This window comes from Erwinia sp. (genome assembly GCF_049696395.1).
Taxonomy (GTDB): domain Bacteria; phylum Pseudomonadota; class Gammaproteobacteria; order Enterobacterales; family Enterobacteriaceae; genus Erwinia.
This window is the reverse complement of record NZ_JBAVTT010000120.1, coordinates 1-40,693: the sequence shown is the minus strand read 5'-3', so window position 1 is coordinate 40,693 and position 40,693 is coordinate 1. Positions and strand designations below refer to the sequence as shown.

At 54.3% G+C, this 40,693-nt stretch carries 30 protein-coding genes and 1 pseudogene; 19 read left to right on the top strand and 12 right to left on the bottom strand.

Going from position 1 to position 40,693, the window contains the following annotated elements:
• The 6 genes and pseudogenes from WCC56_RS15515 to WCC56_RS15490 form a co-directional block, all read left to right on the top strand.
• A pseudogene (locus tag WCC56_RS15515) lies at nucleotides 1-188 on the top strand (NADH-quinone oxidoreductase subunit J); the annotation flags it as partial.
• Nucleotides 185-487, top strand: coding sequence for an NADH-quinone oxidoreductase subunit NuoK (gene nuoK / locus WCC56_RS15510; protein WP_034894855.1), 303 nt, complete (start codon nucleotides 185-187; stop codon nucleotides 485-487). The pseudogene WCC56_RS15515 and the gene nuoK, both read left to right, overlap by 4 nt.
• The gene (gene nuoL / locus WCC56_RS15505; protein WP_424693240.1) at nucleotides 484-2,322 is read left to right on the top strand and encodes an NADH-quinone oxidoreductase subunit L; all 1,839 of its coding nucleotides are present in this window, start codon (nucleotides 484-486) and stop codon (nucleotides 2,320-2,322) included. Before nuoK ends, nuoL begins: the two co-directional genes overlap by 4 nt.
• A gap of 97 nt (nucleotides 2,323-2,419) precedes the next feature.
• Nucleotides 2,420-3,940 (top strand): NADH-quinone oxidoreductase subunit M, encoded by a 1,521-nt coding sequence (nuoM, locus tag WCC56_RS15500; RefSeq protein ID WP_424693239.1) that lies wholly within the window; start codon nucleotides 2,420-2,422, stop codon nucleotides 3,938-3,940.
• A gap of 6 nt (nucleotides 3,941-3,946) precedes the next feature.
• Nucleotides 3,947-5,404, top strand: a complete 1,458-nt coding sequence (nuoN, locus tag WCC56_RS15495; protein ID WP_424693238.1) for an NADH-quinone oxidoreductase subunit NuoN — start codon at nucleotides 3,947-3,949, stop codon at nucleotides 5,402-5,404.
• A gap of 205 nt (nucleotides 5,405-5,609) precedes the next feature.
• Complete coding sequence (locus WCC56_RS15490) at nucleotides 5,610-6,059, top strand: GNAT family N-acetyltransferase (protein ID WP_424693237.1); 450 nt, start codon at nucleotides 5,610-5,612, stop codon at nucleotides 6,057-6,059.
• A 147-nt stretch (nucleotides 6,060-6,206) separates the two neighbouring features.
• On the opposite strand, the gene yahO is transcribed toward WCC56_RS15490, so the two are convergent.
• The 3 genes from yahO to WCC56_RS15475 form a co-directional block, all read right to left on the bottom strand.
• Entirely contained in the window at nucleotides 6,207-6,476 is a 270-nt protein-coding gene (yahO, locus tag WCC56_RS15485; RefSeq protein ID WP_424693236.1) for a DUF1471 family periplasmic protein YahO, read from the bottom strand.
• Nucleotides 6,477-6,787: 311 nt separating this feature from the next.
• Nucleotides 6,788-7,924 (bottom strand): HlyD family secretion protein, encoded by a 1,137-nt coding sequence (locus WCC56_RS15480; RefSeq protein WP_424693235.1) that lies wholly within the window; start codon nucleotides 7,922-7,924, stop codon nucleotides 6,788-6,790.
• A 4-nt stretch (nucleotides 7,925-7,928) separates the two neighbouring features.
• On the bottom strand, nucleotides 7,929-8,252 hold the full coding sequence (locus WCC56_RS15475; RefSeq protein WP_424693234.1) for a DUF3302 domain-containing protein: 324 nt from the start codon (nucleotides 8,250-8,252) through the stop codon (nucleotides 7,929-7,931).
• 326 nt (nucleotides 8,253-8,578) lie between these two features.
• Here WCC56_RS15475 and WCC56_RS15470 point away from each other — a divergent pair, with 326 nt between their 5' ends.
• Entirely contained in the window at nucleotides 8,579-9,250 is a 672-nt protein-coding gene (locus WCC56_RS15470; RefSeq protein WP_424693233.1) for a MarC family NAAT transporter, read from the top strand.
• 38 nt (nucleotides 9,251-9,288) lie between these two features.
• Here the strand turns inward: WCC56_RS15470 and WCC56_RS15465 are convergent, their stop codons facing one another.
• A complete protein-coding gene (locus tag WCC56_RS15465; RefSeq protein ID WP_424693232.1) occupies nucleotides 9,289-10,944 on the bottom strand; it encodes a glucan biosynthesis protein D in 1,656 nt (551 codons plus the stop codon).
• A 205-nt stretch (nucleotides 10,945-11,149) separates the two neighbouring features.
• Nucleotides 11,150-12,043: a LysR family transcriptional regulator gene (locus WCC56_RS15460; RefSeq protein ID WP_424693231.1), complete on the bottom strand. Its 894-nt coding sequence runs from the start codon at nucleotides 12,041-12,043 to the stop codon at nucleotides 11,150-11,152.
• Between the two features lie 117 nt (nucleotides 12,044-12,160).
• Between WCC56_RS15460 and WCC56_RS15455 the strand changes: the two genes are divergently transcribed.
• From WCC56_RS15455 to WCC56_RS15415, 9 genes are all read left to right on the top strand, one after another.
• Nucleotides 12,161-12,586 (top strand): VOC family protein, encoded by a 426-nt coding sequence (locus tag WCC56_RS15455; protein WP_424693230.1) that lies wholly within the window; start codon nucleotides 12,161-12,163, stop codon nucleotides 12,584-12,586.
• 110 nt (nucleotides 12,587-12,696) lie between these two features.
• Entirely contained in the window at nucleotides 12,697-13,008 is a 312-nt protein-coding gene (gene elaB, locus WCC56_RS15450; RefSeq protein ID WP_424693229.1) for a stress response protein ElaB, read from the top strand.
• A 185-nt stretch (nucleotides 13,009-13,193) separates the two neighbouring features.
• Entirely contained in the window at nucleotides 13,194-14,486 is a 1,293-nt protein-coding gene (locus tag WCC56_RS15445; protein WP_424693228.1) for an isochorismate synthase, read from the top strand.
• A 51-nt stretch (nucleotides 14,487-14,537) separates the two neighbouring features.
• A complete protein-coding gene (gene menD / locus WCC56_RS15440) occupies nucleotides 14,538-16,193 on the top strand; it encodes a 2-succinyl-5-enolpyruvyl-6-hydroxy-3-cyclohexene-1-carboxylic-acid synthase (protein WP_424693227.1) in 1,656 nt (551 codons plus the stop codon).
• The gene (gene menH, locus WCC56_RS15435; protein WP_424693226.1) at nucleotides 16,190-16,963 is read left to right on the top strand and encodes a 2-succinyl-6-hydroxy-2,4-cyclohexadiene-1-carboxylate synthase; all 774 of its coding nucleotides are present in this window, start codon (nucleotides 16,190-16,192) and stop codon (nucleotides 16,961-16,963) included. The genes menD and menH overlap by 4 nt, the downstream gene beginning before the upstream one ends.
• Nucleotides 16,963-17,820, top strand: a complete 858-nt coding sequence (gene menB / locus WCC56_RS15430; protein WP_424693225.1) for a 1,4-dihydroxy-2-naphthoyl-CoA synthase — start codon at nucleotides 16,963-16,965, stop codon at nucleotides 17,818-17,820. Before menH ends, menB begins: the two co-directional genes overlap by 1 nt.
• Nucleotides 17,820-18,788, top strand: a complete 969-nt coding sequence (gene menC, locus WCC56_RS15425) for an o-succinylbenzoate synthase (protein WP_424693224.1) — start codon at nucleotides 17,820-17,822, stop codon at nucleotides 18,786-18,788. Before menB ends, menC begins: the two co-directional genes overlap by 1 nt.
• Nucleotides 18,776-20,143 carry an o-succinylbenzoate--CoA ligase gene (gene menE / locus WCC56_RS15420; RefSeq protein WP_424693223.1) on the top strand — a complete coding sequence of 456 codons (1,368 nt, stop codon included), beginning with the start codon at nucleotides 18,776-18,778 and terminating at the stop codon, nucleotides 20,141-20,143. Before menC ends, menE begins: the two co-directional genes overlap by 13 nt.
• Before the next feature lie 206 nt (nucleotides 20,144-20,349).
• The gene (locus WCC56_RS15415; protein ID WP_424693222.1) at nucleotides 20,350-21,546 is read left to right on the top strand and encodes a nicotinamide mononucleotide deamidase-related protein YfaY; all 1,197 of its coding nucleotides are present in this window, start codon (nucleotides 20,350-20,352) and stop codon (nucleotides 21,544-21,546) included.
• Here the strand turns inward: WCC56_RS15415 and yfaE are convergent, their stop codons facing one another.
• From yfaE to ubiG, 4 genes are all read right to left on the bottom strand, one after another.
• Nucleotides 21,547-21,807 (bottom strand): class I ribonucleotide reductase maintenance protein YfaE, encoded by a 261-nt coding sequence (yfaE, locus tag WCC56_RS15410; protein ID WP_424693221.1) that lies wholly within the window; start codon nucleotides 21,805-21,807, stop codon nucleotides 21,547-21,549.
• Between the two features lies 1 nt (nucleotide 21,808).
• Entirely contained in the window at nucleotides 21,809-22,939 is a 1,131-nt protein-coding gene (nrdB, locus tag WCC56_RS15405; RefSeq protein ID WP_424693220.1) for a class Ia ribonucleoside-diphosphate reductase subunit beta, read from the bottom strand.
• Between the two features lie 93 nt (nucleotides 22,940-23,032).
• Nucleotides 23,033-25,318, bottom strand: coding sequence for a class 1a ribonucleoside-diphosphate reductase subunit alpha (nrdA, locus tag WCC56_RS15400; RefSeq protein WP_424693219.1), 2,286 nt, complete (start codon nucleotides 25,316-25,318; stop codon nucleotides 23,033-23,035).
• 556 nt (nucleotides 25,319-25,874) lie between these two features.
• Nucleotides 25,875-26,603, bottom strand: a complete 729-nt coding sequence (ubiG, locus tag WCC56_RS15395; RefSeq protein ID WP_424693218.1) for a bifunctional 2-polyprenyl-6-hydroxyphenol methylase/3-demethylubiquinol 3-O-methyltransferase UbiG — start codon at nucleotides 26,601-26,603, stop codon at nucleotides 25,875-25,877.
• Nucleotides 26,604-26,794: 191 nt separating this feature from the next.
• Here ubiG and gyrA point away from each other — a divergent pair, with 191 nt between their 5' ends.
• Nucleotides 26,795-29,461, top strand: a complete 2,667-nt coding sequence (gene gyrA / locus WCC56_RS15390; RefSeq protein ID WP_424693217.1) for a DNA topoisomerase (ATP-hydrolyzing) subunit A — start codon at nucleotides 26,795-26,797, stop codon at nucleotides 29,459-29,461.
• 153 nt (nucleotides 29,462-29,614) lie between these two features.
• The gene (gene rcsC, locus WCC56_RS15385; protein WP_424693216.1) at nucleotides 29,615-32,467 is read left to right on the top strand and encodes a two-component system sensor histidine kinase RcsC; all 2,853 of its coding nucleotides are present in this window, start codon (nucleotides 29,615-29,617) and stop codon (nucleotides 32,465-32,467) included.
• Between the two features lie 116 nt (nucleotides 32,468-32,583).
• Here rcsC and rcsB read toward each other — a convergent pair whose 3' ends face one another.
• From rcsB to WCC56_RS15370, 3 genes are read right to left on the bottom strand one after another with little or no spacing between them, the layout of a single operon-like run.
• Nucleotides 32,584-33,234, bottom strand: a complete 651-nt coding sequence (gene rcsB, locus WCC56_RS15380) for a response regulator transcription factor RcsB (protein ID WP_424693215.1) — start codon at nucleotides 33,232-33,234, stop codon at nucleotides 32,584-32,586.
• A 1-nt stretch (nucleotide 33,235) separates the two neighbouring features.
• The gene (rcsD, locus tag WCC56_RS15375) at nucleotides 33,236-35,896 is read right to left on the bottom strand and encodes a phosphotransferase RcsD (RefSeq protein ID WP_424693214.1); all 2,661 of its coding nucleotides are present in this window, start codon (nucleotides 35,894-35,896) and stop codon (nucleotides 33,236-33,238) included.
• 20 nt (nucleotides 35,897-35,916) lie between these two features.
• Nucleotides 35,917-37,071 carry an MFS transporter gene (locus tag WCC56_RS15370; RefSeq protein WP_424693213.1) on the bottom strand — a complete coding sequence of 385 codons (1,155 nt, stop codon included), beginning with the start codon at nucleotides 37,069-37,071 and terminating at the stop codon, nucleotides 35,917-35,919.
• A gap of 805 nt (nucleotides 37,072-37,876) precedes the next feature.
• On the opposite strand from WCC56_RS15370, the gene WCC56_RS15365 reads away from it, so the two are divergent.
• A partial coding sequence (locus tag WCC56_RS15365; protein WP_424693212.1) for an Ig-like domain-containing protein occupies nucleotides 37,877-40,693 on the top strand: 2,817 nt, incomplete at its 3' end.

The following is a 40,693-nucleotide window of genomic DNA, read 5'->3' as shown; positions in this document are numbered from 1 at the left end:
TGATTGACGCGAAAGCGGTCGGCATCAGCCTGTTTGGTCCTTATGTTCTGGCCGTTGAGCTGGCTTCGATGCTGCTGCTGGCTGGTCTGGTGGTGGCTTACCATATCGGACGTGAACAGCGTCAGGGCGAAGTCCTGAGCAACCGTCCTGGTGACGAACCGAAAAGCAACAAGGAGGAACGCGCATGATCCCTCTGCAACACGGCCTTATTTTGGCAGCCATTCTGTTTGTCCTGGGACTGACGGGCGTGGTTATCCGCCGCAACCTGCTGTTTATGTTGATTAGCCTCGAAATCATGATTAACGCCGCCGCACTGGCGTTCGTGGTCGCGGGCAGCTACTGGGGACAGGCGGACGGACAGGTGATGTATATCCTGGCGATCAGCCTTGCCGCTGCTGAGGCCAGTATTGGTCTGGCGCTGCTGCTTCAGCTTCATCGTCGCAGTCAGAACCTCAACATTGATAAAGTGAGCGAGATGCGCGGATGAATCTTCTCTATTTAACCGTACTTTTTCCGCTGATTGGCTTTCTGCTGCTGGCCTTTTCACGCGGTCGCTGGTCAGAAAATCTTTCTGCCACTGTAGGAATGGGGTCCGTCGGTCTGGCGGCACTGACCACTGTCTTCGTGGGAATGGATTTCTTCAGTCAGGGTCAGGCTCCTTATACTCAGGCGCTGTGGACCTGGATGCAGGTTGGCAACTTTAAGATCGACGTCAACTTCACGCTGGACGGCCTGTCACTGACTATGCTGTCCGTGGTGACCGGCGTTGGCTTCTTCATCCACATGTTTGCCTCATGGTACATGCGTGGGGAAGAGGGCTACTCCCGCTTTTTCGCCTACACCAACCTGTTCATTGCGAGCATGGTCGTTCTGGTGCTGGCCGACAACCTGATGCTGATGTATCTGGGTTGGGAAGGTGTGGGCCTCTGTTCTTACCTGCTGATTGGTTTCTACTACAACAACCCGAACAACGGCGCGGCGGCGATGAAAGCCTTCATCATTACCCGTGTTGGTGACGTGTTCCTGGCCTTTGCGTTGTTCATTCTTTACAACGAGCTGGGGACGCTGAACTTCCGTGAAATGGTTGAGCTGGCGCCGGCGCACTTCGCTGCAGACAATCATATGCTGCAGTGGGCAACGTTGATGCTGCTGGGTGGTGCTGTAGGTAAATCAGCACAGCTGCCGCTGCAAACGTGGCTGGCAGATGCGATGGCCGGTCCAACGCCTGTTTCAGCGCTGATCCACGCGGCAACCATGGTAACCGCTGGTGTGTACTTGATTGCACGCAGCCACGGCCTGTTCCTGCTGACGCCTGAAGTGCTGCACTTAGTGGGCATTATCGGTGCTGTAACGCTGGTGCTGGCGGGCTTCGCTGCGCTGGTGCAGACCGATATCAAACGTGTTCTCGCTTACTCAACCATGAGTCAGATTGGTTACATGTTCCTCGCGCTGGGCGTTCAAGCCTGGGATGCGGCGATCTTCCACCTGATGACCCATGCGTTCTTTAAAGCGCTGCTGTTCCTCTCTTCCGGTTCGGTGATTCTGGCCTGCCACCACGAGCAAAACATTTTCAAGATGGGTGGCCTGCGTAAAAGCATTCCGCTGGTCTATGTCTGCTTCCTGGTGGGTGGCGCGGCGCTTTCAGCCCTGCCACTGATTACCGCTGGCTTCTTCAGTAAGGACGAAATCCTTGCTGGTGCGTTGGCGAACGGTCACCTCAATCTGATGGTGGCGGGTCTGGTGGGGGCATTTATGACCTCGCTGTACACCTTCCGCATGATCTTTATCACCTTCCATGGCGAAGAGAAAATCAAAGCGCACGCGGGCAAAGGGATTACTCATCACCTGCCGCTGATTGTGCTGCTTATCCTCTCAACCTTTATTGGCGCACTGATCGTGCCTCCGCTGAAAGGCGTTCTGCCGGATACCGCCGAACTGGCGCACGGCAGCGTTCTGACACTGGAGATCGCCTCTGGCGTGGTAGCGATTGTGGGTATCCTGCTGGCGGCAGCCCTGTGGCTGGGCAAACGCACGCTGGTGACCAGCATCGCCAAAAGCGCGCCGGGTCGTTTCTTCTCGACTTGGTGGTTCGCGGCCTGGGGCTTCGACTGGCTGTACGACAAAGTGTTCGTTAAGCCTTATCTGTTCGTCGCCTGGGTACTGAAACGCGATCCGCTTGATGGCCTGATGAGTCTGCCTGCTCTGTTCTCCCGCCTGGCGAACAAAGGGCTGGTGGTCAGCGAAAACGGCTATCTACGCTGGTATGTCGCTTCAATGAGCATCGGTGCTGTAGTAGTACTGGCGCTGCTGGTGGCGATCTAAAGGTTAGTGAGCGGGGTGAGGCGGGTTGCCTTACCCCAACAAAGAATTGTGAAAATATTTCCCCTGACCGGGGAACAAGAGAAGGGAAGAACCCGCCATGTTATTACCTTGGCTTATATTAATCCCGTTCATCGGTGGCCTGCTAAGCTGGCAGCTTGAGCGCTTCGGCGCTAAATTGCCGCGCTGGATAGCCCTGATCTCAATGGGATTGACGCTGGCGCTCTCGCTGCAACTCTGGTTGCAGGGAGGCTACTCACTGACTCAGGCCGCGGGCATTCCGCAGTGGCAGTCTGAATTCTTCGTCTCCTGGATCCCACGTTTTGGTATCAACGTGCATCTGGCACTGGACGGTCTTTCACTGCTGATGGTAGTGCTGACTGGTCTGCTGGGCGTGATGGCGATCCTCTGTTCGTGGAATGAAATTGAAAAATGGCAGGGCTTTTTCCACCTGAACTTGCTGTGGATCCTCGGCGGCGTGATCGGCGTGTTCCTTGCCATCGACATGTTCCTGTTCTTCTTCTTCTGGGAAATGATGCTGGTGCCGATGTACTTCCTGATCGCCTTGTGGGGTCACAAAGCATCGGACGGTAAAACGCGTATCAGCGCAGCCACCAAGTTCTTCATCTATACCCAGGCCAGCGGCCTGATTATGTTGATTGCGATTCTGGGCCTGGTGTTTGTGCACTACAATGCAACCGGCGTCTGGACCTTCAACTATGAAGAGCTGTTGAAAACGCCAATGTCGCAGCATGTTGAATATCTGCTGATGCTGGGCTTCTTTATCGCTTTCGCGGTGAAAATGCCGGTAGTTCCGCTGCACGGCTGGTTACCGGATGCGCACAGTCAGGCACCTACTGCAGGTTCTGTTGACCTGGCAGGGATCCTGTTGAAAACGGCGGCCTACGGTCTGCTGCGTTTCGCCTTGCCGCTGTTCCCTAATGCTTCGCACGACTTCGCACCGATTGCGATGGTGCTGGGCCTGATCGGGATCTTCTACGGCGCGTGGATGGCCTTCTCGCAGTACGACATCAAGCGTCTGATTGCTTACACCTCTATTTCGCATATGGGCTTCGTGCTGATTGCTATCTACACCGGCAGCCAGCTGGCGTTCCAGGGTGCGGTAGTGCAGATGATTGCTCACGGTCTGTCAGCCGCAGCACTCTTCATCCTATGTGGTCAGCTTTACGAGCGTCTGCATACCCGTGATATGCGTCAGATGGGTGGCCTGTGGTCACGCATTAAATGGTTGCCGGGTCTGTCATTGTTCTTCGCTGTTGCCAACCTGGGGATGCCAGGTACCGGTAACTTCGTCGGGGAATTTATGATCCTGACCGGAAGCTTCCAGACCGTGCCGGTGATTATCGTTATCGCCACCTTCGGACTGGTGTTCGCTTCCGTTTACTCGCTGGTCATGATGCAACGTGCTTATTACGGCGCACCAAAATCGGAAACGCCTCTGCGCGGCATGAATGCGCGTGAGTTCCTGATGATTATGGTGCTGGTGGTTCTGCTGGTGCTGCTGGGTGTCTATCCACAGCCGATTCTGGACACCTCACATGCTGCGATGAGTAACATTCAGCAGTGGTATACCGCTTCAATTACAACTACAAGGCCGTAATTCGCCATGACAATAACTCCTCAACAATTGATCGCGCTTCTGCCGCTGCTGATCGTCGGATTGACGGTGGTAGTTGTGATGCTGTCCATTGCGTGGCGACGCAACCACTTCGCCAATGCCACGCTGGCGGTGATTGGCCTGAACATTGCGCTGTTCTCGCTGTACTTTGTGGGCCAGGCTGGTCCGATGGATGTCACGCCGCTGCTGCGGGTGGATGGGTATTCGATGCTGTATACCGGGCTGGTTATTCTTGCCAGCCTGGCGACCTGCACCTTTGCTTATCCGTGGCTGGCGGGTTACCCGGATAACCGCGAAGAGTTCTATCTGCTGGTGCTGATTGCTGCGCTGGGCGGCATTGTGCTGGCTAGCGCCAACCACATGGCTTCGCTGTTCATTGGGATTGAACTGATTTCTCTGCCGCTGTTTGGTCTGGTTGGCTATGCTTTCCAGCAAAAACGCTCGCTGGAAGCCAGTATCAAATACACCATCATGTCTGCGGTGGCGTCGTCCTTCCTGCTGTTCGGTATGGCGTTGATTTATGCTGACTCCGGCAACCTGAGCTTTGTGGCGCTGGGCAAGAGCCTGAATGATGGCATTCTTCATCAGCCGCTGCTGATGGCCGGTCTGGGCATGATGATTGTCGGTCTGGGCTTCAAGCTTTCGCTGGTGCCTTTCCAGCTGTGGACGCCGGATGTGTATCAGGGCGCGCCTGCACCGGTCTCGACTTTCCTGGCCACCGCCAGCAAAATCGCCATCTTCGGTGTGGTTATGCGTCTGTTCCTCTATGCGCCAGTGGCGGATAGCGAAGCAGTGCGCACGGTGCTGGCCATTATCGCTGTGGCCTCGATTCTGTTCGGTAACCTGATGGCTATCTCGCAGAGCAACATCAAGCGTCTGTTGGGCTACTCGTCTATCGCGCACCTTGGGTATCTGCTGGTGGCGTTGATCGCTATCCAGACTCACCAGATGTCGCTGGAAGCGACCGGCGTTTACCTGACAGGTTATCTGTTCAGCAGCCTGGGCGCCTTCGGTGTGGTCAGCCTGATGTCCAGCCCTTACCGTGGCCCGGATGCAGACTCGCTCTACTCTTACCGTGGTCTGTTCTGGCACCGTCCGATTCTGTCAGCCGTGATGACAGTGATGATGCTGTCGCTGGCCGGTATTCCAATGACGCTGGGCTTTATTGGTAAGTTCTACATCATTGCGGTCGGTGTTGGCGCACATCTGTGGTGGCTGACTGCCGCTGTCGTGGTAGGCAGTGCGATTGGTCTTTACTACTACTTACGTGTGACTGTCAGCCTGTACCTGAATCCACCAGAACTGCTGCAGCGTGATACGCCTGCTAACTGGGCCTTCACGGCCGGCGGTGTGGTGGTGCTGATCTCCGCGATCATGGTGCTGCTGTTAGGTATTTACCCTCAGCCACTGATTTCGCTGGTGCAGATGGCTCAACCGTTGATGTAATCAACGCTGGTCACCAACAAACGGACTCGCAAGAGTCCGTTTTTTTTTTGCCTGCTGCCGGGGATGTGGAATGCCGCTTGATCGGACTTCCCTGACCACAAGTTCTGACTGTCGTGGCGTGCAAGAAATCTTGTTAAGTGGGCAGCAGTGTTCTGGCAAAGAAACCTGTACATTATTGAGATAACTGAATAATGGAGCAGAGAGAATGGAAGTGTACTGGCAGGATCTACATCACAGTGAGCTTAGTGCGGCTCAGCTCTATCAGCTGCTGGCGCTGAGAAATGCGGTGTTTGTGGTTGAGCAAAATTGCCCTTATCAGGATCTTGATGGTGCCGACTTACAGGGCGAAAACCGTCATCTGCTGGCAATATTCGATCAGCAGTTGTTGGCCTATGCCCGTATTCTCGCGCCGGAGTCGGCAGACAAGCCAGTGAAGATCGGCAGAGTGATTGTCTCCAGCGAGGCCAGAGGGCTGAGTCTGGGACACCGGTTGATGGAGCAGGCGATTGCCACTTGCGAACATTTCTGGCCGCAGCAAAAAATCTTCCTCTCGGCACAGGCTCATCTCCAGGATTTCTATGGCAGGTTTGGTTTTGAACCCGTCAGCGACGAGTATCTGGAAGACAATATTCCGCATATTGATATGGAAAAATAGGACTGGATCATCCACGGCAAGCGCAACGTTCTTTCAACAGATTAGGGAGGGCAGGTCAGGCACAAAGGAAGGGAGAAAGGTCGTTGAATCTGCCCACTCTGTCCTTCTCAACAGAGCGGGCAGGCTAGAACTCTCTTCAGGAAGAGGTTACTTTTTCTTATAGACGTCTGCAGTACCGTGGATTTTGTTATTGGTGTTACCGGAGGTCAGGACAAAAACATCGCCGCCTTTTTCATCTGCCATTTTTGACAGTTCGGCTTTTGCATCCGCTGTACTGGTCTCGCCAGCTGTTGTCACGTTTCCTACCTTCGTATACTGATCTTGGACTTTTTCGAACTCGGCCTTCGTCATCATCTCAGCCGCGAATGAACTGACGGAAAATGCACACAATGCCAGACCAAAAATGACTTTTTTCATTGGTATATCCTTTTTTAAGAAGAAAGGGGAAGGTGAAATTTTTAGGGTAATAAATTTATAGCTTGCCATTCTGTGCTTGTCTAATTTTAACAAGGGTATTTTTTGTTTTGTGATGAGAAGCGAATTTTCGTTTTTTTCAGGGCGGTTTTCTTTCTCAGGGATTATGGATTATTCCATTGTCTGAAATAAAACCTTTCCGCTCTTATTTGTACGAGGTAAATAAATTTGTATAGGTTTTTATGCATAATGAAGCGTTAAAAGTCAGGTGCGTTATGCAACGCCCTGACTTAAACAAAGAGCCTGCTTACTCATTAATGGTCAAGATAGAGGTAATGCATCCAGCTGGTCATCCGTAATAATACTTTCCGCATTATTGAGACATGCTCGAAGTGATCGGAATAGACCGCTACCTGAGCAAAAATGCCGTCAGGCAGGGAGTCGATCTGAGGATTGACATCCAGCTCTATCACTGCCTGCACACCATCGGAACCGGGAGTGACATTCAGCGATTGTAACGTTCCTTGTGCCTGGTAGCCGCCACCAGGCACCACTGGCAGGACCCTGATCAGTTTTCCTCTGAACACCTGGCCAGGTAACGCATTGAATACCGCTTCAGCTTCATCGCCTGGGGCAAGCCGAAGCAACGAGTTTTGCCTGAACTGGGCGATGATCTGTCGGGTTTGTTCGGGGACAAAAATCATCACCGGCCGCAACGGAAGCGCTGCGGCATAGGTTCCCGGGCGGATGAGGACCTGAGTGACATAGCCATTGCTGGGGGCGCGAACCACCGTTTGTTCAAGATTATACTTAGCCTCGGTCAGTTGAGCTCTGAGGCTGGCAATCTGCGACTGCTCGCCATTAACCTCGCTATCCAGCTGGCTTTTGATTTGCGCTTGCTCGGCCAGAGACCCCTTCACCAGCGCATCCTGTGCCAGAAAGTTTTGTCGGGCCGTATCAATGTCTCTTTCAGAGAACGGATTGACTTTAGCTTTGCTGCCCTTGAGATAACGTTGATAGTCTGAAAAAAGGCGGTCTCGATCGGCTGTGGCATTAGAGGTGATTGCAACCGCTTCATCCAGCTGTCCCTTCATCGCCTGGGTGTTGTGAATGGCAGTAACCAAATCAGCCTGCAGTCTGTCTACCCGCGCCTGAAAGCGGGATTTGTCTAATTCAAACAGCATTTCACCTTTTGCTATCCGGACATTTTGTTTGTCGGTGACTTTACTGACCACGCCGGTTACCTGAGGGGTGATCGGAATGGTTATTACCGCCTTCTGGGCTAACGAGGTATAAGGATGGTTGTAATTCATCAGCAGAATCAATCCGCTAACCAGAAACACCCCGCCTAATACCGCCGTCGGGACTGTCCATTTATTGACCGGAATTTTGAAGATTTTAAAGACAGACCAGGCGATAGCAACGTAGGTAAGAATAATGAGCAGATCCATAACATTACTCCTGAGGCGGCGTGTTGATGCCAGCTTGTTTCTGTTCCAATTCGGCGACGCGTTGCTGCAATTGCTGCAGAACAGCACTTTCGTTTTGCATTCCCCAGCCCCTTTCCGGGCGGTAGAGCGTGGCCCATATCCATAAGAATGGCCAGATGACATGTAAGGTAAACAGGCTGACCCAACCGGCCACATGAATAGCATCAGCATGAGGATGATTACGCGCCTTCGCAATCAGATAGGGAATATCATGCAGGATGATGATCCCGTAAAAAATAACGATAAAAACGAAGACCAGTACGCCCAGTGCAAAGTAGTTAAGAAACATGCCCGCCTCGAATAATGATATTGAAGTTCGATTAAATATAGTCTTAACCTTCAGCTCAATCCATCAGTCCTGCCAGGTTAATTCAATTCACAGAATTAAATTAGAAACCTCACTCTTTAAAAGGTGAAAAACCCGCAGCAGGGTATCCGCGACCAAAGTGGGAATTGTTTTAAAAACGAGGGCTTATGCAATTCTGTTTTAAGCGCTAAAGAAAGATGAACAGAGGAAACCGCTGGCGATTCATATTTTGTTGCGGTAACAGCCTCTATACTCAGAAAACCTGGCGGTGTTGCCGGGGTATTTTTCTCCATCTTGGGAGCAACACAATGTCGGATTTACTGAGGGCGATCGGCCTGGGATTAGTGGTTCTTCTGCCACTCGCTAACCCGTTGACCACCGTGGTTCTGTTTCTGGGGCTGGCAGGACAGATGAGCAGCGCCGAGCGCAACAAGGAAGCCATGATGGCTTCGATTTATGTCTTTATTATCCTGATGGTGGCCTGGTATGCTGGCCAGCTGGTGATGAACACCTTTGGTATCTCTATCCCTGGCCTGCGCGTGGCCGGAGGGTTAATCGTCGCCTATATCGGTTTCCGGATGCTGTTTCCACCGCCAAAGGGCGTTAATTTGCCTGAGATACAAAGCAAAACGGATGAGCAGGCGCGTGAACCCGAGGCCAGCATTGCCTTTGTGCCCTTAGCCATGCCAAGCACTGCCGGGCCAGGGACGATAGCGATGGTTATCAGTTCTGCGTCAACGATACGTCATGGCGTCGATTTTCCACATTGGGTGCTGGTGGTGGCACCGCCGCTGATCTTCCTGTCGATAGGCGTGCTGTTGTGGGGATGTTTGCGCAGTGCGGGCGGGGTGATGAGGGTGTTAGGGAAGGGCGGCATTGAAGCCATTTCGCGTCTGATGGGGTTCCTGCTGATCTGCATGGGTGTGCAGTTTATCATTAACGGCATACTGGAAATTATCTCGACTTATCCAGCCAGCTGAAGCCAAAAAGGGCCGCTAAGCGGCCCTTTTCCTGTCTGTTAACCTGCCGTCATCTGGCGGTCATCGACGTATTTACGTTTGTCTGGCGCTGGCGGGAAATACTGATACAACCAGGTTTCACTCAGCGTCTCGTCTTTGGTGCGCAGGAAAAGGCGTAAGTTCACTGGCTCGACCGAGTCGCTGTTTGGATACCAGTCGAACAGGATGCGGTACCCGTCAATTGGCTCAACGTAGAGGATCTCCACCTGCTTGATGGTGCCTGAGGTAGTGGTGATCACCGGCTCAATGCCTTTCGGCGCAGCAGCTTTCAAATCGCCACCGACAAAGTCCACCGCAAAGCGACGAGCCCAGACATCCGGATAGTGTTCGCCCGGTGCCCAGCCTTCAGGGAAGCCGCCCATGCCGGTGCGGGTTGCGTTCACGCGGGACAAGCCGCTGCGCACTGGTGGCAAGCCACTCCAGTAAAGTTTATAGCTGAAACTGTGCTCGCTGCCTGCCTTGATCGCTTCTTCAGGACGCCAGAAGCAAACAATGTTATCCAGCGTTTCACCCGTAGTCGGGATCTCCATCAGATTGATGGCACCTTTACCCCATTTCCCGACAGGCTCAACCCACAGGCTTGGCCGCTTGTTGTACCAGCCAATCACATCCTGATAATCCTGGAAGTCATGGTTAAGCTGCAACATACCAAAGCCGCGCGGATTCTCATCCTTATAAGCGTTGTACGTCAGACGCTGCGGGTTGTTCAGCGGACGGCAAATCCATTCCCCTCCACCCGTCCACATCGCCAGGCGATCGGAGTCATGAATTTGTGGGTGAATCGTGTCGCACATGCGGCGTTCGTTGTTGCCGCAGCTGAACATGGTGGTCATCGGCGCGATGCCCAGTTGCTCAATATCTTTACGCGCATACAGGTGGTTTTCCACTTCCATCACCACACGCTTATCTTCGCAGTGGATGATGAATTTGAAGGCGCCTGTGCAGCTTTCGCCATCCAGCAGGGTGTAGACGGTAAAGGTGGTGTCATCAGCCTTCGGCGTTTCAAACCAGAATGCGGTGAAGTCAGGGAACTCTTCATGGCTGCCGAAGGTGTTGATAGCCACACCACGGGCGGAAAGACCGTACTGATAGGTTTCATCCACGGCACGGAAGTAACTTGCTCCCAGGAAGGAAACAATGTCCTTGCTGGCCAGCTCAGGTTTTTTGAACGCCCTGAAACCGGCAAAGCCCAGATCGGTTTTCCCTTCCAGCTGTTTCATGTCCACTTTGGCGTTGTTGTAGTTAAACAACTCCGGACGGAAGTGGATCTCACGCGCTTCACGGCTTGAAGCATCAACAGAGAACATGCGCAGGCGGCGCTTAAAGCCCATGCCTACGTGGAAGAACTGAACGTCAAGCTCACGATTGGGAATGTCATTCCACAATGAGTGATTGGCGTCGTACTGAATTTCGTTATAAGCCTGCGGGGTCATCGTTGCCAGGGTTTCTGGCAACGGAGCTGGCGCGCCACCGTAAGGTTTTTTCGCAAGGCTGGCTGCCATTTGCTTAAGCACATCGAAATCAAATTTCTTAGCGGAACCATCGGCGATATCGGTATCAGCCCAGGCTGCTTGTGCAAATAAGGCCGATAAACCGGACATGCCGCTTACCGCACCGAGAGCCATCGAGGCTTTCATAAACTTTCTTCGATTCATGCCAGAAGTCATTCCCTTTGCTTAACGGAGTTTGGAGAGACTGTCGTGTAGCTGCACACTGTAGCTGACCTGCAGCCTTGCCTACTCATGTGTGAACTTCATCACAGCAAAGTAGGACAGTCCGTGAGTTCAAAGATTCAGTTAACGAAAAATTTATCAGATAAATCTAACAAAAGCAGTGTTTTCCTCTGAAAGCAGGCGCTTTTCAGCCGTTATCAGACGGTTCCTGTTTTGAAATGGCGTGTTTGATTAGCGTGCCAGTAAAGAATTTATGTAAGGGGGCCTGACGGTTAGCCTGTCTCATCACCACAATCAGCTCGCGATAGAAGGTTAGCTCACCAAGCGGCAGGATACGCACATTTGCCGGGCGATCTCGCCACAATCCCGCCAGAGGCACTAAGGCCACACCTAACTGCATCTCCACCATTTTTACGATGGCATCAATTTCATCGATTTCCAGCGCCAGCTGCGGATCCAGCCGCTGCTCGCGCAGGAACTGGCTGACCATTCTGCCGCCAAAAGAGGACCGGTCGTAGCGGATAAAAGGCTGCTGTTGAATGATCTCAACGACATCATCACCGGTTATACCTTGCGGGGTAATCAGGACATAAGGTTCTTTTTGCACTGTCTGCGCGTAGAGATCTTTGGTCAGGGCGAAGCTGGGTTTAATGATCACTGCCAGATCGATATTCCCGGCATCCACCTGCGTCAACAGGCTGGACGAGACGCCAGGGATCAGCTTGGTTTCAAGGGCAGGAGCCTGTTGATGCACGCTGACCAGTACGGCTGGCAGCAGCCCGGTCTGCACCGAAGAGATGGCACCAATTTTAATCACCCCGCGATAATCAGCCAGATTTTCCGGTTGAGCCATGCGGGCAAACAGCGCCAGGATCTCTTCTGCCATCGGCAGTACTCTTGTGCCGTCAGCATTTATCGCTATGGCGCGGCCAGAACGGTCAAACAAACGCATCCCCAGCGCTTGCTCCAGCGTCCGCATCTGGGCGCTGACCGCAGATTGCGTCAGACCAACTCGCTGGCCAGCAGCGGAAAAAGTGCCGAACTGGCTGACGGCAACAAAGGTTTTCAGTTCACGTAACATGGCATCCACTCAGCAAAATAAGTGTTGATTCGTTGCAAATATATTCGCTTTTCATCAAAAATATACTCGTTAAGAATGGGGGTTCACAATGACCTTTAGCGTTTTCCGGAGATAACCATGGCCCTCAGCCCCTTCCATCTGGCAATTCCTGTTCATGACCTTGCGGCTGCCCGCCACTTTTACGGCACCGTGTTCAATCTTGCTGAAGGGCGTTCCAGCGAGCAATGGGTTGATTTCGACTTTTATGGTCATCAGCTTGTTATCCATCAGGCCCCTAAAAATGCGGCACCAGCTGAAGTGCACACCAACCACGTAGACGGCCACGGCGTGCCGGTTCCGCATTTTGGCCTGGTGCTGAGCTGGGAAGAGTGGGAACAACTGGCTGCGCGCCTGAGAGACTTCCAGGTGAAGTTTGAGATTGAACCTTACGTCCGCTTTAAAGGGCAGGTGGGGGAACAGGCGACCATGTTCTTCTACGATCCCTGCGGTAACGCGCTGGAGTTCAAGGCGTTCAAAGAGATCAGCAGCATGTTCGCAAAATGACGGCAAGCGTTAAAGGCAACATTATCAGTCGATTCCTGGTCGTCTGCGCAGGCAGTCTGGCAAAAACTGTCTATAGTTAGTGGAGATTCTTATTCGCACAAGGAGATGTTATGGCTACAACGATTGCACCTGAAGACACCCGCCTGGACGACGACCTGGCGCTGCTGACTAAAACACTGGAAGAGGTTCTCAAATCTTCCGGAGATCCAGCGGATCAGAAATACATGGAGCTGAAGGCGAAAGCTGAGAACTCGCTGAACGAGGTTAAGTCACGCGTGAGCAACGCCACTGACACCTATTACGTTCGTGCGAAACAAGCTGCGTATCGTGCAGATGAATATGTGCATGAAAAGCCATGGCAGGGAATTGGCGTTGGCGCCACTCTGGGCCTGGTCGTAGGATTACTGCTGGCGCGCCGTTAAGGTCTGCGTCATCAGGCAAAAGCTGCGGGCGTCCTTCGGGACGCCCGTTTTGTTTCTGCCGACCTTTGCGCATCAGCCTCCGGCGCTTCTCAGCCGGTTTTGCCCGCTCAGACCTGGCTCAGATCAAAGGCTGCCGTTGCCCCGGCGGGTAGACTGGCCTGACTTGAGTTTGTCTGGATTGCACCATGTCATTTGCCTCCGCCTTACAACAACTGCAACAACAACTGCGCTCTGTCAGCCTGGCTCAGCAGGGTTTCCTGTGCCTTTCGGCAACGGTTTCTGGCAAACCTGATGCCTTAGGCTGGCTGGCCTCGCAGCCGGTGTGGCCGCAGTTTTACTGGCAACACCGCAGCGGCGGGCAAACGTTGATGGCGCTGGGCGAAGTCTGCCGCGCAGAGTCATTGCAACAAGCAGATCACCTCCTCCGTTCGCTACCTGACGAAGGTTGTCTGGTGGGGGCTAATGAATTTGCCCTTCAGCATTGTTGTCTGTTCCTGCCCAGAGTGCTGTTTCGCGAGGACACTCTAAGCGTTTTCCTGCAGGGTAATTTGCGGGAAGAGGCGCAAAACGCGCTGGAACTTATCGATCGGCTCCTGCCCGAAAAACCCCTTGGCAACCTTCCTCAACGGTTGACCGCGCGTCAACATTCTCCGGATTTTAGCGGCTGGCAGCAGCAGGTTGAGGCGGCGTTAGCGGCCATTCGTGAAGGCGACCTGGATAAAGTGGTGCTGGCGCGAGCCACGGATTTACACTTCTCACAGGAAATTTCTCCGGCTGCATTGCTGAATGCCAGCCGCAAGGTTAACCGCGAATGCTATCACTTTATGCTGGCGCTGACGCCGCAGCAGGCGTTTATTGGCTCCAGTCCTGAGCAGCTTTTTCATCGCAAGGGGCTGGCGTTAAGCAGCGAAGCGCTGGCCGGAACCTGTGCCAGCGACAGCGATCCGCATCTGGCGCAGCAACTGGCGGACGCGTTATTAAAGGATGAAAAGAACCGCCGGGAAAATGGCCTGGTGGTGGAGGATATTTGCCAGCGCCTGCAGCCGCTGATCGGCGGTCTGGATGTTTCCCCAGTCCGGATTGTGCGGTTGCGTAAGGTCCAGCACCTCAAGCGCGATATTCAGGGCCATCTTCACCAGCAGGATGATGTGAAGGTGCTGCAACGTCTGCAACCTACCGCTGCCGTCGCCGGATTACCCCGCCAGCCGGCTCAGCAGTTTATTCAGCAGCATGAATCCTTCGCACGGGGCTGGTATGCCGGTTCGGTTGGGTGGTTATCGGCAGATGAGAGTGAGTTTACCGTGGCGCTTCGCTCTGCGTTGGTCGAAGGGAATAGCGTGCGGTTGTATGCCGGGGCCGGGATTGTGGCTGGTTCAGAAGCCAGGCTCGAGTGGCAGGAGATCAATCAGAAGGCTTCCGGTCTGGCAAGCCTGCTGGCGGTCGAAATAGCGCAGGGATCCTGCCCCAAATCAAGATGAAGCGTTTTTGCCTCTTTTATACTGCCTGCCTGCTTTGATCGGGAGTGGGTTATGTCGCACAGTACTTTCAACCGCCGCTGGGCTGGTGTTGTCCTTGAGGCGTTAACACGCCATCACGTTACGCATGTCTGCATCGCGCCTGGCTCCCGCTCTGCGCCCCTGACGCTGGCCGCCGCCAGTCTGCGAAAACTGATTTGTCATACCCACTTCGATGAGCGCGGGCTTGGGCATCTGGCGCTTGGGTTGGCTAAATCGACGAGCCAGCCTGTCGCCATCATCGTCACTTCTGGCACCGCCGTTGCCAATCTCTATCCGGCCATTATTGAAGCCCGTCTGACCGGCGAGCGGCTGATTGTGCTCAGTGCCGATAGACCTGCCGAGTTGATCGATTGCGGCGCCAACCAGGCGATTGAGCAAACCGGGCTGTTTGCCAGCCACGCCGTCTCACTGAATCTTCCCCGACCCACCCCCGATATTCCCGCCAGCTGGCTGGTTTCGGCTATTGATTCGCTGCTTGGACAGCAGGAGTCCGGTGCCGTACAGATTAACTGTCCTTTTGCTGAGCCGCTGTATGGTGGCGATCCGCAGGCGTTTCAGTGCTGGCAGGATGAACTGGCTGACTGGTGGCAGGACGACGCCCCCTGGCTGAAGCAGGTGGCAGCCAAAGCCACGCCGGTGATGCCGGAATGGGGTCGCTGGCACAATGCCCCAGGCGTGGCGATCGCCGGGAAAATGTCTCCCGAAGAGGGAATTGCCGTAGCCCGTTGGGCCAGCGATCTGGGCTGGCCGCTGATAGCCGATGTGCAGTCGCAAAGCGGGCAGCCGTTGCCTTCAGCGGCAAGATGGTTGCAGCATCCGCAGGCCATTAACTGGCTTTCAGCCACGCAAATTGTGGTGCAGTTCGGCAGCCATCTGACCGGCAAAGAAGTCAGCAACTGGCTCGCCGCCTGTCGACCCGAGCAGTTTTGGCTGATTGAAGCCATGCCGCAGAGGCGCGATCCGGCCAGTCACCGTGGCAGCCGCATCGTGGCAGACATTCAATCCTGGCTGGCTGCGCACCCGGCGACACTTCAGCCTGCCTGGTGTCCTGAGCTCCCTGCGCTGGTAAAGAAACTGACCGCGACGATTAACCCTTCCCCTTTCAGTGAGGCGGGGCTGGCAGCAAACTTATGCTCTTTATTACCCGAGCACGGCGCGGTGTTTCTCGGTAACAGCCTGACTATCCGGCTGGTGGATGCCTTTGCCCAACTTCCTCCGGGCTATCCGGTCTTTGCCAACCGTGGGGCCAGCGGTATTGAAGGTCTGATTGCCACGGCGGCAGGGGTTCAGCGTGGCAGCGAAAAGCCGCTGCTGGCAATAGTTGGCGACATTTCCGCGCTCTACGATGTGAACAGCCTCGCGCTGCTCCAGCAGGCCACCGCGCCGATCGTGATAATCGTCGTTAACAATGCGGGTGGACAGATTTTTTCACTGCTGCCAACGCCTGAAGCGGAAAGAGATCGCTTTTTCTCGATGCCTCAGCAAGTGGATTTTGCTGCCGCCGCGCAGCTGTTTGGGCTGCAGTTTCACCGGCCCGCAGACTGGCAGGCACTGAACGCTGCCGTGGAGCAAGGCTGGCAGGGCAAGGCCACGCTGATTGAAGTGCAGGTTGAATCAGCGGAAGGCGCACTGAGCCTGGCTTCAGTCGGGAAGGGAGGTCGCGGATGAATCTTCATGCCTGCTGGCAGGGAAACCGTCAAAGCGATAAACCGGTGCTGGTGTGGCTGCACGGTCTGTTGGGCAGCGCAAAGGACTGGCAGCCTGTGCAGTCCTTGTTGGAAGACTGGCCGCAGTTAGCGGTCGATCTCCCCGGCCACGGTGGGTCGCAGGCGCAACAAACTCGCGATTTTGATCGGCTGTCGGCCAGCCTCAATCAGACGCTACGCAGCCATCATCTCCGCCGTTACTGGCTGATTGGCTATTCGCTGGGCGGGCGAGTGGCGCTGTTCCACGCCTGCCGCCATGCCGGTCCGGAGCTGCAAGGCGTCATCGTTGAAGGGGCTCATTACGGCCTGAAGGACTCAACCCAACGGCAGCAGCGGCAGGCCCGTGATGCAGACTGGGCCGGGAAATTCCGTTCTCAGCCCTTAGCGCAGACGCTTGATGAGTGGTATCGCCAGCCGGTTTTTGCCGATCTTACGGATCGGCAAAGGGCTGAAGTGATCAAAGACAGGCGGAGCAATCACCCCGAAGCCGTTGCCGCAATGCTGCAGGCTACCTCTCTTTCACAGCAGCCCTGTCTCCTTTCCGAGTTGCTCCGACTGAAGGTGCCTGTCAGCTATTTCTGCGGCGAGCGGGACAGCCAGTTTCTCCAGCTTGCCGGGCAATCTTCCCTTCCCTGTACCTCTGTTCCTGCGGCGGGCCATAACGCTCACCGTGAAAATCCTGCCGCCTTTGCCCAATTACTGGCACAGCGGCTCACTTCTGAGGATCTCTGATGATTTATCCTGACGAAAACCTGCTTTCTGCCCCCGTTGAGTGGCAGGATTCTGAGCAGCCTTTCAGCGACATTCGCTATCACAAAACCCGTGATGGCATCGCTAAGATCACTATCAACCGTCCAGAGGTTCGCAATGCTTTTCGGCCGCAGACGGTGAAAGAGCTGCTGATAGCGTTGAATGATGCCCGTCATGACGATCAAATCGGTGTGATCATACTGACCGGCGAAGGAGATGAAGCCTTCTGCGCCGGGGGCGATCAGAAAGTGCGCGGCAATTACGGCGGTTATCAGGATGAATCCGGCATTCATCACCTTAACGTACTGGATTTTCAGCGCCAAATTCGCACCTGCCCAAAACCGGTAGTGGCGATGGTGGCAGGCTATGCAGTGGGTGGCGGTCACGTACTGCATATGCTTTGTGACCTGACTATCGCGGCAGACAACGCCCAGTTTGGTCAGACAGGGCCAAAAGTGGGTTCATTCGACGGCGGCTGGGGAGCGGCTTATATGGCGCGGATTGTTGGGCAAAAAAAGGCCAGAGAGATTTGGTTCCTGTGCCGGATGTATCACGCTCAGCAGGCGCTGGAGATGGGGCTGATCAACACCGTGGTGCCGTTAGCAGAGCTGGAAAAAGAGACGGTTCGCTGGTGCCGTGAAATGCTGCAAAACAGCCCGATGGCGCTGCGCTGCCTGAAGGCGGCGCTGAACGCCGACTGTGATGGTCAGGCCGGTTTGCAGGAGCTGGCCGGTAACGCCACCATGTTGTTCTATATGACGGAAGAAGGGCAGGAAGGGCGCAATGCTTTCAATCAGAAGCGTCAACCGGACTTCAGTAAGTTTAAGCGGAATCCCTGATGCGCAGCGCCGTGATCTATAGCTGGGAACTTCCGCTTGAGGCGGGCGTGGTTCTTCGCGATCGTCGTCTCAAAACACGCTGCGGTCTGTTGGTGAGGCTGACGGAAGACGGGCGACAGGGCTGGGGCGAAATTGCGCCTTTGCCTGGCTTCAGCAAAGAGTCGCTGGTTGAGGCCCAGCAAGACGCGCTGGCCTGGCTTGACGCCTGGGCAAGGGGCAAAAACCCCGCAGAAAGTTGTTTGCCGTCTGTGGCTTTTGGGCTGAGTTGTGCCTTGCTGGAACTGGCAGGAGAGTTACCAGAAGAGGGGCATTTCGACAGTGCGCTGCTGTGTGTTGGCGATCCTGACGAAATCCTTCTGCGTCTGCACCAGCAGGCAGAACCGCTGGCGAAAATGAAGGTTGGCCTGTATGAGGCGGTGCGCGATGGGATGATGGTTACTCTGCTGCTTGAGGCCCATCCCTCGCTCAGACTGAGGCTGGATGCAAACCGCAGCTGGAGCCTGGAGAAGGCGCTTAAGTTTGCCCGTTTTGTGCCTGAAGAGCAGCGTTCCCGCATCGATTTTCTGGAAGAACCTTGCCGTAGCCAGCTGGATTCCAGGCTGTTTGCCAGTGAAACGGGGATAGCGATTGCCTGGGATGAAAGCACCAGGGAAGCGGGATTCCAGCCCCAGGCAGAACCCAACGTCAGCGCCATTATCCTCAAACCCACGCTGCTTGGCAGCCTGAAGAAAGTGCGAAAAATGGCGTTAATGGCGCAAGAAGCCGGGCTGACGGTGGTGATCAGTTCCTCGCTGGAGTCCAGCCTGGGGCTGACACAACTGGCACGGATTGCTCACTGGTTAACGCCGGGCAGCACACCAGGATTGGATACCCTTAATCTGATGCATTCTCAGCTACTGCGCCGCTGGCCTGGCTGCGAGCTGCCGCTGATCTCCCCGGAAGCGCTGGAGGTGGTATGGCAGAGTTGACGGACTGGCCGTGGCGACAGTGGGCAACGCTGACACCTACTCAACCCGCACTCTTCAGGGAAGGTGCCACGCTTAGCTGGTCGCAGCTTTCCGGGCAGATCGACCAGCTTGCGACCGGCTTCATTCAGCAGGGCGTGCGAACAGGGTGTGGCGTAGTGTTGAAGGCGCGTAACAGCCAACCCGCACTACTGGCTTATCTGGCACTTCTTCAGTGTGGTGCGCGGGTTTTACCGCTCAATCCCCAGCTTCCTGCTACTCAACTGGCCACGCTGCTTCCCTCGTTAAACTGTGATTTCTCGCTGTCGCTGGACGGTGAGCCTCTGGCTGGTCTTTCCCCATTGAGCTGGGTGTTGGCTAACGGGACACCCCGGCACACCTGGGATGGGCAGCAGATTGCTACTTTAACCTTAACCTCCGGTTCGAGCGGACAGCCTAAAGCGGCAGCACACACTTTTGCTGCTCATCTGGCAAGCGCGGCAGGCGTTGTGGCCGGGATGAATTTTACGCAGCAAGACCGTTGGCTCCTGTCTCTGCCGCTGTTTCATGTTTCCGGACAGGGGATTGTCTGGCGCTGGCTTTCACGCGGCGCAGAGTTGGCTGTGGCTGGTGATGCCGCACTGCATCAGGCGCTGGAAAACTGTTCCTTCGCTTCTCTGGTGCCTACGCAGCTTTGGCGTTTGTTGCAGCAGCCCGGTCTTCCCACCAGCTTGTGCAACGTGCTGCTGGGCGGAGCAGCCATTCCGCACACCTTAACGCAACAGGCAGAAGAACGAGGGATTGCCTGCTGGTGTGGTTATGGCCTGACGGAAACCGCTTCGACAGTCGCGGCAAAGCGCGCTGACGGGCGGAGTGGCGTGGGTAGCGCGCTGGCAGGGCAGCAGATCAGGGTCATCAACGGTGAAGTGCAGCTGAAAACTCAGGCGCTGGCCTGCGGGTACTGGCGTGATGGCGAGCTACTGCCATTAACCGATGCCGATGGCTGGTTTGCCAGCCGGGACGGCGGCTATTTCCGTCAGGGTGAACTGGTGTTAACAGGACGACTGGATAACCAGTTTTTCTCGGCAGGAGAGGGCATACAGCCGGAGCAGATTGAATCAGTCCTGCTGTCACATCCCGGCGTCAGTCAGGCGTTTGTGGTGCCGCAGGAAGATCAGGAGTTTGGTCACCGACCGGTGGCGCTGGTGGCCTTACAGGCAGATCTGCCCTTAGCGGTAATAGCCGAGTGGGCAAAAGAGTTGCTGGCAGGCTTCCAGCGTCCGGTGAGCTGGTATCTGTTGCCAGAGCTGAATACGGGAGGCATCAAGCCCTCCCGCAAGAAGCTGACGCAGTGGGTTGCAGAGCAGGAACAAGGGTAGCGCTAAGCCGCCCGACAGACTTATTCCAGCTCGATAATCGCCTTTCTGCTTCAGCAAGGTGGATATCCGGGGTGCGGTTCAGCTCAACTTCTCCCCCTTTCTGGCTTTCGTTTCCCGCTCTGAAACACAACTTAATGGAAAAGTGCATTGTGTTTATCCGGGTGTCTTCATACAGTTAACATTCGCTGCCCGAACTGGAGATAAAAATGATAAGAGTGGAAATGCTCGCGACTGGCGATGAAGTGCTGCACGGTCAGATTGTGGATTCCAATGCCGCCTGGCTGGCTGGCGTGCTGTTTGAGAACGGCCTGCCCATGACCAGTCGCCAGACCGTTGGCGACAATATTGATGAGCTGGTAAACGTGCTCACCGAGCGCAGCAAAGTGGCCGATGTGCTGATCGTTAACGGGGGGTTAGGGCCAACAAGTGATGACCTGAGCGCGTTTGCTGCGGCGAAAGCCGCTGGCGTAAAGCTGGTGATGCACGAAGAGTGGCTGGCGAAGATGGAAGCCTTCTTTGCCGGGCGTGGCCGCAAAATGGCCGCCAGCAACCGCAAGCAGGCCGAAATTCCTGAAGGCGCAGAGATGCTGGATAACCCGGTTGGCACTGCCTGTGGATTTGCCCTACAGCTGAACCGCTGCTGGATCTTCTTCACGCCTGGCGTCCCTTCCGAATATAAAGTGATGGTAGAACAGCAGATCCTGCCACGCCTGAAAGCCCGCTTTAAGCTGCCAGAGCCGCCGGTTTGCCTGCGCATGACCACCTTTGGCCGTGGCGAAAGCGATCTGGCTGAAGAGATCGAGCCGCTGCCAATCCCTGATGGCATTGTGATGGGCTACCGTGCTTCGATGCCGATCATTGAGCTGAAGCTGAATGGCCCGGCAGAGAAACTGCCGGAAATGGAGACGTTCTGGCAACAGGTGCGCGAAATAGCGGGCGAGAGCGTTATCTTTGAAGGATTCGAAGGCTTGCCGGCACAGCTTTCCCGACGTTTGAAAGAGAAAGGCCACAGGCTGGCGATCAGTGAGCAGTTCACCGCCGGACTGTTGCAATGGCAGATGGCTTCAGTTGAAGCGCCGTTAGCCGCCGGAAACGTACTGCCAACGCGCGAAGAGTCGCTGCAGACGCTGCTCGAGCGCAGTAAGCAGCTGGCCGCCGAATCTGGGGCGACTCTGTCACTGATAGTGGGTGGGCTTCAGGATGAAAAACTGGGGTTTGCGCTGCATACGCCGGAAGGAAGCTGGGCCCAGGGCGTAAAATTTACCGTCAACCGCCATGATCTGAAATCCCGTCAGGACATGGTGGCGATGATGGCGCTGAATATGCTGCGACGCTGGATGAACGGCATGGAAGTGTCTACCGGTCACGGCTGGATTGAGGTGGTGGAAACGCTGAAAGGGTGATCACATCTCCAGCTCAATATCGCCCTTGGCAGTGCAGCAGCAAGGCAGGATTTCATCAGGCTGAATGAAAGCGAGCGGTTTGGCAGTATAACAAACCTCTCCTTTCAGTAGCCGGGTACGGCAGGAGCCGCAATACCCTTCCCGGCACTGATACTCAACGCAGACCTGATGCGCTTCAAGCGCAGCCAGCAGCGAAGGGTGCTCGTTCTTGCAGTCAAGCTGCGTGCCGGAAGCACGCAGGATAATCCTCGAACCTGCCATCTTACAGCTGGAAGTCGTCGAAGTCGTTTTCGCCCACTTCGGAGTCAATCTGACCCACAAGGTAAGAGCTCACTTCTACTTCCTGCGGCGCAACCTGAACGTTGTCAGACACCAGCCAGGAGTTGATCCAGGGAATAGGGTTTGAGCGTCCTTTGAACGGCAGGTCCAGGCCAACCGCGTTCATGCGGATGTTGGTGATGTATTCAATGTACTGGCACAAAATGTCTTTATTCAGGCCGATCATGGAGCCGCCGCTGAACAGGTATTCAGCCCACTCTTTTTCCTGCTCGGCTGCCAGCACAAACAGGTCATAACATTCCTGACGGCACTCTTTGGCGATTTCTGCCATTTCCGGATCGTCTTCACCGCTGCGCAGCAAGTTCAGCATATGCTGAGTACCGGTCAGGTGCAGCGCTTCGTCACGGGCGATCAGTTTGATGATTTTGGCGTTACCTTCCATCAGCTCGCGCTCTGCGAAAGCGAACGAACAGGCAAAGCTGACGTAGAAGCGGATAGCTTCCAGTGCATTCACGCTCATCAGACAGATATACAGCTGTTTCTTCAGCGCGCGCAGGCTCACCGTCACGGACTTACCGTTGACCTGATGTGTGCCTTCACCCAGCAGATGCCAGTAGCTGGTCATCTCGATCAGATCGTCATAGTAGCCAGAGATATCTTTGGCGCGTGACAGGATCTGCTCGTTAGTCACGATATCGTCGAACACAATCGACGGATCGTTAACGATATTACGGATGATGTGGGTGTAAGAGCGTGAGTGGATCGTCTCGGAGAACGCCCAGGTTTCAATCCAGGTTTCCAGCTCAGGAATAGAGATCAGCGGCAGCAGCGCCACGTTCGGGCTACGTCCCTGAATGGAGTCCAGCAGCGTCTGGTATTTCAGATTGCTGATAAAGATGTGCTTTTCATGGTCTGGCAGCGCCTGATAGTCGATACGGTCGCGTGAGACGTCTACTTCTTCCGGACGCCAGAAGAAGGAGAGCTGCTTTTCAATCAGCTTCTCAAAGATGTCATATTTTTGCTGATCGAAACGGGCGACATTAACTGACTGGCCGAAAAACATCGGTTCTTCCAGCTGGTTGTTTTTATTTTGCGAGAACGTTGTGTAAGCCATGAATAGTAATCCAGTGATTGCGGGCCGCACTAAGCGGCCCTGACACATGATGATGGGGAGCGAAGGGGTGGCCCTTAGCTCCGCAGAGTGTGTTTAGATCTTGCAGGCACCGCTTTCGCAGCCGTCATCCTGAATGGAAGGCACCAGGTCTTCCTGCGTATCTTCAGCACCGTCACGGGTGTTCTGGTAGTACAGCGTTTTCACACCAAACTTGTACGCGGTCAGCAGGTCTTTCAACAGCTGTTTCATCGGTACGCGACCTTTTTCAAAACGGGTCGGGTCATAGTTGGTGTTGGACGAGATCGCCTGGTCGATGAATTTCTGCATCAACCCTACCAGCTGCAGGTAACCGTCATTGTTCGGCATATCCCACAGCAGCTCGTAGCTGTCTTTCAGACGCTCGTACTCGGGCACTACCTGACGCAGGATGCCGTCTTTAGAGGCCTTGATGCTGATATAACCGCGCGGTGGCTCAATGCCGTTGGTGGCGTTAGAAATCTGCGAAGAGGTTTCAGACGGCATTAACGCAGACAGCGTGGAGTTACGCAGACCGTGGGTTTTGATCTGCTCGCGCAGGCCGTCCCAGTCCAGGTGCAGCGGCTCGTCGCTGATCGCATCCAGGTCTTTCTTGTAAGTGTCGATCGGCATGATGCCCTGCGAATAGGTGGTTTCGTTGAACCATGCGCAGGCACCTTGCTCTTTCGCCAGTTCGTTAGAGGCTTTCAGCAGGTAGAACTGAATGGCTTCAAACGTCCGGTGAGTCAGGTTGTTAGCGCTGCCATCGGAATAGCGCACGCCATGCTTAGCCAGGTAGTAAGCAAAGTTAATGACGCCAATACCCAGCGTACGACGGCCCATTGCACCGCGCTGTGCTGCAGGAATTGGATAGTCCTGGTAGTCCAGCAGGGCATCCAGCGCACGAACCGCAAGGGTGGCCAGCTCTTCCAGATCGTCCAGGCTGTCAATCGCGCCCAGGTTGAAGGCCGACAGGGTACACAGGGCGATTTCGCCGTTTTCGTCGTTTACATCCAGCAGCGGCTTGGTTGGCAGGGCAATTTCAAGGCACAGGTTCGACTGGCGAACCGGGGCGATAGCCGGATCAAACGGGCTGTGGGTGTTGCAGTGATCGACGTTCTGAATATAGATACGACCGGTAGAAGCACGTTCCTGCATCATCAGAGAGAACAGGTCGACGGCTTTCACACGCTGCTTGCGAATAGCCGGGTCGGCTTCGTACTTGGTATACAGACGCTCGAACTCTTCCTGATCGGCAAAGAACGCGTCATACAGGCCAGGCACGTCAGACGGGCTGAACAGCGTGATGTCGCCGCCTTTTAACAGACGGGTGTACATCAGTTTGTTGATCTGTACGCCGTAGTCCATATGGCGGACACGGTTTCCTTCCACGCCACGGTTGTTTTTCAGCACCAGCAGGCTTTCCACTTCCAAATGCCACATTGGGTAGAACAGCGTAGCCGCACCGCCACGCACGCCGCCCTGAGAGCAGGATTTAACCGCAGTCTGGAAGTGCTTATAGAAAGGAATACAGCCGGTATGGAAGGCTTCACCGCCACGGATCGGGCTGCCCAGCGCACGGATGCGACCCGCGTTGATGCCGATACCAGCACGCTGAGAAACGTATTTAACGATAGCGCTGGAGGTGGCGTTGATCGAGTCCAGGCTGTCGCCGCACTCGATCAGCACGCAAGAGCTGAACTGGCGGGTTGGGGTGCGCACGCCGGACATGATTGGCGTAGGCAGAGAAATTTTGAAGGTCGAGATCGCATCGTAGAAACGCTTCACGTAATCCAGACGGGTGTCGCGCGGGTAGCCAGAGAACAGGCAGGCGGCAACCAGGATATACAGGAACTGGGCGCTTTCGTAGATGTCACCGCTGACGCGGTTCTGCACCAGATATTTGCCTTCTAACTGCTTCACCGCAGCATAGGAGAAGTTCATATCGCGCCAGTGGTCGATAAAGCCGTCCATCTGCTCGAACTCTTCGGCGCTGTAGTCTTCCAGCAGGTGGCTGTCGTACTTGCCCATATCCACCATACGCTTCACCTGATCGTACAGCTTCGGCGGTTCAAACTGGCCGTAAGCTTTTTTACGCAGGTGGAAGATAGCCAGGCGCGCAGCCATGTACTGGTAATCAGGCGCATCACGCGAGATCAGGTCAGCGGCTGATTTGATCACGGTTTCGTGAATATCAGAGGTTCTGATGCCTTCGTAAAACTGGATATGCGAGCGAAGCTCTACTTGTGAGACGGAGACGTTTTGCAGACCTTCAGCAGCCCAGTCAAGCACGCGGTGGATTTTATCGAGGTTGATGCGTTCGGTGCGGCCATCGCGTTTGGTGACAAGTAGGCTTTGATTCATGTCGCGTAATATCCTTGCAGAGGAAAACCCCCCGTTTATCCACAGAATGCTCTTATGTGAGTAACTCTGTGGATAAACACTATATGTAGGGGGTAAACGAAGTTTGGGTAACAATATGGTGAGTATTTTAGTCATTTCTCACCAGTCAACAAGGCTTGATTTTCCGCTGAAATTACTGAACGGAGCCTGGCATATTTCCTAAGTCCACGTTTCTCAAGGGCCAGGAGCCATGTCAACAGTTTGAAGAAATTTTTAGAAATTTGATCAAGCGCGGGTTTCTTGCTCAGCGCCGAAAAACTGGCGTTTTTTTTGCGAACAAAAAGCCCTGAAGTGGCGAAAAATCGTCTCTTCATAACCTTAGAAAAAAAACTTTCATGGCTAAGCCGTTCATCCTGCCGTTGCAGTACCAGGTCTGTCCAAAAGGAAAACGATCTGACGTCGCCAACATGCTAAGAAATTCTTATGACAATTGGGTTAAGGCGGAAGGGAATTTTACTTAAGGATCAAACGTGCAGAGCAATTCGGGTGACTGCTCTGCACGTGAGTACGGCGGACGTTATTCGGCTACAGAGTGGGTGTGCACCATGTAATTTACGTCAACGCCTGGCGCCAGCTTGAAGCTGTTCATCAGGGGGTTGTAATGCAGGCCAATGATGTGACGTTCACGCAGTGACGTTTCATCTACCCAGTTCAACAGCTCAGCAGGGCGGATGAACTTCTTAATGTCGTGCGTCCCACGTGGCACCATGCGCAGCACATATTCAGCGCCAACAATCGCCATCAGCCAGGACTTGCTGTTGCGGTTCAGCGTGGAGAAGAACACTTCGCCGCCTGGTTTCACCAGCTTCGCGCAGGCGTGAACCACTGAACGCGGGTCCGGCACATGCTCCAGCATCTCCATGCAGGTCACTACATCGTACTGGCCAGCAAATTGCTCAGCGTGTTCTTCGACGGTCTGCTGCACGTAATTCACCGTTACACCACTTTCCAGCGCGTGCAGGCGGGCGATTTCTAAAGGCTCTGCGCCCATATCCAGGCCAACGACTTCTGCACCTTCACGCGCCATGCTTTCCGCCAGAATGCCGCCGCCGCAGCCTACATCCAGCACTTTCTTGCCGAACAGGCCGTTACTGTGCTGGGCAATATAGCCAAGACGCAGCGGATTAATGCGGTGCAGAGGCTTAAACTCGCCTTCCAGATCCCACCAACGGGAGGCTACTGCTTCAAATTTGGCAATTTCATTATGATCCACGTTAGCCGTGGTGGCGTTTTGCTCAGCCTTCATAGGTCCCTCACTCGCTAAAAGTTTGCGGGCAGTATATCTGTTTTCTCAGCGGAATGTTCACCGCCCGGCATTCACGGCACTGAGTGCGTATTAAAGCGGCCAAAAAGACGCTTTCCATTCACCACCAGGTGTAAAGGTGATATACTTTCGCACCTTTGAATCCGGGTATAACGTAGAGGGATAGCGGCTCCATGAGCGACCTAGCCAGAGAAATCACACCGGTCAATATTGAAGAAGAGTTAAAGAACTCTTACCTCGATTATGCCATGTCGGTCATCGTTGGCCGTGCATTGCCAGATGTTCGCGATGGTCTGAAGCCAGTTCACCGTCGTGTGCTCTACGCCATGAACGTGTTGGGCAATGACTGGAACAAACCTTATAAAAAGTCTGCCCGTGTAGTCGGCGACGTTATCGGTAAATATCACCCGCATGGCGACAGTGCCGTGTATGACACCATCGTTCGTATGGCGCAGCCGTTCTCGCTGCGCTATATGCTGGTGGATGGTCAGGGTAACTTCGGTTCCGTTGACGGCGACTCCGCCGCAGCAATGCGTTATACCGAAGTACGCATGTCCAAAATTGCCCATGAGCTGCTGGCGGATCTGGAAAAAGAGACCGTCGACTTTGTGCCGAACTATGACGGCACCGAGCAGATCCCGGCAGTGATGCCAACCAGAGTGCCGAACCTGCTGATCAACGGCGCGTCCGGTATCGCTGTGGGCATGGCAACCAACATCCCCCCGCACAACCTGACTGAAGTCATCAGCGGCTGTCTGGCTTATATCGACGATGAGAACATCACCGTTGAAGGGCTGATGGAGCACATCCCAGGTCCGGACTTCCCAACTGCTGCCATCATCAATGGCCGCCGTGGGATTGAAGAAGCCTATCGCACCGGTCGCGGCAAGATTTACATCCGTGCCCGTGGCGAAGTGGAAACCGATGCGAAAACCGGTCGCGAAACGATCATCATCCACGAAATTCCTTATCAGGTGAACAAAGCTCGCCTGATTGAGAAAATCGCTGAGCTGGTGAAAGAGAAGCGTCTGGAAGGCATCAGTGCCCTGCGTGATGAATCTGACAAAGACGGTATGCGTATCGTCGTGGAAGTGAAACGTGATGCAGTGGGCGAGGTTGTGCTGAACAACCTGTACTCGCTGACTCAGCTACAGACCTCTTTCGGTATCAATATGGTTGCCCTGCATCAGGGACAGCCAAAAATTATGCCGCTGAAAGATATTCTGGAAGCTTTCGTTCGTCACCGCCGCGAAGTCGTTACCCGTCGTACTATCTTCGAACTGCGTAAAGCGCGTGACCGTGCACACATCCTGGAAGCGTTGGCGATTGCGCTGGCTAACCTGGATCCGATTATCGAACTGATCCGCCATGCGGCAAACCCGGCCGAAGCGAAAGCTGGCCTGGTAGCGCGTTCATGGGCGCTGGGTAACGTTGCTGGCATGCTTGAACGTGCTGGTGATAATGCTGCGCGTCCTGAGTGGCTGGAAGACGAGTTCGGTATCCGTGACGGCGAATACTACCTGACCGAGCAGCAGGCTCAGGCGATTTTGGATCTGCGTTTGCAGAAACTGACCGGCCTTGAGCATGAAAAACTGCTGGATGAGTACAAAGAGCTGCTGGAGCAGATCGCTGAACTGATCCGCATTCTGGAAAGCTCAGAGCGTCTGATGGAAGTGATCCGTGAAGAGCTGGAACTGATCCGCGATCAGTTCGGTGACAAACGTCGCACCGAAATCACCGCTAACACTGCAGACATCAACATCGAAGACCTGATCAACCAGGAAGACGTTGTGGTGACCCTGTCTCACCAGGGCTACGTGAAGTATCAGCCTCTGACCGACTACGAAGCACAGCGTCGTGGTGGTAAAGGCAAATCTGCAGCACGTATAAAAGAAGAAGACTTTATTGACCGCCTGCTGGTGGCCAACACCCATGACACCATCCTCTGCTTCTCAAGCCGTGGCCGTCTGTACTGGATGAAGGTTTATCAGTTGCCAGAAGCCAGCCGTGGCGCACGTGGACGTCCAATCGTCAACCTGCTGCCGCTGGAACCTAACGAACGTATCACCGCGATCCTGCCGGTACGTGAGTACGCTGAAGGGTGGAACATCTTTATGGCTACCGCTTGCGGTACCGTGAAGAAAACCGCTCTGACCGAGTTCAGCCGTCCACGCAGCGCCGGGATTATTGCCGTCAACCTGCGTGATGAAGATGAACTGATCGGCGTGTCACTGACCAACGGTAAAGACGAAGCGATGCTGTTCTCCGCTGCGGGTAAAGTGGTTCGCTTCGCCGAGACAGCCGTCCGTGCGATGGGCCGTACCGCTTCCGGTGTTCGTGGTATCAAGCTGGCCGAAAACGACCGCGTGGTATCGCTGATCATTCCTCAGGAAGAGGGCGCGATCATGACCGTTACGCAGAATGGTTACGGCAAGCGTACCAGCACCAGCGAGTACCCAACCAAGTCCCGTGCTACGCAGGGCGTTATCTCGATCAAAGTGACCGAGCGTAACGGACCGGTAATCGGGGCGGTACAGGTTGTCGACAGCGATCAGATCATGATGATCACCGATGCTGGCACGCTGGTTCGTACCCGCGTTTCTGAAGTGAGTGTGGTAGGGCGTAACACCCAGGGTGTTATTCTGATCCGCACCGCAGAAGACGAAAACGTGGTCGGCCTGCAGCGCGTGGCTGAGCCAGTCGCTGAAGAAGAGCTGGATGGCATTGACGGCAGCGTAGCAGAAGGGGATGAGGATATCGCCCCGGAAGTTGAAACTGAAGACGATGCAGCAGAAGATGATGCAGCCGATGAAGCACCAGAAGGCGATGAGGACGAATAATCGTCTGCGCTTTTAGTGCCAGAGGCCGGTTCTTTGAACCGGCCTTTTTTTATCCCTCCAACAGCCCGCAGCAACTGGCTTTTTTCCTGTTCTGACGGTACTGTAACGGGATCTGACTTCTCCTTCAGCCCCGTCGCCACTTATAGGTTTCGCTTGAAATATCTTGTCTCGTTCAGAACCACGTTAAGGATCTCCCGCTATCTGTTCAGGGCGCTGGCATTAATGCTCTGGACGCTGGGTGCGCTGCTGACCACCTTTTACATCATTAATGTGCTGCATGAGAAAGAGTCGCAGGTTCGTCAGGAGCTGAACGCGAACTTCGAGCAGGCTCAGTGGTATGTGCGCCACTCTTCTGACGTCACTCGTGAGCTGAAATACATTGCGGAAAACCGGCTGAACTCGTCGGCTAACGGCCTGGACGTGCTGAACGGTGTATTCCCGGGTAAAACCACGCTACCGCAGTTCTACCCTCTTTATTCTGACTCCGACTGTAGCTCGATGAGCAACACCTGGCGTAACTCGCTGGAGTCACTCAGCTATTTTCTGCACTACTGGAAAGAGAATTTTGCTTCAGCCTATGAGCTGAACCGGGTCTTTTTTGTCGGTGGTGAAAGCCTGTGTATGGCAGATTTTGGCGTGGGCAACTCTTCAGCAAACCGCGAGCGTGCGCTGAAGTCGCTGCATGAGCGGATCCTCAAATACCGTAACGGCAATGAAGAAGAGCGCAAAAGTAGTATTGTCTGGATTGCTCAGTCGGCTCAGCAGGGCGTGGGTTACTACTATTTGATCACGCCAATCTATGTCGCCAATAAAATGGCTGCGTTGCTGGGCATAGAACAAACCCTTCGTCTTGAAGATTTCATTCTGCCGGGCAGCTTCCCGGTGACTGCCACCCTGATTGATGCCAATAATCAGCGACTGATGTCCACTTCCCGTACTGCCGGGACTGTCTCGCTGGATGACTTGCCAGACGATCACAGCTGGTTTGGCTACATCAACGGCTACAAACAGCTGGTGCTGAAGAAAACCCTGACGCCTTCCGAGCTGACGGTGGTCTATTCGGTGGAGACTGACGAGCTGGTTGCCAAACTGAAAGTGCTGATTATCAATGCGGTCCTGCTGAACGTGATCTTCGCTATCATCCTGTTTACCCTGGCCTGGCTGTTTGAACGCCGCATGTTTTTACCTGCCGAAGACAATGCGCACCGTCTGGAAGAGCACGAGCAATTTAACCGCAAAATCGTCGCTTCTGCCCCGGTAGGCATCTGCATACTGCGAACCAGTGACGGCACCAATATTCTCAGTAACGAACTGGCGCATAACTACCTCAGCATGTTGACTCAGGAAGATCGGCAGCGGCTGACGGAGATCATCTGTGGTCAGCAGGTTAACTTTGTCGACGTGCTGACGGGCAGCAACACCAACCTGCAAATCAGCTTTGTGCATTCACGCTATCGCAATGAGAACGTGGCGATCTGCGTGCTGGTGGATGTCAGTGCGCGCGTGAAGATGGAAGAGTCCCTGCAGGAGATGGCACACGCGGCGGAACAGGCCAGCCAGTCCAAGTCGATGTTCCTTGCCACGGTCAGCCATGAGCTGCGCACGCCGCTGTATGGCATTATCGGTAACCTCGATTTACTGCAGACCAAATCGTTACCGCAGGGCGTGGAGTCACTGGTTACGGCGATGAATAACTCGTCCAGCCTGCTGTTGAAGATCATCAGCGACATCCTCGACTTCTCAAAAATTGAGTCCGAGCAGCTGCGCATCGAGCCAAGGGAATTCTCCCCGCGTGAAGTGATTACCCACATATCTTCAAACTATCTGGCGATGGTGGTGAAGAAACGCCTGACGCTGTGGTGCTTTATTGACAGCGATGTTCCGGTCACGCTGGACGGTGACCCGCTGCGCCTGCAACAGGTGATTTCCAACCTGCTGAACAACGCCATCAAATTTACCCATACTGGCGGCATCATCCTGCATGTGTATGTGAAGGACGGCTATTTGGCCTTCAGAGTGCGCGATACCGGTGTGGGCATCCCGGCGAAAGAGATCACGCGTCTGTTCGATCCTTTCTTCCAGGTTGGCAACGGTGTGCAGCGCAATTTCCAGGGAACCGGTCTGGGGCTGGCGATCTGTGAAAAGCTGATCAACATGATGGACGGTGATATTGAGGTTGATTCTGAACCCGGCATGGGCAGCCAGTTTATCGTGCGTATACCGCTCTACAACAGTCAGGTGATGACGCCGGTGTTGCACGATGGCTTGCAGGGCAAACACTGCTGGCTGGAAATTCGTAATGACGATCTGGCTGTCTTCCTTGAAAAACTGTTGCGCGAGCATGGAATAACCGTGCAGCGGTGGCAGGAGGGCAGCTGTTGTGGCCCGGACGATGTGATTGTGACGGATTACGACTATCAGACCCAGCAAAAACCGCGTTCGGTGATCCGCTTCGACGGCAGTCACAATGGGGCGCCGCATGAGCAGGCCGCCGGTCGTTGGGTTTACGGCACCACCACACCTCATGAACTGCCAGCGCTGCTGGGCCGCATTTATCGGGTTGACGTGGCCATGCCGGATGCGCTGCCAGGCGTGCCGGATATTGAAGATAAGCGGGCCAGCAACGAAGATATCCTGATCCTGGTGGTAGACGATCATCCGATCAACCGTATGCTGCTCTCCGATCAGCTGGGATCGCTTGGCTACCGCGTCAAGACGGCCCAGGACGGTGTTGATGCGCTTAACGTGCTGAGCCGTAACGAGATTGATATCGTGCTGACCGATGTGAATATGCCGAATATGGACGGTTACCGTCTGACGCAACGTCTGCGCCAGCTGGGGCTGACGTTCCCGGTTGTGGGCGTAACGGCGAATGCGCTGGCAGAAGAGAAGCAGCGTTGTATGGAAGCGGGAATGGATAACTGTCTGTCTAAACCGGTGACGATGGACACCTTGAATACGGCGCTGGCGTTTTATGCCGAGCGTGTCAGAAAGGGCAGGGAGTAACGGCCAGCTGACCACTCAGCACCGGATGCCGCCAGACAGGCATAAAAAATGCCAGTCTGTTTTCACAGACTGGCATTCTGGACTGCTGTCGGTCTTATCTCTGACGCAAGTGAAGCTTAGCCCCGGTCAACCGGCATGCTGCTGACGGAAGAGAGATAGTTCAGCAGGGCAATATCGTTTTCCACGCCCAGTTTCATCATTGCTGATTTCTTCTGGCTACTGATGGTTTTGATACTGCGGTTCAGCTTTTTGGCAATCTCGGTCACCAGGAAGCCTTCTGCGAACAGACGCAACACTTCGCTCTCTTTTGGAGAAAGACGCTTGTCGCCGTAGCCACCCGCGCTGATTTTCTCCAGCAGTTTTGCCACGCTGTCCGGAGTGTACTTTTTGCCTTTCTGCAAAGCGGCCAGCGCTTTTGGCAGATCGGTTGGTGCACCCTGTTTCAGAACAATCCCTTCAATATCGAGGTCCAGAACGGCGCTCAGGATCGCTGGATTGTTGTTCATGGTCAGAACGATGATAGATAAATCTGGATAATGACGCTTGATGTACTTAATCAGCGTAATGCCGTCGCCATATTTTTCGCCAGGCATCGACAGATCGGTGATTAAAACATTGGCATCCAGTTTGGACAGGCTGTTGATCAATGCTGTGGAATCTTCGAACTCACCAACTACATTTACCCATTCGATCTGCTCGAGAGACTTACGAATACCGAACAAAACAATCGGATGGTCATCGGCAATAATTACGTTCAAGTTGTTCATTTTATTGGTTACCTTGCTGCAGCAGTAGATTGACGTAGTGGTCAATTTCACTGGTGGTATTTTTAATGTTTGAATCGTCACACTCAGTAATGTGCTGTTCTAACGTTTCACAAAGCTGCTTGCCTGGAGTCAGGTTGAGCATGGCAAACACGCCTTTCAGGCGATGCGCAGTCTGAGCAAGGGAACTCATGTCCCCTTCCGCAGCCTCATTATACAGTCTCTTTACATCATCTGGTACTGTATCAACAAACAGCTGGAAGTAACCTGGGGCGAAAAGCTGCGCCGCATCCTGGTCGTCTCCCACTTCGTCTACTGATTCATCCTGCGCCAACTGGTGTTCAATCAACTGGAGCAGGGCATCCTGCATCGCGCTGCTGATATTAAAATTGACCCGGTATTGATCGTGTGACAGTGCGCTAAAGCCTGTTTCATCATCCGTGAGCAGTAACGACCATGGCGTCAAGCGCGCCGGATCGTCAGTCACCAGAACATCATGGTCCTGGCCCGAAAAGCGTTCATCAGGGGTAATGCAGCTTGCTCCCCAGTTCTCCAGTTGATGAACCACTATTTTTCTTACCTCATCTACCGTGATATCAATCAGGGTAGTTAAGCCTTCCAGCAGTTTTTCTTCCTGATCGTGCTGCTGTTCCTGCGGCGCGTGGATCTGAATACTGTAACGGGTACCAATATCGGGCCGTGCCACAATCTCAAGATGTCCACCCAGCTGCTTACAAAGCTGTTTGCAAAGGAAAAAGGCCAGCCCGGAAGCCTGACCAAAGCGATCCTGGCTGGTTTCACCCAGGAACGGGAAATCGGTATTGCCCATCTCATCTACCAGCAAACCTGCGCCGGTATCGACAATTTCAATGGCCAGCCGATCGGGACGATCTGCTGGATGGCTGACCTCGATGCTGATGCGGCCCCAGCTGGTGCTGGTGATCGAATAATGCAGCAGGGTCGTCAGAATTTTATACAATGCCCGGCGGTCGCCATAGCGGCTCTCATCGCTGTTCAGCCGGTTGCTGACCACAAGATTCAGGCCTTTGCGGCGGAGCGATGGCAGTGCCTCAGTCACCAGGTCATCCAGCACGCTTTGCAGCGTAAATGAACCGGAATCCGGCGCCCAGTCATGGGTTTCCAGACGGTTGAGCAGCACGATATCGTCTACCAGCCGGCTCAACGCCTGTGACTCTTCCAGCGTATCGCGGAGGTCTTCGGCAGGATGCGCCGCGCTGATTTCCAGCAGATGCGCGACGACTTTATCCAGCGGCCGGTTAAGCGCATGCCCCAGGTTCTGCAGCAACTGCTGACGAGTCTGGTGGTTCTTATCCAATACCTGCTGTGCTTTCTGCAGCTTCTTGTTCACCAGCAGTTCACGATCCTGGTCACGCATCATAAAGATCTGCGTATTTGGCGACAGCACGCTGCGGGCGTGGCGGATTTCGTACACTTCGTTATTGACGGTGGCCTGCAAAACGCCCTGATGTTGATCGGACATGTTGATGATTTTCTGCAGGTTAAGGTGTGGCAACAGATGCTCAGCAATCTTGTTGCTGATGAGGGTGCGGTTGTTAGTGAAGTCATACACCAACAGCCCGACAGGCAGGCTACCCACAATCTCTTCATTTAATATGCGCAGGGAATCCAGCTCGGCGCTTTGGTTTTCACTCGGTCGCAAAGATTGCTGGCGCAGCAGGAACAGACCAGCTAACGACATCAGTAGCAGGCCGAGGTTCGCCAGTAATGGCCACATCAGGTTATGCAGCGTGTCGACAATCAGACCCAGCAACGGCACCCGATACACTAACTTCAGCGGCGTGCTGGTCAGCGAAGCGGCAATTTCAATATTAGGATTAGCCAGCGTCACCGTGGTGCTGTGCGTTGCATCATCCGCATCGGCACTGTTTGCTGTGTTGGTCGCGTCCTGCTTCAGCTGGAAATATTCCAGCGGCATATTCAGCGGGATCAGGTCGTTAATCGGCAGATCAAAAGCCACCACGGTAGCCAGATGGCCCGGCTGATTAAACGTTGTCCGCACGGTAAAGTAGTGATCGTTCTGCCAGGTGAAGCGGCGTAAAGGCGAGAAGCTTTCGCGCTCATCTAACGCATTCGCCTGCTGCAACATCTCTGCGCGACGTGCATCAACAATATTGCTGATGGCACTTTCTTTGTAGCGGGTTGCCATGTCTTTCAACGGCAGGGTAGAGACCAGGATCAGACTGTTATCCTGACCATTCAGAAAGTACATCGACCAGGTGCTGTTTTCGGCACCCCACAGCGTATCCAGATAGGTGGACATCCTCTGGGTCATATCCAGCGTACTGCTGTCGTGTGAACCGAAGATTAACGCTTCTGTTTTACGGCGGGTCTTTTCAAGATAATACACGTCCGGGCGCAGGCGGGTTTCCTGCAGGCTGTTAGGCGGAGAACCGGCGGCATTGGCGGCCAGGTTTTCATAAATCTGCCAGGTCGCGAAGCGATAGGTATCAATGCGTTTTTGCATCGCATGGGCGATATCCGCCATGGCATAGCGCTTGTCGGTCAGCCAGGCATTGACCGCGTTGTGGATCATAAATCCCGACGCTATTAACAGCACCAAAATAAACATCACAAAAAAGCGCGTAACGTTTCCTGATGTCAGTGGAAATTTGTATGGCAGCATAGCGTAGCGTGATACCCCAGTTAACGTGTAATCAGCCTGGCACTTGCGGCCACGGCTAACAGCAATATGGCTATGGCGCAGAATGCCGTCGCCAGGCTGTACCACTGTGAGAGAAATCCGACCAGTGCCGGGCCTGCCAGAATACCTGCATAACCAATGGTTGTCATGGAAGATATCGCCAGATTCACCGGCATCGTTTTCTGATTACCGGCGGCGCTGAACATAATCGGCACCGCATTCGACGAGCCAAAGCCAACGAACAAAAAGCCGGCCAGGGCCACCAGCGTATTTGGCACGAATACCGCCAGTAAAAGCCCCAGTGAAGCGCACAAAGTGCCGCAGAAAAGCGTCAGAAAACGGCCGAAATAATTCACGATGCGATCGCCCGTCAGCCGACCCATGGTCATGGCAACGGAGAACAGGGCATACCCCAAACCCGCCTGTGAATGGGGCAGGTCGCGAGTCTGCGTCAGAAACAGTGCGCCCCAATCCAGGATTGAGCCTTCCGTCAGGAATAAAATAAAGCACAGGACGCCCAGGAACAGCACCCAGCCGTGGGGAACCACAAACAGCGGGGTATCCTCCTGATGGAGGCGATCGCTAAGCAAATGGCGCTGGCACAGCAGCCACAGCACAACGATCAACACGCCAATGACACTCACGGCCAGCAGAGGAGACAGCCCCAACGCCAGACCCGCACTGACTGAACCAGCACCCGCGATGCCGCCCACGCTGAAGAAACCATGGAAACCGGACATCATGGCCTTGCCGGAGGCCTTCTCAACTTCTACTGCCTGAATATTCATAGCCACATCGACCAGACCAATGGCGGCACCAAAAGCCATCAATGTTAACCCCAGGCCAACCGGCGTGGAGAGCGTCGCTAACAGCGGTAACACCAGCAAGATAAACAGGCAGGCAAGGGCCATTACCCGTTTACAGCCAAAACGCCCCACCAGTATCCCGGTCAGCGGCATGGCTATCAGTGAGCCCAACCCAAGGAACAGTAACAACGTGCCCAGTGCACCGTCGCTGAGTTGTGCGCGATCTTTAGCATAAGGAACCAGCGGCGCCCAGGCTGCCATGCCAATACCCGCAATAAAGAAAATGGTTCGCGTGGCGTGTTGGGTTGTTACCGCGCTGGCAAGCGCTGGTCGAGCATCCAGTGTCGTCATGATATCCGTTTGAAACCTGCCCTGATGAGCGCTACTTTTTATCATAAATTGCAAAATTAATGAAGATTAGCGCCAGAAAGAGCCGAACAAACTTACGTGACATCCCCTGCTTATTAAGGCCTGCAAGTTAATAACAGGGAAAAACAGGGCTGTTAATCAGATTTATCGGCTAAATGCCAATTTACAGATGACTCCTGGCGATGCGGAAGAATCTCGCGCCTTAACTCAAATCATTGGTGTTACATAGAAAAAACGATTTTTAGTCCCGATGACCGACCTGGTGGTGATTACAATTCATGCGAATGAGGGTAGGTCAGGTTGTGCTGATTATCACGAATCTAAGGGAAATTTTCGCATAGTAACGCACCTGAATTATCCGAAAATTACCCGTTTTAAGTCAGCTTTTCCCTGAAGCCCGCTAAATCGATAAGAATTTTCCTCGCATTAAATCAAATCTTTACCTGAGTTACTCAATGTTTATTTAGCAATTTTTGACGCCGCCTCTTGTTAATGAATTGTGTTTTTGATTAAATATTTTTATCTATTTGATAAATATTAATCAAGTAAAGATGGCGGATTTTTCTTAGTATGTGTAAGGAAAGGCTAGAAAAAATAGTCGCTCAGCCTGACTGAGTGTCGCAGGTAATTCTTTGCGCTCCCCGTGGGGGCGGTTATGCACCAGGTAAAAACCAAACCACTTTAGTGTGTTGGTTATCCCTTGCTTTGCGCTTGATTGTGAAGATTTTCTTCATTTTCGCGCGCGAAACACATAATGAAAATTTTCTGGTGCATATAGAGGTTACCCATGGCAGAGCTCAATGATGGCCGCGTAGATATCGTCTCACGCGATGATGGAACAATCCTGTCACAGGCCAATGCGGGCGCGTCGCATAATGTCCTTCTGAATCAACCCAGCGTGGTGAGGATTCACGGTACCCGCGATATGGTGACCGAGTTTGAGCGGCAGGGTAACGACCTGATTTTGCATATGCGCGACGGTAGCGTAGTTCGCTACCAGCAGTTCTTCTTCGACGACGTTGACGGTGACCACAGCGAGTTGGTCTTCGACGATGGCGTTAACCCTCCTGAGCACGCTCTTTTCCCGATCACTAACGAATTTGCCGATGCACAGACTGCCATGGTCGTTACCCCGGAATATGAATCTCTGGGATCGATTGAACCGCTGCTGCTGGCTGATAATGGCGCTTCCAACGGCGTAATCACCGCCGCAGGTATTGGTGCTCTGGGTCTGGCCGGACTGGCCGTTGGCGCCCTTGCCGGTGGTGGCGGTGGTGGTGGCGGAGGCAACGATGACAACAATGGCGGTAACAACGGTGGCAACAATGGCGGGGGAACCCCGCCCCTTACCCCAACTGTCAGTGTGAATGCCTTTACCGGTGACGCGGTGCTGACTCAGGCCGAAAAGGGCGAGAACCAGACGCTGAGCGGCACCACAACCAACGCAGAAGCGGGCAGCACGGTGACCATTGTGCTGAACGGTAAGACCTATACCACCACCGTTGGCGCAGATGGCAGCTGGAGTCTTTCTTTGCCTGCGGCTGATTTGGCTGCGTTGCCCACCGGTAACAACACCATCAACGTTAGCGTGACCAATACCGACGGTAACACGGCGACCTCCAGTGAGGTGATCTCGGTTCAGGCTGATACGCAGCCAGGCGTGCCTTCAATAGCGATCAATGCCTTCGCGAGTAACGATGTTCTGGATGGTGCCGAAAGAGAAACCTCACAAACCCTCAGCGGAACGACCAGGAATGTTCAGCAGGGGCGCACTGTCACCATAACCTTCGGTGAGAATACCTATACAGCTACCGTCGGCGCGAACGGCAACTGGAGTATTTCGGTGCCATCCGGTGTCTTGCAGGGGCTGGCTAACGGGGCATTTACCGTCAGCGCCACGGTCAGCAACGCTGCAGGAAACTCGGTGTCTGCTTCACACACCTTCAACGTGCAGGCGATTTCTGTCAGCAGTATTAGCATCAACGAACTGAGTGGTGACGGACAGCTGAACGCCACGGAATCCCAGTCTCCATTGACCATCTCTGGTTTTGCCACCGGGATTGCCGCCGGGACCGCCATCAGCGTGACGCTGAACGGGAAGTCTTACGCCACTACCGTGGGTGCGAACGGTAGCTGGAATGTGACTGTGCCTCCTCAAGATTTGCAACAGCTGCCGCAAGGGTCGAACCTTGTGACAGCCACGGTGACGCTGCCTGATGGCTCGGTGATCCAAAACAGCTCTGCCGTTTCGCTTGATGTTCACACAATCCCCCCCAATGCCACGATTGATGTGCCGTTCGGTGACGGCGTATTGAGTGGCGGGGAAGCTGGCACACCTCAGACGCTAACCGGTAATACCGGAGCAACAGGTGGCGGGCAGACTGTCACTGTGACTGTTGGCGGCACAACCTACACCGGAACGGTAAATAACGACGGCAGCTGGACGGTCACCGTGCCGCCAGAAACCTTGCAGAATTTGCCTCAGGGCAGCCAAAATATCATCGTGGTGGTGACCGATCCTGCCGGGAACACGGCTACCTCAACGACACCCGTCAATGTGGTCACCGCCCTGCCAACCGTCACGGTTGAACTCTCAGATTCGGTGCTCAATCAAACTGAAGTGAACCAGCCGCTGACCATTAGCGGGGTGAGCAACGGCAGCGAAACCGTTACTGTTACCCTGGGTGGCCTGACGTACACCACAGCGGTGAACCCGAACGGCAGCTGGAGCATCAACGTTCCGGCTTCTGATTTGCAGAAACTTGGTGAGGGTGACAACACGGTTTCTGTCACCGCCACAGATGCCTATGGCAATACCAGTACGCCAATTACCACCCCCCTTAACGTCGATACCGCTGCGCCGACTGTCAGTGTTGAAACAATCTCAACAGATGGGTATGTCAATGAAAGTGAGCTGGCGCTGCCACTGTCAATAAACGGTCAAACTGAACCGGGCAGTACCGTGCTGGTGCAGATTAACGGTGAGACTCTCACCGCTACAGTCGCCGCAAACGGCGCATGGACCGTTTCGCTTGATGAGATCAAATCCGCTATTGCGGATGGCACCTATCAGGTGACGGTGACGGCAACGGATGCCGCGGGCAACAGCACTGAAACTTATACCAATGTGACCTTCGCCGCAGACCCGGCAAACAGGCCGACTATCACTGTGGATCAGTTGACTGGCGACGGCGTGCTGAATGGTGCTGAAGTCACTCAGGATCAATTTCTGACCGGAACAACCACTAATGCGCCTGTGGGAAGCCTGGTTACGCTTACGCTGGGAGAGAACACCTACACCGGTGTCGTTACAGCAGGTGGCGGCTGGAGCATTACGCTGCCAGCCAGCGAGTTGCAGACATTAGGCAATGGTAATCAGGCGTTCACCGTTACCGTTACCGATCTGGCGGGCAATACCAACAACACGACGGGCAGTTTCGATGTTGAGGTAGATAACACCGTAGCCTCGCTGAGTATTGGTGCCATCAGTGACGATAACGCACTGAATGCTGCCGAAGCGCAAAATCCACTGGTGATCAGCGGGGCCAGTGTAAACCTGGCGGAATCTACGCCGCTCAGTGTCATCTTCAATGGCGTGACCTAT

What these genes read in the sequence shown, in the direction of transcription:
- nuoK (WP_034894855.1), top strand. Translation starts at nt 185, where the DNA reads ATGATCCCTCTGCAACACGGCCTTATTTTGGCAGCCATTCTGTTTGTC.
- nuoL (WP_424693240.1), top strand. Translation starts at nt 484, where the DNA reads ATGAATCTTCTCTATTTAACCGTACTTTTTCCGCTGATTGGCTTTCTG.
- nuoM (WP_424693239.1), top strand. Translation starts at nt 2,420, where the DNA reads ATGTTATTACCTTGGCTTATATTAATCCCGTTCATCGGTGGCCTGCTA.
- nuoN (WP_424693238.1), top strand. Translation starts at nt 3,947, where the DNA reads ATGACAATAACTCCTCAACAATTGATCGCGCTTCTGCCGCTGCTGATC.
- WCC56_RS15490 (WP_424693237.1), top strand. Translation starts at nt 5,610, where the DNA reads ATGGAAGTGTACTGGCAGGATCTACATCACAGTGAGCTTAGTGCGGCT.
- yahO (WP_424693236.1), bottom strand. Translation starts at nt 6,476, where the DNA reads ATGAAAAAAGTCATTTTTGGTCTGGCATTGTGTGCATTTTCCGTCAGT.
- WCC56_RS15480 (WP_424693235.1), bottom strand. Translation starts at nt 7,924, where the DNA reads ATGGATCTGCTCATTATTCTTACCTACGTTGCTATCGCCTGGTCTGTC.
- WCC56_RS15475 (WP_424693234.1), bottom strand. Translation starts at nt 8,252, where the DNA reads ATGTTTCTTAACTACTTTGCACTGGGCGTACTGGTCTTCGTTTTTATC.
- WCC56_RS15470 (WP_424693233.1), top strand. Translation starts at nt 8,579, where the DNA reads ATGTCGGATTTACTGAGGGCGATCGGCCTGGGATTAGTGGTTCTTCTG.
- WCC56_RS15465 (WP_424693232.1), bottom strand. Translation starts at nt 10,944, where the DNA reads ATGAATCGAAGAAAGTTTATGAAAGCCTCGATGGCTCTCGGTGCGGTA.
- WCC56_RS15460 (WP_424693231.1), bottom strand. Translation starts at nt 12,043, where the DNA reads ATGTTACGTGAACTGAAAACCTTTGTTGCCGTCAGCCAGTTCGGCACT.
- WCC56_RS15455 (WP_424693230.1), top strand. Translation starts at nt 12,161, where the DNA reads ATGGCCCTCAGCCCCTTCCATCTGGCAATTCCTGTTCATGACCTTGCG.
- elaB (WP_424693229.1), top strand. Translation starts at nt 12,697, where the DNA reads ATGGCTACAACGATTGCACCTGAAGACACCCGCCTGGACGACGACCTG.
- WCC56_RS15445 (WP_424693228.1), top strand. Translation starts at nt 13,194, where the DNA reads ATGTCATTTGCCTCCGCCTTACAACAACTGCAACAACAACTGCGCTCT.
- menD (WP_424693227.1), top strand. Translation starts at nt 14,538, where the DNA reads ATGTCGCACAGTACTTTCAACCGCCGCTGGGCTGGTGTTGTCCTTGAG.
- menH (WP_424693226.1), top strand. Translation starts at nt 16,190, where the DNA reads ATGAATCTTCATGCCTGCTGGCAGGGAAACCGTCAAAGCGATAAACCG.
- menB (WP_424693225.1), top strand. Translation starts at nt 16,963, where the DNA reads ATGATTTATCCTGACGAAAACCTGCTTTCTGCCCCCGTTGAGTGGCAG.
- menC (WP_424693224.1), top strand. Translation starts at nt 17,820, where the DNA reads ATGCGCAGCGCCGTGATCTATAGCTGGGAACTTCCGCTTGAGGCGGGC.
- menE (WP_424693223.1), top strand. Translation starts at nt 18,776, where the DNA reads ATGGCAGAGTTGACGGACTGGCCGTGGCGACAGTGGGCAACGCTGACA.
- WCC56_RS15415 (WP_424693222.1), top strand. Translation starts at nt 20,350, where the DNA reads ATGATAAGAGTGGAAATGCTCGCGACTGGCGATGAAGTGCTGCACGGT.
- yfaE (WP_424693221.1), bottom strand. Translation starts at nt 21,807, where the DNA reads ATGGCAGGTTCGAGGATTATCCTGCGTGCTTCCGGCACGCAGCTTGAC.
- nrdB (WP_424693220.1), bottom strand. Translation starts at nt 22,939, where the DNA reads ATGGCTTACACAACGTTCTCGCAAAATAAAAACAACCAGCTGGAAGAA.
- nrdA (WP_424693219.1), bottom strand. Translation starts at nt 25,318, where the DNA reads ATGAATCAAAGCCTACTTGTCACCAAACGCGATGGCCGCACCGAACGC.
- ubiG (WP_424693218.1), bottom strand. Translation starts at nt 26,603, where the DNA reads ATGAAGGCTGAGCAAAACGCCACCACGGCTAACGTGGATCATAATGAA.
- gyrA (WP_424693217.1), top strand. Translation starts at nt 26,795, where the DNA reads ATGAGCGACCTAGCCAGAGAAATCACACCGGTCAATATTGAAGAAGAG.
- rcsB (WP_424693215.1), bottom strand. Translation starts at nt 33,234, where the DNA reads ATGAACAACTTGAACGTAATTATTGCCGATGACCATCCGATTGTTTTG.
- rcsD (WP_424693214.1), bottom strand. Translation starts at nt 35,896, where the DNA reads ATGCTGCCATACAAATTTCCACTGACATCAGGAAACGTTACGCGCTTT.
- WCC56_RS15370 (WP_424693213.1), bottom strand. Translation starts at nt 37,071, where the DNA reads ATGACGACACTGGATGCTCGACCAGCGCTTGCCAGCGCGGTAACAACC.